The sequence below is a fragment of the Curtobacterium sp. VKM Ac-2889 genome, assembly GCF_015350855.1.
Lineage (GTDB): Bacteria > Actinomycetota > Actinomycetes > Actinomycetales > Microbacteriaceae > Curtobacterium > Curtobacterium poinsettiae.
In genome coordinates this window covers 741,320-796,794 of sequence record NZ_JADKSC010000001.1, presented here as the reverse complement: position 1 = coordinate 796,794, position 55,475 = coordinate 741,320, and the positions used below count along the sequence as shown (strand labels likewise).

Below are 55,475 nucleotides of genomic sequence, written 5' to 3'. Positions count from 1 at the left end.
TCCGTGCTCGACATCTCGCTGCCCCTCGACCCGCGACCGACCGAGGTGGACGCGGCCGACGACGGCGACCTGACCCCGCGGGAGCGCGACGTGCTGCGGCTCGTGGCGACCGGTGTCGGCAACCGGGAGATCGCCGAGGGGCTCGGCATCAGTGTCAACACCGTGAAGTACCACGTGGCGAACCTGCTCCGGAAGCACGGCGCCCGGACCCGGGCGGAGCTCGCGGCGTTCAGCTCCCGGGCGTGAACCGTCGGGACCGCGACGCGTACCGGGTTCCTACGCTCCGGGGGCGAAGCGGTACCCCATTCCGGACTCCGTCACCAGGAAGCGCGGGTGCGCGGGGTCGGGCTCGAGCTTCCGCCGCAGCTGGGCCATGTAGAGGCGCAGGTACCCGGAGTCGTTGCCGTGCGTCGGCCCCCAGACCTCGGTCAACAGCATCTCGCGGGTCATCAGCCGGTCGGGGTTCGTGACCAGGACCTCGAGCAGGCGCCACTCGGTGGGCGTCAGGCGGATCGCCGGACCCTCGGCCGGGGTGACCTGCTTCGCGACGAGGTCCACGAGCAGCGGTCCGATCGCGATCGTCGGGGTCTCCTCCGTCGCCACCACCCGGCGTCGTCCGAGTGCCCGCAGCCGGGCGAGGAGCTCGTCCATCTGGAACGGCTTCGTCACGTAGTCGTCGGCACCGGCGTCGAGCGCGTCGACCTTGTCCGACGAGTCGGTCCGGCCGGAGAGCACCAGGACGGGCACCTGCGACCAGGCCCGGACGCCCTCGAGCACCCCGATGCCGTCGAGTCGGGGCATGCCGAGGTCGAGGAGCACCAGATCGGGGCGCTCGGTGATGACGGCGTCGATCGCCTCGCGCCCGTCCCGAGCCGTGACGACGTCGTACCCTCGCGCCGAGAGCGTCACCGACAGCGCACGGACGAGCTGCGCGTCGTCGTCAGCGATCAGGACCTTCATCGGATCTCCACTCCCACGTGCCCGGCGATCGGCAGCCGCACCACGACGGTGAGGCCACCGCCCGGGGTGTCGTCGACCTCGATCGTGCCGCCCATGCCCTCGGTGAACCCGCGTGCCAGAGCCAGGCCGAGCCCGAGGCCGGTCTCGTTGTCGGTGTCGCCGAGCCGCTGGAACGGCTGGAACACCTCGTCGCGGCGGTCCGCGGGGATCCCGGGGCCGTGGTCGGCGACGCGGAGTTCGACCACGCCGGCGAAGGCGCTGGCGGCGACGCGGACGTGGGTGCCCTCCGGGGCGTACCGGGCGGCGTTGGCGAGCAGGTTCACGACGACGCGCTGCAGCAGGACGGGGTCGGCGAGCACCGGCGGCAGGTCGGCGGGCAGGTCGAGGTCGACGTCGTCGGGGCCGAGCTCGAGCTCGTCGAGTGCGGGGGCGACCACCGTCTCGAGTGCGATCGACGCCGGGGTGACCGCGAGGACACCGGCCTGCACGCGGCTGACGTCCAGCAGGTCTGCCAACAGCACCGCCAGCTGACCGAGGCTCTCGTCGGCGGTCGCGAGCAGCGCCTCCCGGTCGGGTCCGGACAGGTCGATGTCGGGCGCACGCAGCGTCTGCACGGCGGCGGAGGCCGCTGCGATCGGTCGGCGCACGTCGTGGCCCACGGCCGCGAGCAGGGCGCTCCGGACCCGGTCGGCGGCGGCGATGCGTTCGGCACCGACGGCCGTGCGGGTCAGCTCGCGGTGCTCGACGGCGGCGTCGAGCTGCTGCTCGACGACCCGCAGCAGTCGGCGCTGGGTCGGGTCGTCGGGTGCGCCGGCGAACTCGAGCACAGCACCGGAAGCGAGCGTCGTCGACGCGTCCGGCGTCGCACCGAACTCGCCGGAGGTCGCCGGCACCTCGTCGCCCTGGCGGATCCGGACGCCGGCGAAGCCGAAGGCCTCACGGGTGCGGTCGAGCAGCGCCTGCAGGGCGTCGTCACCACGGAGCACACTGCCGGCGATGCCCATCAGGAGCCCGGACTCGGCCGAGGCCCGACGGGCGGCACGTGACCGGCGGGCGGACCGGTCGACCACGAAGCTGACCAGCACCGCGCTGATGACGTACATGACCAGCGCGAACAGGTGCCACGGCTGCTGGACCGTCACCATGTAGAGGGGTTGCACGAAGAAGTAGTCGAGACTCAGCCCGGACAGCACGGCCGCGAACACCGCCGGCCACATCCCGCCCACGAGCGCCACGACGAGCACGAGCAGCTGGTACGCCAGCACGTCGACGGTGATGGCGTCCGGGTCGCTGCCGATCGACAGCACCCAGGTGAGCAGCGGGCCGACCAGGACCGACAGCACGAACCCGGCGATCACGCGTCCGCGGGACAGACTGCCCCCGAGCTTCGGCAGGGTGATCCCGCCGCCGGCCCGCTCGTGCGTGACGACGTGCACGTCGATGTCGCCGGACTCCCGGATGACGGTGTTGCCGATGCCCGGACCGGTCATGGCGGCCGCGAGCCGGCTGCGGCGGCTGACCCCGATCACGATCTGGGTGGCGTCGATCGACCGTGCGAACCGTACCAGGGTGCTCGGTACGTCGTCGCCGACGACCTGGTGGTACGTCCCACCGAGTTGCTCGAGCAGGGTCCGCTGCTTGCCGAGCGCGCCGGGGTGCCGCACGCGCAGGCCGTCGTTCGTGGTCACGTGGACGGCGGCGAGCTCGCCGCCGGCGCTGCGGGCGGCGATGCGGGCGCCGCGGCGCAGCAGGGTCTCGCCCTCGGGGCCGCCGGTCAGGGCGACGAGCACGCGCTCCCGGGTCTCCCAGCGGTGTTCGATGCCGTGCTCGGCGCGGTAGGCCTTGAGCGCGTCGTCGACCTCGTCCGCGAGCCAGAGCAGGGCGATCTCGCGCAGGGCGGTGAGGTTGCCGAGGCGGAAGTAGTTCGACAGCGCGGCGTCGATCCGGGCCGCCGGGTACACGAGCCCGTCGGAGAGCCGTTCGCGCAGCGCTGCCGGGGCCAGGTCGACGACCTCGATCTGGTCGGCCGCACGCACCACGGCGTCGGGGACGGTCTCGCGCTGCACGGTGCCGGTGATCTCGCGGACCACGTCGCCGAGGGACTGCATGTGCTGCACGTTGACCGTCGAGATGACGTCGATGCCGGCGTCCCGCAGCGCCTCGACGTCCTGCCAGCGCTTCTCGTTCGGGCTGCCGGGGGCGGTCGTGTGGGCGAGTTCGTCGACGAGCGCGACCTCGGGTGCCCGGGCGATGACGGCGTCGAGGTCGAGGTCGTCCAGGTCGACGCCGCGGTGCGAGACGGTGCGGCGGGGCACCACCTCGAGCCCGTTCACCAGGGCCGCGGTGGCGGCGCGCTCGTGCGTCTCGACGACGGCGACGACCACGTCGCGACCCTCGTCGAGCAGCCGACGCCCCTCTTCGAGCATCGTGTAGGTCTTGCCGACACCGGGCGCTGCACCGAGCAGGACCCGCAGCTTCCCGCGCTTCACGTGCTCATCCTCTCGCGTGCGGGGGTCGGTCTCCGCAAAACACCGGTGTTCACCTGTCGCACCGCGGTCTGCGAGTGTTCGACGCGCGAGCACCGGTGTCTTGCGGAGGGGTCGCCCACGCTCAGGACGCCTTCGCCAGCGCCAGGTTCAGCGCGAGCACGTTCACCACGGGCTCACCGAGGAACCCGAGCTGCCGCGACTCGGTGTGCGACTGCACGAGCTGCCGCACGGTGGCGACGGACAACCCCCGTGCCGATGCCACGCGCGCCACCTGCTGGCGTGCGTACTCCGGGCTGATGTCCGGGTCGAGCCCCGAGCCCGAGGCGGTCACGGCGTCGGCCGGCACCTGTGCGGCGGGGACCCCGTCGGCCTTCGCCAGGGCGGTACGACGCTCCTCGACGGCCTTGAGCAGGTCGGCGTTGTTCGGCCCGAGGTTCGAGCCGGAGGACGCCCCCGCGTCGTAGCCGTCCCCGGCGGCGGACGGCCGCGACTGGAACCAGCGGTCGGCCTGCTTGCCGGTGAACGACTGCCCGATCAACGAGGAACCGACGACCTTGCCGGACGAGTCCGTGACCATCGAGCCGTTGGCCTGGTCGTGGAACGCCGCCTGCCCGACGCCCCAGACGGCGAGCGGGTACCCGACGCCGAGGACGACGGTGGCGACGAGGGTGAGGCGGATCGCCACACCGGCGGAACGGAAGGTGGAACGTGCAGATGCCATGACTAGAACCCCGGGATGAGACCGACCACGAGGTCGATCAGTTTGATGCCGATGAAGGGGACGACCACGCCGCCCAGCCCGTAGACGAGCAGGTTGCGGCCGAGGATCGACGACGCTGCGGCTGCGCGGTACTTGACGCCACGCAGGGACAGCGGGATGAGCGCCACGATGACGAGCGCGTTGAAGACGACCGCCGACAGGATCGCGGACGACGGGCTGTGCAGCCCCATGATGTTGAGCGCCGCGAGGCCCGGGAACGCGGCCTGGAACATCGCCGGGATGATCGCGAAGTACTTCGCGACGTCGTTGGCGATGGAGAAGGTGGTCAGGGCACCGCGGGTGATGAGCAGCTGCTTGCCGATGCGGACGACGTCGATGAGCTTGGTCGGGTCGGAGTCGAGGTCGACCATGTTGCCCGCCTCCTTCGCCGCCGTCGTACCGGTGTTCATCGCGACGCCGACGTCCGCCTGGGCCAGGGCCGGGGCGTCGTTGGTGCCGTCACCGGTCATGGCGACGAGGTTGCCGCCCTCCTGCTCGCGCTTGATGTAGGCGAGCTTGTCCTCCGGGGTGGCCTCGGCCAGGAAGTCGTCGACGCCGGCCTCGTGGGCGATGGCCGCCGCGGTGCGGGGGTTGTCACCGGTGATCATCACCGTGCGGATGCCCATCGACCGGAGCTCGGCGAACCGTGATGCCATGCCGTCCTTGACGACGTCCTTCAGGTGCACGACGCCGAGCAGCGTGACCGCACCGGTCGACGACCGACGGCCGACGACGAGCGGCGTGCCGCCCTGGTCGGAGATCTCCGCGACGGTCGCGTCGATGGCCGAAACAACACCGGCTTCGGTGGTGTCCGCCCATGCGAGCACAGCCGCAGCGGCACCCTTCCGGATCTGCGATCCGTCGGGCAGGTCGAGACCGGACATGCGCGTCTGCGCCGTGAACGGCACCTCGACGGCCCCGTCCGGCAGGCCCACGGCGGCGCCGTCCTCGCGCGCCAGGTCGACGATCGAGCGTCCTTCCGGGGTGCTGTCCGCGGCACTCGACAGCGCTGCGGCTTCGAGCAGGTCGGCGGTCGTCACGCCCGGCACGGGCACCACGCGGGATGCCCGGCGGTTGCCGTAGGTGATCGTGCCGGTCTTGTCGAGCAGCAGCGTCGTGATGTCACCGGCGGCCTCGACCGCGCGGCCCGACATCGCGAGCACGTTGTGCTGCACGAGTCGGTCCATGCCGGCGATGCCGATCGCGGAGAGCAGGGCCCCGATGGTGGTCGGGATGAGGCAGACGAGCAGGGCGATGAGCACCGGCACGCTGACCGTCGCACCGACGAGCCCCGCGATGGGCTGCATCGTCAGGCAGACGATCACGAAGACGATCGACAGCGAGGCGAGCAGGATGTTCAGCGCGATCTCGTTCGGCGTCTTCTGCCGTGCCGCACCCTCGACCAGACGGATCATCCGGTCGATGAAGGTCTCGCCCGGGGTCGAGGTGATGCGCACCACGATCCGGTCGGACAGCACGCGGGTGCCGCCGGTGACGGCGCTGCGGTCGCCGCCGGACTCGCGGATGACCGGTGCCGACTCACCCGTGACGGCCGACTCGTCGACCGACGCGATGCCGTCGATGACGTCACCGTCGCCCGGGATGACCTCGCCCGCGACGACCAGGACCACGTCGCCCTTGGCCAGGTCGACGGAAGCGACCTCCTCGGTCGCGTTGCCGGTCGCGGCCGCGTCGGACGTCGCGTACCCGAGCACCCGGCGGGCACTCGTGGTCGAGCGGGTCTTCCGCAGGGTGTCGGCCTGGGCCTTGCCGCGGCCCTCGGCCACCGACTCCGCCAGGTTGGCGAAGACGACGGTGAGCCAGAGCCAGACGGCGATGGCGATCGTGAAGGCGGACGGCTCGACGACGGCGGCTGCCGTCGTCAGCGCCGCGCCGACCTCGACGATGAACATGACGGGGTTCCGCCACATGAGTCGCGGATCGAGTTTCCGCAGGGCGCCCGGGAGGCCCGCCACCAGCTGGCGGGGTCCGAATGCGGACGAGCGGATGGCCGGCCTGGAGGCGGTGGTCGCCTCGTGCTCGGAGGTCACGGTGGTCATGACAGTCCTTCTGCGAGCGGACCCAGTGCGAGCACCGGGAAGTAGGTGAGTGCGGTGACGATGACGGCGACGCCGCCGAGCAGCACGATGAAGAGCGGGCGATGGGTGGGCAGCGTGCCGGCGGTCTCCGGCACCCGGTCCTGCGCCGCGAGGGACCCGGCGAGCGCCAGGACGAACACCATCGGCACGAAGCGGCCGAGCAGCATCACGACGCCGAGCGAGGAGTTCATCCACGTGGTGTTCGCGGTGAGTCCGCCGAAGGCCGAGCCGTTGTTGTTCGCGCCCGAGGTGAAGGCGTAGAGCAGCTCGGTCAGCCCGTGGTTGCCGGGGTTGAAGATCGACGTCCCGAGCACCTGTTCGCGGACCCCGGGGATCACGAGCGAGAGCCCGGTGGCCAGGAGCACGAGCGTCGGCGTGACGAGGATGTACAGCGCCGCGAAGGTCATCTCCTTGGCGCGGATCTTCTTGCCGAGGTACTCCGGGGTTCGGCCGACGAGCAGGCCGCCGATGAACACCGTGATGACGGCGAGCACGAGCATGCCGTACAGGCCGGAGCCGACGCCGCCGGGGGTGACCTCGCCGAGCATCATGTTGACGAGCGCCATCATCCCGCCGATCGGGGTGTAGCTGTCGTGCATCGCGTTGACGGCGCCGGTGGACGTCGAGGTGGTCGCGGTCGAGAAGAGCGTCGAACCGAGGATGCCGAAGCGGCTCTCCTTGCCCTCCATCGCGGCCCCGGCGGCGTGTGTGGCGATCCCGCCGCCGCCGAGCTCGGCGATCGACATGACCGACAGCGAGACGAGGAAGATCGCGCTCATCACGGCGAGGATCGCGTAGCCCTGGCGGTCGTCCCCGACGAGCCGCCCGAACGTGCGCGGGAGCGAGAACGGGATGACGAGCATGAGGAAGATCTCGACGAGGTTCGTCCACGCCTGCGGGTTCTCGAACGGGTGCGCCGAGTTCGCGTTGAAGTAGCCGCCACCGTTCGTGCCGAGTTCCTTGATCGCCTCCTGCGAGGCGACGAGCCCGCCGGGGATGTGCTGCGTGCCACCGATGAGCGTGGTGACGTCGGTGCCGCTCCCCCACGACTGGACGACCCCGCCGGCGACGAGCACGATCGCGAAGACGAACGCCCCGGGCAGCAGCAGCCGGCCCAGCCCGCGGACGATGTCCACCCACACGTTGCCGAGGGTGCCGGACTTGCGACGGGCGAACCCGCGCACCAGCGCCACGGCGACCGCCAGGCCGACGGCTGCGGACAGGAAGTTCTGCACCGCGAGGCCGGCCATCTGCACGGTGTAGCCGAGGGTGACCTCGGGCGAGTACGACTGCCAGTTCGTGTTCGACACGAACGACGCCGCGGTGTTGAACGCAAGCGAGGGTCCGACACCGGGCAGTCCGAGGTCGCCGGGCAGGACGACCTGGATGCGCTGCAGCAGGTAGACGAGCAGGAGCCCGGCGACGCTGAAGAGCAGCACCCCGCGCAGGTACACGGGCCAGGACTGCTCGGCGTCCGGATCGACGCCGATCAGCCGGTAGACCCCGCGCTCGACCCGGTTGTGCCGGACGGGTGTGAAGACCTTCGCCATCCAGTCGCCGAGCGGGCGGTACGCGACGACGAGCAGCAGGACGAGGGTGGCGACCTGGGCGATGCCCGCCCAGAGGTCCGCGGCGCCCACTAGAAGCGCTCCGGACGCACGAGCGCCCAGACGAGGTACACGACAGCGGCGATGCCGAGGACGGCGGCCGCGATGGTGATGCCGATCACAGCCGTTCCACCCCCTTGGCGATCAGTGCCACCACGCCGAACACGGCGAGGACACCGGCGACGACGAACACGTCGAACACGAGGGACTCCAGAAGGTCTGCGGTGTCCGCGCCGGGTGACGCGGACCGGCACCACTTGTGGTGCCGAACCGATGCTGGATCCTGCGCCGGGCCTCCAGTCCGCTCCTAACGGATCCCTGACGCCGCCCTGGCGGACGCATGCACGCTCCTAACGCCTGTGGAGAGCGCTCGATCCCGTGACGCGGATCCTGGTAGGGTTTCAGCATCACGATCGGCCCGCTCGCCTCACGGCTCGGGCCGATTTTCTTGTCTCGGGGGGGGGCGCATGGAGTACGTGAAACCGTGGCTCTCGATCGGTGAGCAGATCGAGAAGCTGGCTTCCAAGGGAGTCCGCATCGGTGATCGGGGCGTCGCGGGATCGGTACTGCGCGAAGTCGGCTACTACCGCCTCACCGGATACCTCTATCCCTTCCGTGAATCGTCATCGGTCACCGATGAGGTCGGCCGCCGACACGGCGAGGTCCACGACCGGTACCGAGCAGGGACGGAGTTCGCAGCAGCCGGACACCGGAGCGTTCACTGCACCTCGGCCCGACCCACCGGATGGCTCCAGCGCACACACGGCGTGGCTGCAGCGAGTGCGAGACCGACAGGATTCCTCTGACGAACAGTTCGTCGCACACTTCCGAACCGAGTACGACGACCGGATGCCCATCTGGGCACTCACCGAAATCCTCGAACTGGGACACCTCGCTCGGCTGTACGGCGGTCTCCGGAACGACGTCGCCACCCGGATCGCCCGAGAGTTCGGCGTCCCGACCAAGAAGACGATGCTGAGCTGGCTCGCCTCGGTCAACTACGTCCGGAACGTCGCAGCACACCATGCGCGTCTGTTCAACCGGAAGTTGGTCGTGGTCCCGAAACGGCCGAGGTCCGGTGCGGTACCGCTCCTCGCACATCTCTCGGGAACCGATGCCCCGAAGCAGTTCGGTGCCTACAACACCTTGGCGGTGATGGCCTACCTGCTCAGGTCGGTCCCGTCCGACCACGACTGGGCCGAGCGCGTGGCCGCTCTCCTCGGGGCCTTCCCGAGCAACGAACACCTCGATCTCTCGTCGATGGGTGTCGGCGGCGGTTGGCTGGACCACGCGCTCTGGACAGGTCCCCACTGATCACGCTGGGCGACGCGTGCCGGCCGTGCGCAACCGGTCAGCGAGGTCTGCCACGGCCTCGACGAGCTCCTCCGGCCCCTCGACCCGGATCGGCACGGCCAGCCCGGCGACGACTCCGGCGAGCCCGTCCCACGACCACGACCCGAGGGTGACGCGGGCCCGGTCGCCCTCGAGCTGCTCGACCACGGCGTCCTCGGGCAGGTACGGCGCGATCCGCCGCGCATCGTCCGCCGTCGTGGTCACCGAACCGGTGCACGGCCACACGTCGTCGACCGCCGACCCCTTGAACCGCGCGGACACGAACGCGGCCGCATCGCCACCGGGGATCGGACGTGGCGTGAAGGGGACGCGGGTGCGCATCCGCGGCGTGATCCGGTCGATGCGGTGCGTGCGCCATTCGTCGCGGGCGGCATCCCAGTCGAGCAGGTACCAGCGACCGTTCCGGGCGACGACGGCGTGCGGTTCCACCCGGTGGGGGGTCTCGTCGTCGCCGTACCCGAAGCGGAAGACCTCCTGCAGGTGGACGGCCTCGCTCACCGCCACCAGGACCTCCGGGTCGGTGGTGGTCCGGCTCGTCGCGGTCACGGCCTGCACCGCGTCGACCCGGGACCGCAGTCGCGCGGGCATCACCTGCCGGACGGTCGCCAGGGCGCGGGCCGCCGACTCGGCGACGTCCGCCCCCGATGCCGGTGCCACGGCGAGCGCCAGGGCGATCGCCACCGCCTGGTCGTCGTCGAAGAGCAGCGGGGGCAGGTCGGAGCCGGCCTCGAGCCGGTAGCCGCCGGCCGGTCCGCGGAGCGCCTCGACCCGGTACCCGAGCCCACGGAGTCGATCGACGTCGCGGCGGACCGTACGGGGACTGACCTCGAGCCGCCCGGCCAGCTCGTCCCCCGGCCAGTCGCGGTGCACCTGGAGCAGGGAGAGCAGCGTGAGCATCCGTGCGGAGGGTCCGGCCATGGCGTCCATCTTCGTCCGAGAAGCGGACAGGATCTGACCGCATTGCCCGAGATCCTCGTCCCATGAGCATCGAAACGACAACCCACCTCAACTTCGACGGCGACGCCCGCGCGGCGCTCGACTTCTACGCATCGGTCTTCGGCGGCGAGGTCACCGCCGCCACCTACGGCCAGATGGGCGCCCTGGACGACCCGGACTGGGCGGACCGCATCGTCTTCGGGCAGGTCTCCACGGCCGCCGGCTTCCGCGTCATGGCCTTCGACGTCTGGCCCGGGCAGCCCTACGACCAGGGATCGAACGCCTTCTACGTGTTCGTGCACGGCGACGACACGGCCGAGATCGAGCGGTACTGGGCGGCACTGTCCGAGGGCGCCGAAGTACGGCAGCCCCTGGAACCCTCGGCCTGGGCACCGTTGGCCGGGCAGCTGCGCGACCGCTTCGGCGTGGTCTGGCAGCTCGACGTCGCGGCCCCGACCGAGTGACGCGGCGGTGCGGCCCGGATGGTCCCGCCCCGCACCGACGCTCGGACGTTTGTGAACCACTTCCCCACGGAATCCAGCCGCCGATAGCGTGCTGGCATGCCCGAGTTCCGCCCGATGCCCGGTTACGAGCTCGGCCACGGATGGGTGGCCGCCCGCCGACGCCGCTCCCGGTTCGGCAGCGTGTGGCGCTGGATCGGGCCGCCGGTCGCACTCGTCGCCGTCGTCGCTGCCGCGCTGCTGTTCCACTGGTACGCGGGCGTGGCCGACCAGGTCGAGTGGGAGTGCGCGGTGTCCACCTGCGGCACGAGCGACCCGCGGTCCTTCGCGCCGGAGGGGTGCTGGGCGCTCCTCGTGCTCGCCGGTCTCGGCACCGTCCGGGTCCCCGGGCGGTGGTGGTGGACGGGCGCGCTCCTGCTCGGGTTCGCGCTCGTCGCCGCGTGGTCGATCGACTGGTGGCGGATGCCCGGCATCGACCTCGGGCTGTTCGTGACGCCGATCGGAGCCGGGAGCCTGGGCGTCGTCCTCCTGCTCGCCCGGATCGGGATGGCCGTCGACCGTGTGCGCGGGCGAGCCCACACCGCCCGTCGGCGGGCCGAACAGGACAGTCCGCGGGACGTGGGCGAGCGCTGACCCGGTCGGAGGATCAGCCCGAGCGGCTCCAGGTGCTGACCGTCACGGTCGCGGTCACGCTCGTCGGCGCGAACACCTGCTCCGCCGAGACGTGGTGGTGGCTCGGCCCCATGTGCACGACGTCGTGGACGTCCTCCGCCGACAGCTCCATGGACCACATCAGGTCCTCGGAAGACCGCAGCGCGAACGACGGCGTCAGGGAGTCGTGCAGTCGGCGCTCCTTCTCCGGGTCCACGCTGATCGTCGCCTCGGCGAGCTCCGCCAGGTGGCCGGTCCGCGGGGTCACCACCACGAGCACGCCGTCGGCGTGCAGGACGCGGGCGTACTCGGTCTGGTTGCGGGGTGCGAAGACGTCGAGCAGGACGGCGGCAGCGCCGTCGACGACCGGGAGGCGCTCGGTCACGTCACCGACGACGGCCCCCGCGCGCTCGTGGGCGCGTGCCGCACGCCGGATCGCGACGGCCGACAGGTCGAGCGCGACCCCGAGCCTCCCGTCCGCCGCGCGCAGCGCATGCGCCAGGTAGGTCCCCGGGCCGGAACCGACGTCGAGCACGATGCCGGGCGCGGTGGCGTCCGCGACGATTACGGCGAGCGCCCGCTCGACGGGCGCGTAGTGGCCGCGCCCCAGGAACCGCAGCCGCGCGTCCACCATCTCCGGGGTGTCCGCGGTGAGCGCACGCCGCTTCGCGGGCAGGAGCGTCAGGTGGCCCTGCTTCGCCTCGTCGAACCGGTGCCCGTTCGGGCAGCCGACCTGGCCGCCGTCGACGCGGCCGAGGGGCTCGGTGCACACGGGGCAGGCGAGCATCGGCAGCAGGTCGTCACGCACCGGCCCAGCGTACGGGCCTCGGTAGCCTGACCGGATGTCGCTGCCTGCGCGGCAGTACGGTCAGGACATGGCAGTCATCGAACAGGCAACGCTGCGTCCGTCCAAGGCCGAGGCGCTCGCCGCCTGGCTCCCCGACCAGACGTGGAGCGGCGTCGTCGCGGGAGCGCCGATCCGGGTCATCGGGCAGTTCCGGTTCGACGACCCCGCCGGCGAGGTCGGCGTCGAGGTCCTCCTCGTCCGCACCGACGGCGGCCGGGTCCTGCAGGCGCCACTGACCTACCGGGACGCACCACTGCCCGGCGCCGATGCGTTCCTGGTCACCGAGATGGACCACTCCGTGCTCGGGCGACGGTGGGTGTACGACGCCGTGGGCGATCCCGTCCACGCCGACGTCCTGCGCCGGGCGATCATCACCGGCGGGCACGAAGCCTCGCTCGAGATGGCCAACGGCGCCGGGCAGCGGCCGAAGGACGCCTGGGCCAGCGGGAGCGGCTCCGAACCCGACTCCCCCAGCGTCACCTCGGTGCGAGCGACCACTGCGGACGCCCTGACGTCGATCGCGACCGACCACGGCACGATCGTCGTCGCTCGGGTCGTCGGTACGGCCCTGCCCGAGGGCGAGACGCTGACCGGGACGTGGACGGACGGCTCCGAGGTGCTCGCCGTCCTGCTGCCCGAACACGCCTGAGGTACTGGCAGGGCCTGCCTGCACCGGGGACCGGCTGGCAGGATCGACGTCGTGAAGACACTGGAGTTGCCACAGACGGACCTCACCGCCTCCGACGTCGTCGTCGGACTGATGCGGATCAACGACATGAGCGACGAGGACATCCGTTCGCTCTACAGCGCCTCGCGTGACGCGGGCGTGAACATGTTCGACCACGCCGCCGTCTACGGCGAGTGGCACGGCTGCGAGGAGCGGTTCGGCGCCGCTGTCACGCTGACGCCCGCGGAACGCGCCGAGATCGTGCTGCAGACCAAGGTCGGCATCCGTCCGACGCCGAAGGGCGCGTACTTCGACTTCTCGTACGAGCACATCCTCGAGTCCGTGCACGAGTCGCTCGAGGCACTGCGGACCGAGTACGTCGACGTCCTGCTCCTGCACCGCCCCGACGCCCTGGTCGAGCCGGAAGAGGTCGCGAAGGCCTTCGACGAGCTGCACGCCGCCGGCAAGGTGCACCACTTCGGCGTCTCGAACCACACCCCCGGCCAGGTCGACCTGCTGCGGAAGCACGTGCGCCAGCCGCTCGCGTTCAACCAGGTGCAGCTGAGCATCACGCACGCCAACGTGATCTCGCAGGGCCTGACCGCGAACATGGGTGGCCTCGACCAGTCGATCTCCCGCGACAACGACATCCTCAACCACTCGCGCATCAACGACATCACGCTGCAGGCATGGTCGCCGTTCCAGAAGGGCTTCTTCGACGGTGTCTTCCTGGGCGACCGTGAGCAGTACGCCGAGCTGAACGACGTGCTCCAGGAGATCGCCGCCCAACACGGGGTCACCCCGACCGGCATCGCGGTCGCGTGGATCACCCGCCACCCCGCGCACTTCCAGGTCGTCCTCGGCACCACGAACCCGCAGCGTGTGCGGGACTCGGCAGCAGGCTCGGACGTCGAGCTGTCGCGCGAGGAGTGGTACCGGATCTTCACCGCGGCCGGACACACCGTTCCCTGAACCGGGACCGCCCGGTCAGGTCGGGCAGGGTGGGATCGTGCTCAACGACCTCGCCCTGCCTGTCCGCCTGACCACACGCTCCGGCGAGGTGACGCTGCGGGACGCGGTGGACGAGGACCTCGATGCGCTCATGGCACTGTTGTCCGACGACCCGATCAGCGCCGCACGTGGTGACGTCGCCGCGCCGGAGGACCGCCCGCAGTACGCCGACGCACTCCGGTCGATCGTGGACGACCCGGCAAACGCGCTGCTCGTCGCCGAGGACGCCGACGGACGACTCGTCGGGACTCTGCAGCTCACCCGGATCCCCGGGATGGCTCGTCGTGGTGCCACCCGGCTGCTCGTCGAGGCGGTGCGGGTCAGCAGTGCGCTGCGCTCCGGCGGCATCGGGAGTGCCCTGATGCGCTGGGTGACCGACGTCGCAGCGCCGGAGCTCGGGACCCCGCTCGTGCAGCTCACGTCGGACGCTGCACGGACCGATGCGCACCGGTTCTACGAGCGTCTCGGCTTCACCGGCTCGCACGTCGGGTTCAAGTACCGGGTCTCCGACCCTTCGGCGCGCTGACGTTCTTTCCCAGAACGCGTGCGATGCAAGGTGCTTTCGGGCGTACCTGGTCGAAATTTCCGACCAGGTATGCGCGATTCGACCAGGTATGCGCGATTCGACCAGGTATGCGCGATTCGACCAGGTATGCCCGATTCGACCAGGTACGCCCGATTCGACCAGGCGCGCTAGTCGTCGGAGGCGGAACCAGCAGACCTCGGCGTCGGAACGTTCACGTCGACCGGGGACACCCCGGCGGGATCGGCGGAGGCACCACCCACGACGTCGAACGAGATCCCGAGCATCGCCGGGTCCTCGTCGAGTTCGAGCCCGTCCTGACGGACCTGGTCCTCCGGGATTGCACGGCCACCGGACGGGTCCCACGAGTTCGCGATCGACATGCGCACGAGCATGCCCGAGCCGCTTGGCAATCGCCCACGAATCCCCGGAAGACCCCCGGAACGGTCAGAGGTCGTCCGGGTGCAGCCGTTCGCCGGCGTGCGGACGCCGGAACACCCGGCCGCCACCGGCCTCGTCCTCGTCGTGGTGGCTGACGGGCGAGACGCTCGGGTCAGCGGAGTCGTCGCCGACGTCGGCGCCGCGGTCCTCCTCCATCTCGAGTTCGGACTCGTCACTGCCGTCCACGGGGATGGACCGGCCCTGCTGTTCGGGATCGAACGGTGCGCTCATCGACATGGTGGGAGCATGCTCCCGCTCGGTGCACGCGTGGTCAGCGTTGTCCGTCGGCCGCGATGAGCTCGAGCTGCGTGAGTGCCAGGTCGGTGCCGGCGGTGAACGTGAACGACGAACCACCGCCGATGATCCGGAACACCCGGGTCTGGCCGGCCCACGTGAACTCGGCGCCGTCGACCGCGGTGACGGTGTCGTCGAGGCCGACCTGCCACGAGTAGGACCCCGGCGATGCCACCGTCACGGTGTACAGCGAGGCGGCGGGGCACGACACGTCGAAGGACACGGATTCCCCCGCGGCGAGCGCCGTGACGGTGCGGCCGGTGTCGTCGGTGAGCGCCGAGGCTCCGACGGGCAGGACGTCCACCGGGGCGTCCCGGTAGCCGTGCACGTCGGAGGCCGAGACGGGGCGGGTGTCCGACGCCCAGCCCTGCGGTTCGTCGGACAGTGTGAACTCGATCCGCGACGCGGCCACGACCACGCTGTGCGGGATGGTGACCGAGGTCCAGGGCGAGCCGTCGACCGTCACCGACGCCACGTACCGGCCTGCGGAGCCGGCGGCGATCTCGATGACCGTCTCCGTTCCTCTCCCCACCGGCACGGCCTGCCCGCCGCTGGCGCGTCGGTCAGGATCCGGCGGCGTGGGCCCAGGCTGTCGCAGCACGGTCCTGCGGACCGACGGCGGCACGAGCACGTAGGTGCCGGTCGACGGCGCCAGCGGGTACAGGCCGATGGTGGCGAAGACGTACCAGGCGCTCATCTCGCCGTTGTCCTCGTCGCCGGGGTAGCCCTGGCCGAGGTCGGACCCGACGAACAGGCGCTCGAGCGATTCGCGGACGATGCGGTGCGCGTCGTCGTGCCGCCCGGTGAACATCGGGAAGAAGGGGATGTGGTGCGCGGGCTGGTTCGACAGCCCGAGCATGCCCATCCGGACGTCGCGGGCCTCGGTCATCTCGTGGATCGGGAAGCCGTACGAGCCGGAGCGTGCGAGGGCGCCGGTCTCGGGGGTCGCGAAGAAGGCGTCGAGGGCGGCGTCGAAGCGCTCCGGCCCGCCGTGCAGGTCGACGATGCCGGCGCCGTCGTGCGGCGCCGTGAACGCGGTGCCCCACGCGTTCGTCTCGGTGTAGTCGTCGCCCCAGTCGCGCGGGTCGAACTCGGTTCTCACGCGCCACGAGCCGTCCGGGTCGCGGCCGATGAAGAACCCGCGCTCGGAGTCGAAGACGTGCCGGTACTGCAGGGACCGGCGGGCGAACCACTCGGCCTCGGCCTCGTACCGGGACAGGTCGGCGGGCGTCCGCGCACGCGATGCGAGCAGGCCCGCCATGACGGCCAGACCCCAGTCGTTGATGGCCGCGTCCAGGGTCCACGACATCCCCTCGTGGGTCGCCGTGTCGACGTGGCCGCGGAAGGCACCCGGGAGGCTCCCCTTGCGTCCGACGCGCTCGTCCCGCGGCGGGACGGTCGCGTTCCGCACCGCGCTCCGGTACGCCTCGGCCAGGTCGAAGCCGCGCACGCCCTTCACCGCGAGGTCGGCGAAGACGGTGTCGCTCGTGGTGCCGGTCATGCAGTCCTCGGCGCCGGGCGCGCTCCAGCGCGGGGTCCACCCGCCGTCGTGGTGGTGCTCGACGAAGCCCTGGGCCAGCTCGCCCGCGGTGTCGGGGGTCAGGAGTCCGAGGAGCGGCCAGGCGGTGCGGTAGGTGTCCCAGAAGCCGTTCGTGGTGGTGAACGGGCCGTCGACGATCTCCGGCCCGGGCTCGTCGCGGATCGGGTCCGCCAGCACGTCGCCGTACGGGGAGCGGTGCCGCGGGGCGCCGGTCAAGGCGGTCTCCCCGGCACGGTTCGGGTAGAGGAACAGCCGGTACAGGCCGGAGTACAGGCTCGTCAGCTGGTCGGGGCTCGCGCCGTCGAAGGACAGCGTCGCGAGCTTCTCGGTCCACAGCGCCTCGGCACGGGAGCACATGGCGTCGAACGAGCCGGCGTCGTCGAGGTTCGCGCGGGCGTCCTCGATCGAGACGGTCGAGATGCCGAGCAGGACGTCGACCGGGCCGCCGGTGCCGCCGGGCTCCCCCACGGACAGCCAGCCGCGCAGCTCGTGCTCGCCGATCGTCGTGTGGTCGGCGGTGACCCCGGCGACCCGCAGGTGCACGTGGTGCGGCGGGGTGCCGGGGCGGTCGTCGAGCAGAGCCTCGACCACGGCGGTGCCGTCGGTGACCGTCACGGAGACGTCGGACACCCGGCCGTGGTGGTCGAGCACGACGCTGCGGGTACCGGTGAACCGGAACCCGAGGGCGAACTCCCCTGCGGTCAGCTCGGCCGTCACACCGTGGTCGAGCGCGACCCGGTAGCGGTGCGGGCCGTCCTGCTCGTCCTCGTGGTCGAACCCGAGCGCGCGGGCGGCCCGGTCGACGTCGGGGGTGTCGAGCGGCGAGGGCATCACCTGGAACACCCCGCGGTCGCCCATCCACGGCGACGGGATGTGGCTCGTCGCGAAGGCCTGGATCGCCGGACGGAGTCGTCCCTGGTCGTCGAGCCGGTCGTGCTCCTGGTAGGCGTACGGCCAGCGGTTGCTCGAGGCGTCCGTCATCGGCAGCCCGAACACGCCGCCGTGCGGGACGCCGACGAGCGGGGCGTTGTTGCCGCGGGAGAACCGGGACGACGCCTGGGTGCCGCGGGTCGTCCGGACGTGGCCGATCGGGGTCGTCGGGTTCGGGCGCGCGGGACCGATCCGGACGGCGTCGAGCCAGCCGCGCAGTGCCGGACGCTCGCCGTCGGTGGCCGCAGCCGACGTGTCGGAGCCGAGCCGGGCCTCCAGACGGTCGACGACCAGCCCCGCGAACGGCGTGAGGTCGACCGCTCGGCGGTTCCACTGGTCCACCCACTGCTTGCGTGCGGTGTCCTGCGCGCCCGGGGTGACCACGTCGCCGTACTGGTCGCGGGCCCCCGCGTGCTCACGCAGCCGCGAGCCGTCGGTGAAGAGGACGTCGACGGCGAAGGCCGTGGCGTCCCAGAAGTGCGGCAGGTCTGCTTCCGTCGGCTCCGTCGCCCCGTCGGGCAGGGTCCGCTCGGGGAACCAGACCCAGGACAGCTCGTCGCCGGGGGCGATGGTGCGTCCGGTGAGGCCGGGGACGATCGCCTCGGCCACCGACGCGCCCGCTGGTCGTTCGACGAGCCAGCCCGCGGCAGAACCGAAGCCGACACCGTTCCGAGCGGCCACGGCCGTCGTCGGACCACCGCTCCGTTGCAGTTCTCGCACCGTGCGAGCCTATTTGCTCCAGGAACTGGACGAAAACCCCGGCGTGTCAGTCCCTGTTCTGCCCGGGGGCGCTGCCGGACTTGCCGGGGCCGGCACCGGGGCCCTTGTCCGACGAGGTGTCGACCGCGCCGGTGCCGTCCTGGGGCGCCTGCACCGGGTTCGAGGCGGGGGTGCTCGGCTCCGGGCCGACGGGCGGGTCCTGCGTGGGCTGCTCCGGCTCGGTCGGTTCGCTCGGCTGCTCGCTGGGCTCCTCGGCCGGCTGCGACGGCTGCTGCTCCTGCGACGGCTGCTGCTCCGCCGGCTCGCTCGGCTGCTGTTCCTGCCCCGGGTCCTCGGTCGGTTGCTGCTCCGTCGGAGCCGTCGAGGTGGTGTCCGTCGGAGCCGGCGTGCCGTCACCGTCACCGTTCAGGGCGAACACGGCCACACCGATGCCGATGAGCACCAGGACGATCACGATGATCGCGGCGATGAGGGGCCCGCGCTTCTTCTTCGCCGGCTGGTCCTCCGGCTGGTCGCCCCGGACCGGGCGGGGCGCGACCGGCGGCGGGGTCGGCCCGCTCGGGCCCGATGCACCGCGGCCGTTCGCCTGGGCGCCGAGGACGGTCGTCGAGACGTCGTCAGCGGCGTTCGGACCGTGGGTGTCGAGGACGCGCGTGGCGTCGTCACCCGGCTGCACGCCGCCGTTCGGTAGTTCGCTCGCCGGCATCGCCCGCGTCCGGTCGTCGGCGTTCGCCGCTGCGGCGGCGCCGACTGCGGCACCAGCCGCGCCGGCGGCCGCGGCCGTCACCGCACCGGGCGCACCGGGCAGGAGCTGCGTGGCGTTGGTGGGCTCGTCGCGGCCCAGGGCACGCAGGCGCTCGGCTGCCTCGGCGGCGGTCGGGCGCTCCGCCGGGTCCTGCGCCGTCATCACGTGCAGGAGGGTCCGCCAGGCCGTCGGCAGCTGGCGGTCGATCTCGGGCGAGCGGGTGAGCCGGGCGGTGGCGGACTCGACGGCGCTGCCCGGGAACGGCTGGCGGCCGGTCAGGCACTCCAGCAGCACGAGTCCGAGCGAGTAGACGTCGGCCTTGCCGGTGATCTCCTGCGCCAGGACCTGCTCCGGTGCCAGGTACGCGGCCGTGCCCATCACGGTGCCCGTCCCCGTCACGCGCGAGGCGTCGCGGAGCAGGGCGATCCCGAAGTCGGCGAGCTTCACGTGCCGGCCGTCGCTCTCGAGCAGCACGTTCGCGGGCTTCACGTCACGGTGGACGATCCCCTGCGCGTGCACGGCGGCCAGGCCGTCGGCGACCTGCGCACCCAGGCGGGCGGCGGTCGCGGGGTCGAGCGGGCCCTCGCGCAAACGGGTCGCCAGGTCACTGCCCGGCACGAGTTCCATGACGAGGTACGAGTCGCCGTCGACGTCGTCGAGGGCGGCGTCGTAGAGCGTGACGAGCTCGGGGGCACGGAGCGTCGCGAGGGTCTGGATCTCCGCCTCGGCGCGGGCGCGCTCACCGCGGTCGACGGGGCCTATGCGGAACACCTTGACCGCGACCTCGCGACCGAGTTGCTCGTCGACCGCCCGGTACACGGACGCCATGCCACCGTGTCCGAGCGTACCCGTGACGCGGTACCTGCCGCCGAAGACCCGTTCTTCCATGCCCGGCAACCTACCGGTCGCGGCTGACGGCGCTCTGCCGGAGCGCGGCGGCGCGGGCGGCGCGGGCCCGGGCGGCCCGGGCGGCCCGGGCGGCCGTCGAGTGAGCAGAAGATGTCGGGTCGCTCTCGGCCACCCGACTTCTTCTGCTCAGTGGATGACGCGGTCGACGTCCGGCGCGGGCTCGGCACCGTGGTGGATCGCCGTCAGGTACAACCGGTGCGCCGTGATCACGAGCGCGAGCCACGCCAGCCCGAGCGCCCACGCCGCCAGCACGTCGGTGAGCCAGTGGTGCCCGAGGAACACGCGCGACGCACCGACCGACAGCACGAAGAAGGTGCCCACGACGATCGTCAGCACCCGGGTGACGACGCGCGACTGCCGCAGGAGCAGCAGGTACACGATGGTGCCCACGATCACCGTGGAGTTGAGCGTGTGCCCCGACGGGAACGACGGCGACGTCTCGTACGGCGGCACCGCGTCGGACAGCGGCGGACGCGCCCGACCGATCAGGTCCTTGCCCGCGATCGTCATGAGCAGCGAACCACCGCTCGCGGCGACGAGGAGCACCAGTGGCGTCCACGCACGCCGCTGGATCGTGAAGCCGACCAGGAACCCGAGCGCGACGATCGGCATCCCGATCGTGCCCGCGATGTCGGTCCACCAGGTGACGACCGTGTCGGCCGTTGGTGATCGGAGCGTGAGGGCCCAGTCGAGGACGGGCCGGTCGAGCACCGCGACGTCGTCGGCTTCACGGACGGCGTCGTAGACCTCGGACGCGATCCACGTGGCGAGGACGGCGACACCGAGACCCACGGCGAGGGTCAGCAGCAGCACGGGCATGGCACCGAAGCGCTTGCCGAGTGCGGTCCACGCACCGGCGACACCGCGGCCGACCCGGGAGCGCCAGCGGGTCAGGTCGACTTCGCCGACGGTGCGGTCGGCGGCGTCCCCGCGTTCGGTGTGCATCCGTCCACCCTGCCCGAAGCCGCCGGGAGCCGTCCCGGCAGCGTCAGTCCTTCGCCTCCGAGTACGCCCCCACCACCGCGACCGACAGCGGGAACGTCACCGGGAAGTCCTGGAACAGCAGCCGTCCGGCGTCGACGGCGGCCTCCCGGATCTGCTGTGCCACCCAGTCCGCATGCTCCGCCGGGGCGTGCACCACGATCTCGTCGTGCACGAAGAACACCAGGTGCGGCCCGTCCGTCACGGCACCGGGGAACCGCGCGAGGAGCCGCGACCGCAGGGACCCCATCCACGCGAGCGCCCACTCCGCCGCGGTCCCCTGCACCACGAAGTTCCGGGTGAACCGCCCCCAGCTCCGGGCGCGGGACTCGACCGCACGCTGCATGGCCGGGGTCCCCTCGACCGTGTAGGCCTGGTTCCGGGCCTCGAACCACGAGTCCTCGGGCACCGGTGACGTCCGCCCGAGCAGCGTCGTCACCGGTTCGCCGCGCTCCCCCGCACGGGCCGCGCGCTCCACCATGTCGAGCGCCTGCGGGAACGCCCGGACCAGGCGCGGCACGAGCCGACCGCCCTCGCCCTGGGTCGCCCCGTACATCGCGCCGAGCATCGCCACCTTGGCCTGCTGCCGGGTCTCGACCGCGCCCGAGGCCACCACGCCGTCGTACAGGTCGCGCCCGTCGCCGGCCGCGGCCATCGCCCGGTCGCCGGACATCGCGGCGAGCACCCGGGGCTCCAGCTGTGCGGCATCGGCCACGACGAGCTTCCACCCGGGGTCGGCGATGACGGCCCCGCGGATGCCCTTCGGCAGCTGCATCGCTCCCCCGCCGTCGGCCGCCCAACGACCGGTGACGACACCGCCGACGACGTACTTCGGGTGGAACCGGCCGTCGCGGATCCAGTCGTCGAGCCACGTCCAGCCGTTGGCGGTGAGCAGTCGCGCCAGGCGCTTGTACTCGAGCAGCGGCTCGATGACGGGGTGCTCGATCTCCTGCAGCTCCCACTTCCGGGTACTGGTGACCATCAGGCCGACGCGGCGGAGCGACTTCAGGACGTCGGCGGGCGAGTCCGGGTTGAGACCGGGGTCGTCGAGGCGTTCTCGCACGACGGCGGCGATCTCCTCGAGCCGTCGCGGCCGCACGCCGTAGGGCACGCGCGGCCCGAGGGCGTCCTCGAGCAGGCGCTCGTGCACGTCGGCGCGCCACGGCAGCCCGGCGTGCAGCATCTCGGCCGCCACGAGCGCACCGGCTGACTCCGCGGTGAGCAGCAGGCGCAGGGCGCCGGGCGCGCTCGACCCCGCAACGGCGGCGAGCTGCGCGCGGAACTCTGCCACCGGGTCGACCTCGTCGTCGGGCACGGCGGCGGTGAACAACGCGTCGTCGAAGAGCTGGGCCTGCGTCGGGCGGACCACGCGGGCTTCGGCGACCGGGGCGTCCAGGCCGTCGGCCGGTCGAGCGGCGAGCACGGATCCCCGAGCAGCGAGCGCCGCGCGCAGCACCCGACGACCGAGGCGCAGGTCGACGCAGCGACCGACCCGACCGCCAGCGGCGAGCACGGCCGGGTACCAGCGCGCGGTGTCGTCCCACACCCAGCGCACGCCCGGTGCGTCGTGGGCCGCGACGAAGGCCGGGAGGCCCGGCTCGTCCAGGCGGACCGGCGCACCCCCGGCGGTCCCCGCGTCGGTCAGGGGCGTCGCGAGGACGCCGCCGTCGACGCGGCGGAGGACGAGGTGCACGACACGATCATGCCGTGCCCCACCGACCCCGGCGGACCAGGGCCGGAACGGGCGTCACTCGCCGGGTCGGACCGCCGCGGTGTCGGCGACGTCGATGCGGACGTCGCCGTCCTCGGCACGGGAGACCTCGACCCGCGGATCGGCGTCGTGCTCGTCGGATCCGGACATGCGACGGAACGTGTCCTGTCGGCGTTCCTCGAACGTCATGTCGACGCCGTCGTCGAGGTGGTCGTGGTCGGGCTTCGTCATGCCGTGCACGGTACGCGGCCGCGGCTGCGGACGGTCACGCGACCGGCGCCGTTCCGGTCCGCTCGGTCCAGTGCCCACCGCGCGCCCACCGGTCGAGCACGGCCGCACGCAACCGACCGGACGGCGCCGCGGACCGAGCGGTCGCCAGCGGCACCCCGAAGACGAACTTCGCGACGCTGGCGTCGCCCTCGGTCGCATCGTGCTCCCCCGGCGGGACGAGTCTGAAGCGCCGGGCGAACCGCACGAGGTTGGCATCGGGACCGAGCACGGCGGGCAGCCCCGGGTCGAGCATCCAGGAGCGGCACTGCCACCGGTCCGCAGCGAGGTGCCCCGCGAAGCCGCGCAGGACCTCGGGTGCGCCGGCGAACGCGCGGTCGCAGGCCGCCGGGTCGAGCGGCCCCGTCTCCGGCACGTGCACACCCCAGGCCGGCGTGCCGTCCGCCAGGTGGTCGCCGAGTTCGAACTGGAGGCGCCCCACGGCCACCACGCGCCCGGTCACCACGGCGACGAGCCACTCCACCCCGGTGCCGTGCAGCCCGTAGCGCGCGAGCTTGCGGTCGACGTCGGCGACGGATGCCTCGGCGAGCGCGCGCGGGAGCCCACGCCCCGCGAGGGCATCGGCGGTGTCCGGCACCGCGGCGCGGAGCGCTGCCACCAGCAGTGCGTCCCGCTCCGCGGGTCCGGCGTCGGCGACGGTGGCGGCCACTGCGGCCGCCACCGTCGCGGAGTCGTTCGGTGACCCCACGGCGGCGGCGAGGACCGCGACGGACGCGGGACGGGCCTCCAGGCCGGGGGTCGCGGTGGTCACTTCAGACCGGACGAGGCGAGCCCGTCCATCACCCGACGCTGCAGCACGACGAACATGATGAGCACCGGCGCCATCGCCATCAGGCTCGCGGCCATCAGCACCGGGTAGTCGATCGTGCGGTCGCTCGACAGCGTCGCGAGGCCGGCGGCGAGCGGCATGTCCTCGGCGCGGGTGGAGACCACGAGCGGCCAGAGCAGCTCGTTCCACGACCACAGCACGGTCGTGATCGCGAGCACGCTGATCGACGGACGGGCCAGGGGCAGCATGATCCGCCAGAACGTCTGGAACGGGTTCGCGCCGTCCATCCGCGCGGCCTCTTCGAGCTCGGGCGGCATGTTCAGGAACGCGGTCCGCATCAGGAACGTGCCGAAGGCGCTGAACAGCCCGGGCGCGACGATCCCCATCAGGGTGTCGAGCCAGCCGAGGCCCTGCACGATCTGGTACTGCGAGATCAGGTAGACCTGCGAGGGCACGAGCAGGATCGAGAGCACGATCGCGAGCAGCGCCGCCCGGCCGCGGAACCGCATCCGGGCGAAGGCGTACCCGGCGAGCGTGCACAGGACGATCTGCGCGATCGTGCGGATGATCGTGACGGACACCGACGTGCCGAGCTGGCTGAGGAACGGCAGGCGTTCGAAGACCTGCGCGTAGTTCTGCCACTGCAGCTCCCCCGGCCAGAAGACCGGCGTGACGGACTGCACCTGCGCGTTCGTGGACAGCGACATGATGATCTGCCACAGGAACGGGAACGCCATCGCGAAGCCGCCGATGCCCAGCACGACGTGGATCCACCAGTGGCTGCCGCCTCGACGGCCGGGCCGGCGTGCTGCCCGGGGTGGTGTGACGGTGGCGGTCATCCCTGCACCCACTTCCGTTGGACGCGGAACTGCACGAGCGTGACGATGCCGATGAGCAGGAAGATCACCATCGCGATCGCGGCCGCGAAGCCCTTGTCGTTGTCGATGAACCCGGCGTTGTAGAAGTAGAAGACGAGCGACATCGTCTTCGGGATCACCGGGTTGGTGCTGCCGAGGATCGCGTACAGCAGGTCGAACAGCTGGAAGCTCGAGATCGTCGTCACGATCACCACAAAGAAGATGCTCGGACTGAGCAACGGCACGGTCACCGAGCGGAACTGCCGCCACCGGCTCGCGCCGTCGAGTTCGGCGGCCTCGTAGAGCTCCGGCGGGATGTCCTTGAGCCCGGCGCCGAGGATGATCATCGAGAAGCCGAGGGACGACCAGAGGCCGACCAGACTCACGGCGACGAGCGCGAAGCCGGGCGTCGAGATCCAGTACGGGCCGTCGATGCCGACGTTCCCGAGGAACCAGTTCACGATGCCGTAGTCGCCGTTGTACATGATGCGCCAGACCAGCGCGATCGCCGCGGGCATGGCGACGTACGGCAGGAAGAAGAGCACCCGGTAGAACTGCGCGAACCGCAGCCCCGGGGTGTTCAGCAGACTGGCCAGCCACACCGCGATCGGGATCCCGGCCAGGACGACGGCCGTGTAGATCACCGTGTTGAGCAGCGACTGGTACAGCTGCGGGTCACCGACGAGCCGGACGTAGTTCGCGACGCCGGTGAAGGTCGCACCGCCGAAGACGCCCCAGCTGGTGAACGAGTACCAGAACGTCTGGATGATCGGCCAGATGTAGAAGGTGCCGACGCCGACGAGCATCGGGAGCACGAAAAGCCACGGCCACCAGCCGTCGGTCCGTCGTGCTGCTCGGCCGCCGCCGCCTCGCGGAGCCGGGGCACCCCGCCCGGGCGAACGTGTCGTCCGGGCGGGGGCGGCTGCGGCCGGGGGCCGCTCGGTGTTGATCGTCACGCGCGGGTCCTACTCTTCCTTGGCGAGGGCGGCGTCCATCTTCTGTGCGAGGTCCTCGGCCACCTGGTCGACGGGCTTCGACCCGTCGAACGCGCTCGGCAGCAGGGTGGTCTCGAGGGTGTTCCAGGCCGCGGTGTTCTTCGACACCGGCAGCGGCTTCGCGTAGTCCACCGCGTCGAGGAACACCTGCAGGTCGGCGTCGGGCATCGTCTTCGTGAAGGCGCCCTGCGTGCCCTCGTACGCCGGGATGACCGCGCCCATGTCGCCCTGCTGCTGCTGGGCCGTCTTGCCCGCGAGGTAGACCTGCAGCGTCTGGGCGGCGGCCTTGTCCTTGCTGGCCTCGGACACGACGTTCGAGACGCCGTGGATGACGGTCGCCTGCTCCTTGCCCTTCGGCAGCGGGTAGGCGACGACGTCCTTCTCGAGCTCGGTGCCGGTCAGCGCGGAGCGGAACCAGCTGCCGCCCTGGTACATCGCGAGCTTGCCCGAGGTGAACCACTGGTCGGCCGTGGTGTCGGTGAGCTGCTTGATCGAGGGCGATGCCCCCGAGTCGATCAGGTCGGTCCAGAACCGCAGGCCGTCCTCGGACGCCTTCGTGGCGTACTCGGACTCGGTGCCGTCAGCGTTCAGGACCGATCCCCCGGCCTGCAGGATCGTGTTGTAGTAGGTCGTCTGGCCGTCCATGCCGCCGGCCGCTCCGTAGGCGCCCTTCGACTCGAGCTTCTCGGACAGCTCGGCGCCGGTCTGCTGGAAGTCGTCCCAGGTCCAGTCCTTGGACGGCAGGTCCATGCCGGCCTGCTCGAACAGCGACTTGTTGAGCCAGACGCCGATGGTGTCGAAGTCCTTCGGCACGCCGTACTGGGTGTCGTCGTACGTGTACAGGTCGTTGAGGGCGCTCGAGTACTTCGACGCGTCGATGTCCCCGGACTCGACCTCGCCGGTGATCGGCGCGAGCTTGCCGTTGGCCGCGTACAGCTGGAAGTTCGGGCCGTTCATCCAGAACAGGTCGGGCAGCGTGTTGCTCGACCCCTGGGTCTGCAGCTTCGTCCAGTAGTTGGCGAACGGTGTGACGTCGACGCTCACCTTGATGTCCGGGTACTCCTCGTTGAAGCCCTTCAGGTTGGCCTTGATCGCCTTCACCTGGTTCTCGTCCCAGACGGCGTAGGTCAGGGACGCCTTGGTGTCCTTCGGCGCGGCTTCGTAGTCGCCGCCGGAGCCGGACGCTCCGGACGACGAGGAGCAGCCGGCCAGGAGTGCGGCCGCGCCGAGGGCGGCGACGGCGCCGAGGAGGACGCGGCGCACGCCGGTTCCTCGGGTGGGGATGTGTGCGGTCATCGGGGTGTCCTTTCGCACGGCCGTCAGGAGCCGACGGTCTGGGCGGGATGCGGGGTGGAGGGGGTGGAGTGCAGGGCGTTCGACGTGAAGTGCGCGATGGTCTCGGCCGGCAGGGGCGGGACGTCGATGGGGACGGACCCGTTGCGGAGCGAGCGCGTGGCCAGCGCGCCCGCGGCGACGGCGGCACGGGCCGCGATCGGGGACAGCTCCGACGGTTCGCCGAGGGCGACGGACCGCAGGAACTCGGTCATGGTGAGCAGGTCGGCATCGGCGTGGCCGTCCTCGACGCCGTCGATCGGGTACTCGCGGTCCCCCGCGGTGTCCCAGCCCCGGCGGTGCGTCCAGACCTTCACGACGCCACCACCGGTGTCACCGATGTTCTCGAGGCGCCCCTCGGTGCCGATGACGGTGTAGTTCCGCCAGTAGTCCGGCGTGAAGTGGCACTGCTCGTAGCTGGCCTGCACGCCGTTGTCGAGCGTCATCATCACCATCGAGACGTCCTCGACGTCGACGACGGGGTTCAGCCCGGTCTGGGCGAGCGGTGGCCAGTTGTCGTGGGAGAACCAGTCCCCCATCAGTTCACCGCTGCGGTCGCGGCGGTCGGTGACGTCGCCGTAGACCGACAGCGAGCCCATCCCGACGACCCGGGCGGTGTCGCCCCCGCCGAGCGCGTGGATGACGTCGAGGTCGTGGCTCGCCTTCTGCAGCAGGAGCGAGTTCACCTTGCTGCGGTCGGCGTGCCAGTCCTTGAAGTAGTAGTCACCGCCGTTGCCGACGAAGTGCCGGCACCAGACGGCCTTGACCTGGCCGATCTCGCCACGGCCGATGATCTCGCGCATCAGGCGGACGACGGCGGCGTGCCGGAAGTTGTGTCCGACGTACAGCGGGGTGCCGGTCCGGGCCGCGGTGTTCAGCACCGCGTCGGCGTCCTCGACCGTGATGGCGAGCGGCTTCTCGAGGTAGACGGCGATGCCCGCGCGGAGCAGGTCGATCGCGATCTCGGCGTGGGTCCAGTCCGGCGTGGTGACGATGGCGGCGTCGACGTGACCGGTGAGGTCCAGGTGGTGTTCGACCACCAGGGCATCCGGGTACTCGTCGAGTCCGCGCCGGCGGCCCGCCGCCGTGACGTCCGCGACGGCCACGACCCGGGCCTGCAGCGACGCGTCGGCGGCGGTGGCCTCGGCCACGTGGCGCGCGATGGCGGACCGCTGGCCCATCCCGATCACCGCGACGCGGAGTCCTGCGTTGTCGACGCCCATGCTCATCGCTCCCTTGCGTGAATGTGACGTCCATGATGCCGAATCGCTCATGAATGCACAATAGACGCTCACGGATCGCTCACGCATCCGCGCAGGGAAGGGTTTTACACGATCGAAACGTCCGGCCCACCCGGGGCCGGACGCACGGAGGGCTCAGTCGGCGACGACGAGCTCCACGCCGGCGCTGGCCAGGTCGGCGGCGAACGAGGCCGGCACGGGCTGGTCGGTGACCAGGACGTCGATGCGGTCGAGTGGGCAGATCCGGGCGAAGGTGGAGCGTTCGATCTTGGTGGAGTCGGCGACCACGACGACCCGTCGACCGACCGAGGCGAAGTGCCTGCTGACCTCGGCCTCGCCCTCGTGCATGGTCGTCGCGCCGTACTGCCCGGTGAGTCCGTCGACGCCGAGCACCACCAGGTCGAGGGCGAACTCGTCGAGGGTGTCCCGGACGAGCGGCCCGACCAGCTCGTAGGACTGGCGTCGGGCCACGCCGCCGGTGACCACGATCTTCACGTTGGCACGGACGGACAGCTCGTACCCGACGTTCAGGGCGTTCGTCACGATCGTGATGCCGAACTCGCCGTCGGCGCGGATGAACCGTTCGCTCTTGCCGAGTTCGCGCGCGACCTCGGTCGTGGTCGTCCCGCCGTTGAGCCCGACGGTCTCGCCGGGCTGCACGAGCCGGGCGGCGGCACGGGCGATCGCGGTCTTGGCCTCGGCCTGCCGGGCGATCTTGTACTGCAGCGGCAGCTCGTAGCCGGCACCGAGTGCGGCTGCTCCCCCGTGCGTGCGGGTGACGAGTCGCTGGTCGGCCAGCATCGCGAGGTCGCGGCGGGCAGTCGCGGCGGAGATCCCCAGCAGCTCCCCGATCTCGGCGATCGACACGTTGCCGCGTTCGCTCACCAGTTCGAGCAGGGCGTTCAGCCGCTGTTGGGGGGTCATGACGGTCATCCTACGGCGTCGCCGCCGTCCCTCGGTGATCGGAAATGACGTTTTGCCCTTCCCTTGCGCACGATCGCTCGCTACGCTTCCTGATCATCGATCACCCGGATCGATCCGGACCCGGAAGGCTCCCATGACCGACACCTTCGTGAGCGCTGAACTGGCCTCGCAGCCGGAGACCTGGCGTGCAGCCGCCGCGCTCCTGCCGACCTTCGCCGACGCGCTCCCCCAGCCGGGCGAACGCGTGGCCGTGATCGGCTGCGGGACGAGCTGGTTCATCGCCATGAGCTACGCCGTCGCCCGTGAGCAGGCGGGCCTCGGCGTGACCGACGCCTTCGCCGGGTCCGAGTACCCCGCGTCACGCGAGTACGACCGCGTGCTCATGATCAGCCGCTCGGGCACGACGACCGAGATCGTCGACCTGCTGCAGGCCTTGCCGTCCCAGCGGACCGTGCTGGTCACCGCCGTCGCCGACAGCCCGGCCGCGGCCGTCGCCGACCAGGTGGTCGCACTGCCCTTCGCCGACGAGCGCTCGGTCGTCCAGACCCGCTTCGCCACCACGACGCTCGCACTGCTGCGAGCGTCCATCGGCGACGACGTCGACGCGCTCGCAGCCCAGGCCGAGACCGCACTGACGGTGCCGATCGACGACCTGCTCGACGCCGAGCAGGTCTCGTTCGTCGGTCGTGGGCCCGCCGTGGGTCTGACGTTCGAAGCCGCGCTCAAGACGCGCGAGGCCGCGCAGTTCTGGGCCGAGTCCTATCCGGCGATGGACTACCGGCACGGCCCGATCGCGATCGCGCAGCCCGGCCGACTCGTCTGGTCGCTCGGCGCGGCACCCGAGGGCCTGGCCGCCGAGGTCGCCGCCACCGGTGCCCGGTTCGTCCAGCACGACCTCGACCCGCTCGCCGGACTCGTCGTCGTGCACCGGTTCGCCGTCGCCCTGGCCGAGGGACGCGGGCTCGACCCGGACAACCCCCGGTCGCTCACCCGGTCGGTCATCCTCACCTGATGGGTGGCGCAGGCGCGGTGCTCGGGGTCGACGTCGGCGGCACGGGCATCAAGACCCGTCTGACGACCGCCGACGGACTCGTCCTCGACGAGACCCGGGTACCGACGCCGCGTGACGACCCGGACGCCGAGCGCCTCGCCCTGGCCGTCGCCGGACTGGCTGCCCAGGCCATGCGACGGGCGCCGCTCGGAGCGATCGGGCTGGTGACCCCCGGCGTCGTCGACGAGACCCGCGGCACCGTCGACCTGTCCGTCAACCTGGGATGGCGTGACGTCCCGGTGCGTGACCTCGTCCGCGCCGAGCTCCTGCGACAGGCGATCGACGTCCCGCTCGCCTTCGGCCACGACGTCCGCGCCGGTGCCCTGGCCGAGGTCCGGGCCGGCGACCCGGCACTGTCTCGGGGGTCGGTCTCGTTCGTGCCGGTCGGCACCGGGCTCGCGAGCGCCCTGGTGGTCGACGGTGTCGTCGTGTCCGGTGGTGGCTGGGCGGGGGAGATCGGGCAGGTCCGGATCCAGACCGGCCCGCACGCGGGTCACCGCGTCGAGGAGATCGCGTCCGCCGGGGGAGTCGCACGTCGTGCCGCTGCTCCGTCCGCACACGCCGCCATGCTCCTGGTCCGCCAGGGCGACGCAGCCGCCCGTGCGGTCTGGGACGACTGCGTCGCGGTCCTGGCCGATACGCTCGCCTGGACCACCGCGGTCGCCGGGAACCACACGATCATCGTCGGCGGGGGACTCGCCGAGTCCGGACCGCTGCTGCTCGACCCGCTGCGCGCTGCCGTCGCGGAGCGTCTGCGGGGCGTCCGTGTCCCCGTCATCGTCCCCGCCCGGCACGGCGACGCAGCCGGCGCCATCGGTGCGGGGATCCTCGCACGCGAGCTGCTCGAGACCGAGACCGGGGTCCTGCTGTGACCACCCTCGTCCGGGCCCGTCGCATCGTCACGGCCCAGTCGGACCTGCACGACGGCTGGCTCGTCATCGGCGATGACGACACCGTGCTGGCGACCGGCACCGGGTCCCCGATGCGCGCGGACACCGCCGTCACCGTCGACGGTGCGATCGTGCCCGGGTTCGTCGACCTGCACGCCCACGGCGCACTCGGGCACGACTTCGCCGGGTGCTCCGCCGAGGACGCCCGTGCCGCCGCTGGGCACCACCGGTCACGGGGCACGACCACCCTGGTCGGGTCCATCGCGACGGGTGAGCGCGCGGACACCGTGGCAGCCCTCACCCGGCTCCGACCGCTCGTCGCGGACGGCACGCTCGCCGGACTCCACCTGGAGGGGCCGTGGCTCGCGCCCGCCCGTCGCGGGGCGCACCGCGTCGACCTGCTGCACGCCCCGGACCCCGCCGAGGTCGACGCCTACTGCGACGCCGCGGGTGGCGCACTGCGGATCGTCACGCTCGCGCCGGAGCTGCCCGGTGCCCTCGACGCCGTTGCCCGCTTCGTCGGAGCCGGGGTCGTCGTCGCCCTCGGCCACACCGACGCCACCGCCGAGCAGACCCGCCGCGCGGTCGACGCCGGCGCCTCGCTCGTCACCCACCTGTTCAACGGGATGGCACCGCTGCACCACCGCGCACCCGGGCCGGTCGGGGTCGCGCTCACCGACGACCGGGTGCTGCTCGAGTGCATCGTCGACGGCCACCACCTCGACCCGGTCACCGTCGACGTCGTCCAGCGCAGCGCACCGGGCCGGATGGTCCTGGTCTCCGACGCCATGGCCGCGACCGGTTGCCCCGACGGGGCGTACACGGTGGCCGGATCGGCCGTGACCGTCCGCGACGGGCTCGCCGTGCTCGCTGACGGTTCGTCGCTGGCGGGCAGCACGATCACGGTCGCCGACGCCGTCCGTCGCCTGCTCGACGCGGGGACCGACCTGCCCGAGGTCGTCGCTGCTTCTGCGGCGCGTGCGGCATGCCTGCTCGGGGCACCGGCACCCCTGAGCGTGGGCGCCCCCGCCGATCTGCTCGTGCTCGACCCGGAGCACGGCAGCGTCCGAGCCCTGCCGACGGCGGTGGTCGCGTGATCCTCGTCGTCACCCCGAACCCCGCCGTCGACGTGACCTACCGGGTCGCCGAACAGCGCATCGGCGAGACCCAGCGCGTGCTCGGGGTCGAGCGACGCCCCGGCGGCAAGGGCCTGAACGTCGGCCGGGTCCTCGCCGCCACCGGTGTCCCGACCCATGCCGTGCTGCCCCTCGGCGGCGACGGCGGGCACTGGATCGCCGACGCCCTCGACGGCCTCGGGCTCGTCCACACCGACGTCGCTGTCCGTGGCGAGACCCGCACGACCGTGACGGTCGTGGACGAAATCGCGCACCCGACGATGTTCGGGGAGCCCGGGCCCGTGCTCAGCCCCGGCGAGTGGGACACCGTCACCACCGCGGTCGAGACACTGCTCGTCGGCGGTGCCGCCGGTGTCGGCGGTGTCGGCGGCGCCGCCGATGCCCCGACCGCAGCGGCCCTGGTGGTGTCGGGCTCCCTGCCCCGCGACACCGACCCCGCGGTCGTCGCCCGCTGGGTCACCGCCGCCCGCCGCCGCGGTGTGCTCTCCGTGGTCGACTGCTCGGGCACCGCGCTGCTGGCTGCCGCTTCGGCCGGGGCGACGGTCTGCAAGCCCAACCGCGAGGAACTGCTCGAGGCCACCGGCGCCGACGACGAACGGTCGGGGGCGCTCCGGCTCCTCGGGCTCGGCGCCGCGGTCGTCGTGGTCTCCCGGGGTTCCGAGGGCATCGCCGCCCACACCGCCGACCACGTGCTCGAGGTGCCTGCGGTCCCCGGGGTCTCGGGCAACCCCACCGGCGCGGGCGACGCAGCCACCGCCGGACTCGTCGGTGCGCTCGTCGCTGCCGGCCTCCCCACGCCCGAGGGCAGTGTCAGCGCCCCCGACGACGCCACCCTGCTCCGCGCGCTGCGGTCCGCCGCCGCACACGGGGCTGCCGCCGTCCTGCAGCCGGTGGCCGGCACGGTCGACCCGGCTGACGTCGACCGCTTCCTGTCCACCCCGCCCGCTCCTGCTCCCGCACACGACCGAACGAGGACCTCCGCATGATCACCGACCTCGCCCTCACCGGCCTGCTCGACACCGCCCGCACGGCACGCCGCGGGGTCGGCGCGTTCAACGTGGTGCTGCTCGAGCACGCCGAGGCGATCGTCTCCGGTGCCGAGCTGGCGGGGCTGCCGGTGATCCTGCAGATCAGCGAGAACTGCGTCCGGTACCACGGCGGCCTCGCACCGATCACGACCGCGACCCAGGCCGTCGCACGTGCGGCCGACGTCGAGGTCCTCGTGCACCTCGACCACATCGAGGACCCCGAGCTGGTGGCGGCCGGCGTCGACCTGGGCGTCGACTCGGTCATGTACGACGGCTCGCACCTGGACTTCGCCGCGAACGTGGCTGCAACGCGGGAACTCGCTGCTCGGTGTCACGCCGCGGGGGTCGCGATCGAGGCCGAGCTCGGCGAGGTCGGTGGCAAGGACGGCGTGCACGCACCCGGCGTCCGCACCGATCCGAACGACGCCGCCGCGTTCGTGGCCGACACCGGCGTCGATGCCCTGGCGGTCGCGGTGGGGACGTCGCACGCGATGCAGACCCGCGAGGCCTCGGTGGACCGCGACCTGGTCGAGCGCCTGCGTGCCGCGGTGCCGGTGCCGCTCGTGCTGCACGGCTCCTCGGGCCTGTCCGACGACGAACTCCGCGGCGCCGTACACGCGGGGATGACGAAGATCAACATCTCGACGCACCTGAACGGCCTGTTCACCCGTGCGCTCCGCACCGTGCTCGACGAGCGGCCGGACGTCGTCGACCCGCGCAAGTACGTCGCAGCGGGCCGGGACGCCATCGCCACCGAGACGGCGCGGCTGCTGACGCTCCTGCACGCCTGACGAGCGAGCGGAGCAGACGAGCACGTGCGACCGCGACGCTCAGCAGAGCGGGACGTTCACCGCGAGCCCACCCATCGCGGTCTCCTTGTACTTCGAAGACATGTCCGCCCCGGTCTGCCGCATCGTCTCGACGACCTGGTCGAGCGACACGTGGTGCACCCCGTCGCCACGCAGGGCCATCCGGGCGGCGTTGATCGCCTTGTTCGCCGCGATCGCGTTCCGCTCGATGCACGGGATCTGCACCAGCCCGCCGATCGGGTCACAGGTCAGCCCGAGGTTGTGCTCCATCGCGATCTCGGCGGCGTTCTCGACCTGCTCCGGCGTGCCCCCGAGGACCTCGGCGAGCCCCGCAGCCGCCATCGACGCTGCCGAACCGACCTCGCCCTGGCAGCCGACCTCGGCGCCGGAGATCGACGCCCGTTCCTTGTAGATCGACCCGATCGCCCCGGCGGTCAGCAGGAATCGCACGACGGCGTCGTCCCGTTCGTCCGCGGAGGCGTCGGCGACCGTGGGGACGTAGGTGCGCGCGTAGTACAGCACCGCGGGGATGATGCCGGCGGCACCGTTCGTCGGGGCGGTGACGACGCGGCCACCGGTGGCGTTCTCCTCGTTGACCGCCATGGCGACGAGGTTCACCCACTCCATCGCGAAGAGCGGGTCGTGGTCGGGGTCCTCGCGGGTGAGCTGCTCGTGCCAGGTGGCCGCGCGACGACGGACGTCGAGCCCGCCGGGCAGGCACCCGCCCCGGCGGACGGATCGGTCGACGCACGACTCCATCACGCCGTGGATCCCGAGCAGCCCCGAGCGGACCTCGGTGTCCGTCCGGGTGACGGCTTCGTTCGCCAGGGCGACGCCGCTGATCGGCAGGCCCGAATCCGCGCAGGCGGCGAGCAGCTCGGCACCGCTCGAGAACGGGTACGGCACGGCGTCGTCGACCGGGATCGCGGCACCGGCGACGGCAGCCGGTGCGTCCACGGCGGGTTCGGCCTCGTCGTCCCGCGCGATGAACCCGCCGCCGATCGAGTAGTAGGTCTCGTCGGCCAGGTCGACACCCGCGGCGTCACGGGCTCGCAGCCGCATGGCGTTCGGGTGGCGGGGCAGCATCGTCAGGGGGTGCAGGACGATGTCGGCGATGCGGAACGGCACGCTCGCTCCGCCGTCGAGCCGCAGGACGCCGTCGCGTTCCAGCGCCTCGAGTGCGCGGGCCATGGCATCCGGGTCGACGGTCTCGGGGTGCGAGCCCATGAGCCCCGCGACGACGGCGCCGAGCGTCCCGTGGCCCTGCCCGGTCGATGCGAGGGACCCGTACAGGTCGACCACCACGGAGGCGACGGGCAGGCCACGCACCAGGCTCGCGAACTCGGCACCGGCCCGCATCGGGCCGACGGTGTGCGAGCTCGAGGGGCCGACACCGACGCTGAACAGATCGAAGACGGAGACCGGCACGCCGCCACACTAACCCGTCCGGACGGACCGGTGCTCAGCGCCGCCGACCACCCTCGGGCGGCATCACGAACCACAGCACGACGTAGGCGATCCACAGCGGCCCGGGGAACAGGCTCAGGATGACCCAGATCACCCGGACCAGGGTGCGGGACAGGGTGAAGCGGTCGGCGAGACCGGCGCAGACACCGGCCAGCAGACGACCGTTGCGGGGACGGGAGAGTGTGCTCATACCGACGACGCTACGCAACGCCGCCGGTCCGGCGCATCCGGGACGCACCCCGAGCGTGGTGGGGGAAACCCCCGGACCCGCGTGGTCGTGGGGTCAGGGGATGAGGACGATCTTGCCGCGCGTGTGGCCGTGCTCGAGCTCCTCGAAGGCGTCCTGCACGCGGTCGAGCGGGTAGGTCGCGGCGACGGGCACCTCGATCGCGCCGTTCGCGACCTCGAGTGCGAGCGCGCCGAGGATCTCCGGATCGGCCGTGTCCGCACTGCCCGAGGTCTTCGCCCCGACCTCGGCGGCCTCGTCGAACGCGATGATCGTCTCGATGCGGTCGACCGGCACCCCGAGCGCGATGCCGAGCCGGACGTACTCGGCGCCGTGGGTGTCGATCACGGCGTCGACACCGTTCGTCGCGAGTTCCGTGATGCGCTCCTGCAGGCCGTCGCCGTACGCGACGGGTCGTGCGCGCTTGGAGCGGAGCCACTCGTGGTTCACCTCGGACGCGACGGCGATGACGTCGATGCCCTCGTTCGCGAGCAGCTGGGTGACGAAGCCGCCGACCCCGCCCGCGGCACCGGACACCACGACGGTCTCACCGGCACGCGGGTCGACCGCGCGGACGGCCGCCGCCGCGGTGGTCGCGATGACGTCGAGGCCACCCGCCACCGTCCAGTCGAGCAGGCGTGGCTTCTGGACGACCTGCACGGCCGGCACCGAGACGTACTCGGCCTGGCTCGCGCGGTCCCACGACCAGCCGATGACCTCTTCGCCCTCGTCGACGCCGTCGACCTCGGCTCCGACGGCGACGACGATGCCGGCGAAGTCGGTGCCCTGCCCGGACGGCAGGTCGCCGCCGAACGCGCCCTGGCGGATCGCCGACTCACCGGGGTTGATCCCGGCGGCGCGCACGCGGACGAGCACCCGCCCGGCGGTCACGTCGGGCACGGGCACCTCGGCGACGTGCAGGACCGATCGGTCACCCCACTCGTCGAAGCGGACAGCGCGCATGGTCTCCGGGATCTCAGTCATCGGGACCGACGCTACCCCGGAGCGCCGCACCCGGCCTGCTTGGACCGCTCCATCCTTGCAAGAGCAGGAGAGTGTGAGCGTGCGACAGTGCGAGACTGAGAGCATGCCCATCCTGAACAAGGACATGCAGGTCTGCATGTCGCTGGCCGCGCGACCGAGCAACATCGGCACCCGTTTCCACAACTTCCTGTACGACGAGCTCGGTCTCGAGTTCCTGTACAAGGCCTTCACCACGACGGATCTGCCCGGCGCCGTCGCCGGCATCCGCGCGCTCGGCATCCGCGGCTGCTCGGTGTCGATGCCCTTCAAGGAGGCGATCATCCCGCTCGTCGACCACATCGAGGACTCCGCCGCCGCGATCCAGTCGGTCAACACGGTCGTGAACGACGACGGCGTGCTCACCGCGTCGAACACCGACTACGAAGCGATCGCCGCACTGCTCGGGTCGCACCGCGTCGACCCGGCTTCGCGCGTGCTGCTCCGCGGCTCCGGCGGCATGGCCAAGGCCGTCACGGCGGCGTTCCGAGGCGCCGGCTTCGACCGGTTGACGGTCGTCGCCCGCAACGAGCAGACCGGCCCGGCCCTGGCGACGCAGTACGGCTACGAGTGGGTCGCCGACGAGCGTGAGGCGGGGGAGACCGACCTGGTCGTCAACGTCACCCCGCTCGGCATGCGCGGCGACCAGCAGGATGCACTCGCCTTCGCGCCGGAGCGGATCGAGGCTGCCCACACCGTCTTCGACGTGGTCGCGTTCCCGTCGGAGACCCCGCTCGTGCGGGCGGGCCGCGACGCCGGCAAGCACGTCATCACCGGCGCCGAGGTCATCGCCCTGCAGGCAGCCCGTCAGTTCGAGCGGTACACGGGCGTCGCCCTGACCGACGACCAGGTGGCGCGGGCCAGCGAGTTCTCGCGCGCCGAGTAGTCGACGCACCCACAGGGCGGACGGGAGGTGGGCCCCACCCGCCGGTTCCGGCGTGACGCGCCAGCGGCACGACGGCCGTGACGGGAGGCCCGTGGCGGCGCCGCCACGGGCCTCCCGTCCGTTCGTGGGGACGTCTCAGGCGGTCGCCGAGCGCCCGACGGCCACCCACTCGAGGCGGCGGAGCGTCTCGCGGTTGCGGATCCAGATGAGCGGCTGCATGAGGAAGTCCGGCACGTGCGAACCCGGCCCGGCCACCGCGTTCTCGGTGATCGTGACCTTGCTGCCGTGCCGGTGCGGTTCGACCGTCAGCTCGACGCGGGCCTCGCCGATGGGCCAGCCCTTGGGCTGGATGACCATGCGGTGTGGCGGCTCCCAGACCAGCGACGTCGTGACGTCGTCGATGACGATCGGCCAGGCGCCGAACGAGTGGTGCAGCCGCGTGCCGACCTGCGGCCACCCGGATTCCTCCTTGCGCATACGCGACGCCCCGACCACCCAGGTCGTGTAGAGCCACCCGTCGCCGAGCACGTCGAAGACGGCTTCGGGACGGCAGTGCAGGATGCGGACGTTCTTCGCCATGGTGTTCAGCCTTCCGGGGTGAGGTCGACGTCCTCCGGCAGTCCGAAGGTGTGCCGGAGCGCGCTCTTCGCCGCGTGCCAGCCGGCCATGCCGTGCACGCCGGGGCCGGGTGCCGCGGACTCGGAGCACAGGTACATGCCGCCGCCCATCCGCCACGGGTCGCTGGACAGGACGGGGCGCTTGACGAGCTGCCAGAAGCTCGCGGCACCGGCGGCGATGTCGCCACCGACGTAGTTCGGGTTGTACTCGCCCATCTGCACGGCGGTGCGGGAGCTCGACGACAGGATCGTGTCGCGGAACCCCGGCGCGAAGCGCTCGATCTGACGGGTGACGGCCTCGGTCGGGTCGACGTCCGAGCCCGCAGGGACGTGCGCGTAGGCCCAGAAGACGTGCTTGCCCTTCGGGGCGCGGGTCGGGTCCACCACCGTGGGCTCCGCGCCGAGCACGTACGGACGCTCGGCGTGCTGCCCGTTCGCGACGGCACGTTCGGCGGCCGCGATCTCCTGCCGGGTCCCGCCGATGTGCACGGTCCCGGCCTTCCGCAGCGACTCGTTGGTCCACGGCACCGGGTCGGACAGCGCGAAGTCGACCTTCGCCGCCGCGTTGCCGAACCGGAAGCGTCGCAGTGCACCGCGCTTCGGGGTCGGGATCTGCTTGCCCGCGATCCGGAGCATGCCGGGCACGCTCGTGTCGAACAGCACCGCCTTCGCCGGGGTGAGGTCACCGAGCGACCGGACCTCGTGTCCGGTGACGATGCGGCCGCCGTGCGCGACGAGGTCGGCGGCGAGCGCGTCGACGATCGCCTGGCTGCCGCCGATCGGCACCGGCCAGCCGCGGGCGTGCGCGTACGAGCCGAGCGACAGTGCCGCCGCCGCGGTGGACAGGGACGGCAGGTGCTGGATCGAGTGCGCCGCGACGCCGGACACCATCGCCGGGGCGGCCTCGCCGCGGAAGCGCAGGTTCCACGCGGCGGTGCCCTGCTCGAGCGCCCGCAGCCCGAACCGCAGGACGGTCAGGGGGTGCCGCGGCACGTGCAGCAGTGCGTCGGTCGCGAAGTCCGCGACCTGGTCGGCGTTCTCCGCCAGCGGCGCCATCAGCTGCCGGAAGGCCGGTCCGTCCACCCCGAGCTCGGCGGCGGTGCGGTCGAGGTCCTGGTACGCGATGCCGGCGCGACCGTGGTCGAGCGGGTGGCCGTACTGCACCTCGGGCAGGCGGAGCTCGATGCGCTCCTCCATGCGGAAGCGCCGGAAGAACTCGGACTGCAGGGCCATCGGGTGCACGGCGGAGCAGACGTCGTGCAGGAAGCCGGGCAGGGTGAGCTCGGCCGTGCGGGCGCCGCCGCCGATCGTGTCGTTCCGTTCGACGACCTCGACCGACAGTCCGGCCCGTGCGAGCGTCACCGCTGCCGCGAGCCCGTTCGGTCCCGCTCCGACGACCACCGCATCCACCATGCCCCGAGCCTAGGGACTCGTGACTGCGTGTGGTGTCGGTCAGGTGCGCGAGGTGTCGGGGTCGGCCGGGTCGGACTCGTCCTGGTCACCGTCGGCGTCGTCCGGTTCGTCGGCGTCGACCGGGGTCGACCCGACGGGGTGCTCGGCGAGCAACTCGGCGAAGTCCTCGTCGAGCATCTGCTGCAACCGGTCGTCGCGGCCGATCTCGTAGTCGTCCGCCGGGCGCTGTGCCCAGCCGAGGCGTCCGACGACGGTGGTGCCGATGTCGTCCCAGGCGCGGGCCCGCGCGGCGAGGACGATCCCGTCGACGAAGTGCTGGTCGTCGCGTCGCTTGTCGAGCATGGCGGCGAGCTGCTCGTACGTGGCCTCGCGCATCCGGAGCTTCAGGTCGTCGCCGCGCCGGTAGTCGTGCTGGTGGCGGGAACGGCCCTTCTGCTTGCTCGAGGTGGAACGGATGTCGCGCATCCGTGCGGCGTCACCCCGTTGTTCCTCGGCCATGCGGTGGAGTTCCTCGCGCGTGGCCTCGGCGATGAGTGCGTGGTCGAAGTACCCCTGGTCACGCAAGGCGTTCGTGATGATGCGGTTGGCCACCGCGATGGTGACGGCGGCCTTCGCGATGAGGAAGCCCTCGTCGACCGCACGCTTCAGTTCGACCTGGCTGATGGGTCGATCGCGCACGTCGTGGTTGCGTCGTCCGAACAAGGCCATGCTCCGACGATACCGGCGACCGGTGTCGGTCCGTCTGCACGAGGGCGGCGGACGTCAGAGGAGCAGGCCGTAGACGGCGACGTCGACCCGCTCGGGGCCGAGCGGCAAGGCGCCACGCAGGGTGCCCTCGTGGGTGAAGCCGAGCCGCTCGGCGAGCCGCCGGCTCCGCACGTTGTCGACCGCCGTCCGGATCTCCACCCGGGCCACGCCGCGGGCCCGGGCGACCCCGATCAGCACGGTGGCGGCCCGCCGGGCGACACCACGGCCCTCCTGTCCGGCGTCCACCCAGTAACCGAGCGACGCCTGCCCCAGGTACGGGTCGAACGTCAGCGAGGCCACCCCGACCACGCGGTCGTCGTGGCGGATGACGCAGGGCAGCGAGCGGTCCATCGCGTACTGCCCGAGCAGCCGCTCCGTGTGCAGGGCGATGGCCTCGCGTGTCTGCGGGTCCCACGCCCAGGGCTCGGCGGCCCGCAGACGATCGGTGTTGGCGTGCACGAGTGCGAGCACCTGGTCGACCGTCGTCAGGTCGCGCAGCGTCAGCGTGGAGCCGTCACCGAGGTCGCGTCCGAACGTCGTCACCGCTCCGACACTAGGCAGCCCTGCCTGTCACTCGTACCGGAGCGCCTCGATCGGGTTCTGCCGTGCGGCTCGTCGTGCCGGCAGGGTGCCCGCCAGGAACGCGATGAACATCACGACGAGGATGATCGTGGCGACGGACCCTGGAGCGAACTGCATGATCTGCAGCCCCGGCAGGTCCTTGAGGAGCGTGCCGGCCAGGACGTTCGAGATCCCGGTGCCGAGCGCGATCGCGACCCCGGCCCCGATGGCGCTGCCGAGGAACCCGATGAAGACCGCCTCGAGCGAGAACAGCGTGTAGACCTTGCCGCCGCCCATGCCCATCGCCTTCATCAGGCCGATCTCGCGGGTGCGCTCCTGCACGCTCATGAGCAGGGTGTTGATGATGCCGAAGCCGGCGGCGATGAGCGCGATCACGGCGAAGGCGTTCAGGACCCCGACGATGCCGCTGATGACGGTCTGGAACTGACCGAGCTGGTCCTGGATGGTCTGGCCGAGGAACCCGTCGTCCGCCAGGGACTTCTTGACCGTGGTGACGGAGGCGCCCGGATCGAGCGTCGCGGTGGCGCTGGCGTAGGAGGTCGCGATCGAGTCGGGCTTGCCGATCTCCTGCGCGGCCTGCATGGCGTCGGTCAGCGCGGCGTTCGCCCCGGCCCCACTGCCGAACAGCGACTCGTTCTGCACGCCCACGACCGTGGCGGTGAGCGTGTGCGCCTTGCCCTGGTAGTCGTCGACGGCGATCGTGAGTTCCTTGCCGACGGCGGCGGAGGCGCTGCCGAGGCCCATGTTCTTCAGGTAGTCGGTCGGCAGCATCACCTGGTTGGCGTCGGTCTGGTCGTCGAGCTGCTTGCCGCTCGCCAGGTCGGCGTCGAGCTCGCCGGCGTTGGCCGTGAGCGAGACGACGTACTTGCCGTGGTCGCCGTACTCGGCGTACTTCGGCGCGAGAGCGACCGCGGGGCGGAGGCTCTTGATGCCGTCGGTCTTCTCGATCGCGTCGACGTCGGACTGCGACAGGTAGGAGAACGACGCCGGGCCACGGTCGACGCTCTGACCAGAGGCCTCGGGGTCGTACTTCGCCGGGCCGCTGTCGGTCGAGCTGGTGTCGACTGCCTTCGTGATGGTCAGGGAACCGGTGTCGCCGATCGACGAGACCTGGGTGTCGATGTAGTTGCTGACGCCCGTGCCGATGGCCGAGGTGAGCGTGATCGTGAAGGCGCCGATGAAGATCGCGATGACGGTCAGGGTCGTGCGCAGCTTCGAGCGGAAGGTGTTCGAGACCGCGGTGCGCAGGAGGTCGAGGAAGTTCATGCGGAGTGCCTTCCGTGCGTGGCGGACGCGTCGACCGCGTCGTCGGGTCCGCCGACGATCAGGCCGTCGCGGACGTTGACGCTGCGGTCGCAGCGCGCGGCGAGCTCTTCGTCGTGCGTGACCACGACGAGCGTGATCCCCCGCTCGCGCTGCAGCCCGAACAGCATGTCCTCGACCACCTGTCCGGTGTTCGTGTCGAGGTTGCCGGTGGGCTCGTCGGCGAAGATCACGCTCGGCTCACCGACCAGCGCGCGGGCGATGACCACGCGTTGCTTCTGGCCGCCGGACAGGTCGTTGGCGTCGTTCTTCGCCTTGTCGGCCAGCCCGAGGGCGTCCAGCGCCGCCATGCCCCGTCGCTTCCGCTCGGCCCCGGAGACGCCGGCGATCTTGAGCGGGAGCACGACGTTGTCGAGCACCGAGGTCTTCGGCGTCAGGAAGAACTGCTGGAACACGAACCCGAACGTGCTGTTCCGGGTGCGGTTGACCTGGCGGGCACCGAGCGTCGCGGCGTCGGTGCCGTCGAGCAGCACCTGTCCGGCCGACGGCTTGTCGAGCAGTGCGAGCAGGTGCATCAGCGTCGACTTGCCGGAGCCGGACTTGCCGACGATCGCCAGGCTCTCGCCCTGGTGCACCGCCAGCGACACCCCCTTGAGCGCGTCGAACCGCGTCGCGCCGCGGCCGTAGGTCCTGGCGAGGTCACGGGCCTCGAGCACGGGAGTGGTCATGGGTTCACCGTAGTGTCCGGTGCACGACTGCAAGTTTGCGTTTGCTGTAGATCATGTGACGTTCCGGTTACAGTCGGGCCATGCCCGACTCCGCGACGCCGTCAGAACTCGGTCTCCGTGACCGCAAGCGCATCGAGACCCGCAACCGCATCGCCGAGGCCGCTCGGTCCCTGGCGCTCGAGCAGGGCGTCGACGGCACCACGATCGAGCAGGTCGCCGCCCGCGCCGACGTGTCCCCGCGGACGTTCTTCAACTACTTCGAGAGCAAGGAGGACGCGGTCCTCGGGCACACCGAACTCGACCTCGAACCCGCCACCCTCCAGGCACACCTGGCAGCCGTCTCGGGGGAGCCGGCAGCGCAGGCGGTCGTGGACCTGGCGTTCCTGGTGTTCGGGTCGTCGTTCGGCGACGAGCACGAGCGGCTCGAGCGCAAGGCCGTCATCGTGCGGTTCCCGCAGTTGATGCGTCGGCAGGTCGCGCGGATGACCACGGTCGCCGAGGCGATGACCGGCGCGGTGCGCACGATCCTCGAACGCGACCCGGCCTGGGGGCCGGACGCCGCGACCCCGCAGGTGGCCGAGATGCTCCTCGGCATGTGCATGACGGGCTTGCGCAGTGCCGCTCGGCACGAGGGCTCCGACCCGGAACAGGTGCGGGCGGCAGTGGTCGCGTCGATCCGCGACACGGCGGCGCGCATCGCCGCGGCCTGAGACGCGACCACGAACGCACGGGAGGCACGGTGCCAGCTGGCACCGTGCCTCCCGTCCGTGACGTGGATGCGTCGAGAACGGTCAGGGCTTCGTGATGAAGCCCTCCTTCACCATCCAGTCGAAGGCGACGTCGGCCGGCTCACGCCCCTCGACGTCGACCTGACGGTTGAGCTCCTGCAGCACCGCGTCGGTGAGCTTCGGCGAGATCTGGTCGTAGATCCCCTCGAGCTGCGGGTACTCCTTGAGCGTCTTCGAGTCGATGACGGGCGCGACGTTGTACGCCGGGAAGAAGCCCTTGTCGTCCTCGAGCACCGTCAGACCGAGCGACTTGATGCGGCCGTCGGTGGTGAACACCTCACCGAAGTTGCACTTGCCGCGGTCGGTGGCCGTGTAGACCGTGCCGGTGTCGAGGATGCTGACGTTGCTGCTCGGCACGCCGTTCGCCCCCGAACCACCGAGCTCCAAGCCGTACTTCTTGAGCATCGGCTTGAAGCCGTCGGCACGCGAGTTGAACTCCGACTCGACGCAGAACGTGCGCTGGTCGACCGGCAGCTTCGTGATGTCGGAGAGCGTCTTGACGTTCCCGAGCTCCTTGACCGCTTCGTCACGGACGGCGAAGGCGTAGGTGTTGTTCATCGGCGCCGGGTTGAGCCAGGTCAGCCCGTTGCCGGCGTCCTCCTTCTTCACCGCCGTCCACTGCTCGGTCTTGTCCGGGATCCCCTTCGCGTGGCCCATGAAGGTCAGCCAAGCGGTGCCCGTGTACTCGTACGTGAAGTCGGCCGCGTGCGAGGTCATCAGCTCACGGACCGCGACACTGCCGGGCACGTTCGTCTCGTCGGTGACGTCGAACCCGGCGGCCTTGGCGGCGAGCACGGCGATCTTGCCGAGCACGAGCTGCTCGGTGAAGTTCTTCGACGTCACGGTGATGTGGGCGCCGGCCGGCAGGTCGTCGATGCGCTGGATGGAACCGGCACCGGCCTCGGGCACGAACGAGGTGGCGGGCTGCAGGCCGCAGCCGGTCAGGACGAGGGCGGTGGCACCGGCGACGAACGCGGCGGCTCCGACCCGGGTGCGGGTGCGGCGGGTGCTGCGGATGCTGCGGGTCATCGGAGTCCCTTCGGTCGTGCGACCGTCTCGACCACGCGGCCGAGCCAGTCGATGGAGAGGGCGAGCAGGGCGACCAGCAGGGCACCCGAGACGAGCACCTTCGGCAGGAACAGGGTCACGCCCGTGGTGATGAGCAGACCGAGTCCGCCCGCACCGACGAAGGTGGCCAGGCTCGCCGTGCCGACGAGCAGCACGAGCGCGGTCCGGATGCCGGAGAGCATGACCGGCACCGCGAGCGGCAGTTCGACGCGCATCAGCACGCTGAAGGCGCTCATGCCCATGCCGCGACCGGCCTCGACCAGTCGGGCGTCGACGCTCTGCACGCCGATCATGGTGTTCCGGAGCACCGGCAGGATCGCGTAGAGGACGAGCGCGATGACGGCCGACCGCGTGTTCAGGCCGAGCCAGGCGGCGAGCAGCACGATGAGGCCGACGGCCGGTGCAGCCTGCCCGAAGTTCGCGACGGCGAGCACGTACGGGCTCGCCCGGCGCAGCGGGCCGCGGGTGAGCAGGACGCCCAGCGGGATGCCGATCACGAGCACGAGCACCGTCGACTGCAGGGTCAGGACGAGGTGCTGGCCGGTCAGGGAGAGGATGTCCGCCGGGTTGAGCGTCGTGCGCTCGGTCGGGGTCAGGTCCGCCGTCGCGAGCCACACCGCGAAGCCGGCCAGGACGACCAGGATCGCGATCGGCTGGAACAGCAGGCCCTTCCACGAGGTGCTCGCACCGGTGGCGGGACCGGCGACGGCGACTGCGCTCACAGGTCTTCTCCGGTGGGCATCGCCGACACCGGCGACGACGGCATGGTCTCGATCGGGTTCGTGTTGGTGCCGACGGGCGTGTAGGCCTGGTCGCCGGCGGCGGTCGCGCGGGAGCGGGTGATCGCCTCCATCACGGTCTCGACGGTGATGACCCCGCGGAACGCGTCGCGACGACCGGTGACCAGTGCGGCACCCGCGCTCGAGACGAGCATGGTGTCGAGCGCGTCGTTGAGGGTCGCGGCCTCGCCCACGACGGGCAGGCCGGGCTCGACGCCGTCGGGGATGCGGTCGAGGCGCTCGAGCTGGCGGCGCGACGGCCACCCGATCGGCCGCTGGCGGTGGTCGACGACGACGGCGTGCTGGTGCCCACCGGCCTCGTTCATCCGCTGCAGCACGGCCTTGACCTCTTCGCCGGGCGAGCACGTCACGGCCGACTCGACCTCGACGTCGCGCACGCGGTTCAGCGTGAGCTGCTTGAGACCGGCGCCGGAGCCGATGAAGTTCTCGACGAACTCGTTCGCCGGCTCCGCCAGGATCCGCTCCGGGGTGTCGTACTGCACGATGTGCGCACCCTCGGTGAAGATGACGATCCAGTCGCCGAGCTTCACGGCCTCGTCGAAGTCGTGCGTGACGATGACGATCGTCTTGTGCAGTTCCTCCTGGATGCGCAGGAGCTCGTCCTGCAGGCGCTGGCGGGTGATCGGGTCGACGGCACCGAACGGCTCGTCCATGAGCAGGACGGGCGGGTCCGCGGCGAGCGCCCGGGCCACGCCGACGCGCTGCTGCTGGCCGCCGGAGAGTTCGCGGGGGAACCGGTCCCGGTAGGTGTCGGGGTCGAGCGACACGAGGTCGAGCAGCTCGTCGACGCGCGCCGCGATCTTCTCCTTCGACCAGCCGAGCATCTTCGGCACGATCGCGATGTTCGCCGCGACGGTCATGTGCGGGAAGAGGCCGCCGGCCTGGATCACGTAGCCCATGCGGCGGCGGAGCTCGTCGCCGTCGATGCCCGTGACGTCGTCGTCGCCGACGACGATCCGGCCCTGGGTGGGCTCGATCAGGCGGTTGATCATCTTCAGCGTCGTCGTCTTGCCGCAGCCGGACGGGCCGACGAGCATGACGATCTTGCCAGCCGGGATCTCGAGCGTGATGCCGTCGACGGCGGGCTTCGACTGCCCGGGGTACCGCTTGGTGACCTCGTCGAGCAGGATGCTGCGCCCGGTGACGTCCCCGTCGGGCGCGGTGGTGGTGGCGGAGTCAGTGCTGGACACGGATACCTCTCGAGATGGTCAGGCGGCCGAGGCCGATGAGGAGCAGGTCGAGGACGAGGGCGAGCAGGACGACGCCGACCACCCCGACCACGACGGAGGACAGGGCGTTGGCGCCGCCGAGGCGGGACAGCCCGGAGAAGATGAAGCCGCCGAGTCCGGGGCCGAGCGCGTAGGCGGCGATGGCGGCGATGCCCATCACCATCTGTGCGGAGACGCGGACGCCGCTCAGGATGATCGGCCACGCCATCGGCAGTTCGATCTGCAGCAGGGTGCGGAACCGGCTCATGCCGACGCCGCGCGCCGACTCGACGACGGTGGGCGGGATCTCGGCGAGACCGACGACCGCGTTGCGCAGGATCGGCAGTGCGGCGAAGAAGACGACCGTGACGACCGACGGCAGGACGCCGAAGCCGAGCGGGACGATGAGCAGGCCGATGACGGCGAACGACGGCAGGGTGAGGCCGATGGCCGACACCCCGTTCGCGAACGCGGTCAAGCGCGGGCTGCGGTAGACGAGTGTGGCGAGCACCACGGCGATGACCGTGGCGAGGACGACGCACTGGACGACCAGTGAGAAGTGCTGCCACGATGCGAACCAGATCTGGTTCCATCGCTCCACGACGTACTGGAACACGGGTGGGCGCTCCCCTTCCGGTCGGCTGAACTGCCCACAGATCGGGGCACGAGCTCGGCCAAAGCTACGCAGCACCTGGACCGGTTGTACAACGCAACCCTGCCGAGGCGGCAGTTTCCCTCGCAATTGCGATGAGGACAACCCCTGGTCAGAGGGGGAACACCAGGGCAAGCCTGGGAGAACGGTAACGATCGGGCTGGGTGCCCGGCTATGCGTTCAGGTCACGCAACCCGGCGCGCTCCGCGATGTCGACGAGCTGCTCGCGCCACCGGACCCATTCGTCCGGCGTCTTGTCGGCCAGGTTGCCGTCGCCGTCGCCGGCCAGGCCGTCGAGCATCTCGCGCACGATGTCGGCGTGCCCGGCGTGCCGCGCGGTCTCGTAGGCCATGTGCACCAGGATCCGGTGCAGCGTGACGTGCCGGTGCTCCTCAGGCCACCACGACACGGTGCCCGTCGCGGTGAGGTCGAGCGCCTCGATGGTCGCGTCGGCGTGGGCGGCACTCCGGTGGTGGAAGGCCACGACGTCCGCCATCGTCTCGTCCAGCGGGGCGAACATGTCGTCGCCGTCCTCCGACTCGAGCCACGCCGGCGGGTCCGGCAGCGGGCGCCCGAACACCTCGCCGAAGTAGCCGGCCTGCACGCCCGCGACGTGCTTCACCAGCCCGAGGACGTTCGTGCCCGTCGGTGTCACCGGCCAGCGTGCCTGTCGCTCCGCCAGCCCGTCGAGCTTGGCCAGCAGTGCTGCTCGGTGCTTCTGCAGGTACCGGTGCAGCGTCTGCTTCACCGCGGCGTCGGCAGCCGCCTGGTCGGGGGTCGGCGCAGACCCCTCGTCCGACAGCAGCGCGTTGCCGCTGGCCGCCAGCGTGCTGGTGCTCGCGGGGTGCACCTCGGGGACCGCTTCGACGTCGCTCATGCCCCCGATCGTGCCACCCGGAGCTCCTGCAGGCGTGTCGATTCCTGCACCGCGACCCGTTCGGCCGTCAGCAGCAGCCCCGCGACCTCGGCACCGGAGCGTGCCGGGGCGTCGTTCCAGCTCGTCAGGTCGCGCACGCGCCCCATCCGGATGTCCGGCGCGGGGCACCACAGCACGGGCTCGCCCTCGTCGCGGGCCAGGGCGTGCCAGACGACGTCGAGCGCGTGCTGGACCCGCGGTGCGTGCACCGCGAGCGGCCCACCGGCTGCGGACACGACCGCACCGACCAGGCACGCGCCGACGAGCGGTCGGCCCTGCACGTCCATCGCGGCGGCACTGGAGGCCTTCCGCTCGTGGCCGTGCTCGTCGAGGTAGGCGAACCAGGCGTGCTGCACCCAGCCGCGCTCGACGACGGCGCGGGCGTCGGAGAGCAGGTGGACGAGTTCGCCGAGTTCGCGCACCCGGTCGTCGACCCGTCGCGCGCGTGCGGTGGCGCGGCGGTCCGCGAGTCGGTCGACCAAGCCGCGGAGACCGCGTCGGACGGGGGCGGGGGAGGCGTCGGTGGCGACGTCGTGCTGGACGCGGAGCTCGAGGGTCATGGCGGCCCCTCCGATCGACTGTGCACGGATGGTGCGGTCACGATAGCCCCGGGGAGACTCAGTCGTCCAGCACCGCGTCGATGCTCCGTCGGGCGACGCTCCGGAAGGCGCGTTCGTCGGCGGTCGCCAGGGCGGACGCGAGCGCCACCACCCACCCGCGGGCGCGCTGCCAGGTGGCGTCCGAGGCTGCGACGCGGGCACGGAACGCGCGTCGCCCAGGCTGGTCGAACGTCAGCCAGGCGGTCGCGAGGTCGACGGCGGGATCGCCCGCGGTGACGTCCCCGAAGTCGATCACGGCTGACAGGTGGTCGACGCCAGCGGATGACGAGTCGACGAGCAGGTTGAAGGGGTGCAGGTCGCCGTGCACCCAGACAGGAGGCCCGGCGTGCGTCGGCGCCGCGGCTGCGGCCCGCCAGAGCGCGGCCAGCTCGCCGGCCCGGTGCACGTCGTGGCCATCGAGTCGCGCCAGCACCGCGTCGCTCCGCGACGCGAGCGGCACCGCACGGAACGGGTTCGCCGGGGCACCGGCCGGGGCCGCCACGTGCAGGAGCCCGACGAACGCGGCGAGCGCCTCGGCCACGGGGACCCCGGCCGCGCGTGCGCCGATCGGGGTGCCGGGGAGCCACGGCACGATGCTCCACGACCACGGGTACCCGAGGGCGGGTCGGCCGGTCCGCACCGGAGCCGGCACCGGGACGACCGACCCGACCCGGGCGGCGATGTCCGGCAGCCAGCACTGTTCGTGCTCGACGAGGCGTGCGGCCAGCTGCCGGCGGGGGACCCGCACGGCCAGGTCGTCACCGAGACGCAGGACGACGTTGTCCCACCCGTTCGCGACGACCTCGAGCGACAGCCCGGCCAGGTCGGGGTGCTGGTCACGCAGCAGGGAGCGGACGAGCGGGACGTCGACGTCGACCTCGGCAGCGGGTGTGGGCACCGCGTCAGGCTAGTGGGCCGCCGGACACATGCCCGCGAACTGGGGCCGGTGGCGCGACCGGCTTCTCGGTAGTCTCAGAGGCGAGGTGACGTGGGTGTTTCCCTGGGGGGACCCGCGTCACTCCGGAGCGATGAGCGCGACGAGTCGCGGGACCTCCGGACGCAGCCGTTCGGTGACGAACGCGTCCAGCAGGACCGTCCAGAGTTCCCGCAGGCCCGCGAACAGGTCGGCCCGCCGCGTCATCACGTCCGAGACGGTCTGCACGCCCGTGTAGGCACGGACGACGACCCGGCCGACGAGCTCCGGGTCCCACCGCGGATCGATCTCTCCCGCGTCGACGGCCTGCCGCGCGAACCCGGCGACCACCGCGGCCCAGTCGGTGTACGGGTCCCGCCGGTCCACGTCGCTCGCCGCCACGTCGGTCGACAGGCGCACCCCGGCGCTCACGACGACCTCGGTGGTCATCTGCACGGCGAGCCCCTGGCACAGCCACATGATCGACTCGAGCGGAGTGGTGCCCCGCGCCACCGCGGCCTCGCCGTACCGGCGCGAGATCGCGTGCTGCTCGGCGACGACGGCCCCCGCCATGTCGGCCTTCGACGTGAAGTGGAAGTACAGCGCACCCTTGGTCATCCCGATGCGTTCGGCGATGCCGTCCATCGAGGCTCCGACGTACCCGCGTTCGTCGAACTCCGCGGCTGCGCCCTCGATGATCGCGGTGCGGGTCGCGAGCGACCGCTGCTGCCGGGTCGGTCGGTCCTGCGCCATGGGGTCCGATCGTAGTCAGCGCACGCGATCGCCGGGGAGCCCTGGCCGCATTCGGCAGGCGTTCGGCCGCGTGCCCTACGGTCGGTCGCCATGGACGGATGGCGGAACCCTGCGCGCTGGGCACGGACGGGCCGGTGGCTGCTGCTGCCGATCGCGGTGCTCGACTGGGTCGCGCTCGCGCCGCAGACCATCGTGGTGCTCGCGTTCCTGATCGCCGTCGTCGGGCTCGCCGGCATGGCAGCGGCCCTGGTGGTGCACATGCTCGGTCGGTCCCGTGGGGCCATGGCCGCCCTCGGGGTCGTGCTGCTGCTCGGCGGCCTGGTGGTGTTCGGCCTCGACCCGTTCCCGGGCTCGTTCCCGCTCATCGCGTCGTGGTGGCCGGAGTCGATCACGCAGCCGCAGACCGTCGGCAGTGCTTACTGGCAGCTCGCCGGCCTGGGCATCGAGCTCGCCGGGTTCGGCCTGCTCGCCACCCTGCTCGTGGTCTCGCTGACCGGCACGCCACGCCCCCGGCAGGACCGCTTCCGCTCCTGACCGCCCCCGTGGCAACGCTCGGCGCCCGGACGTGCTCCGCGCTCAGAGTCGGGTGAGCACCACCAGCGTGACGTCGACCTCGGCGTCCACGGCGACCGCCGTGCGCACCCGCTCGATCACGCCCGCCCCGTCCGGAGCGGACCGCACCAGCGCGGCGAGGTCGTCCAGGCGGCGGGTCCCGTCCAGCGTCAGGACACCCTGCGTGCAGATCGCCAACCGGTCGCCGGGTGCCAGGTCGAGCGAGCCGGACGACCGGGGGATCGACACCGGCTGCAACCCGAGCGGCAGGTCGACCGGGCGCAGCACCCGAGCGGGCCCGTCCGCGGGGACGAGCACCGCGAGCCCGTGGCCGGCGTCGCCGAAGTCGACGTGCCCCGACGTCGGGTCGAGCCGCAGGTGGAAGAGCGAGCCGACGGCGTCCGCGGCCGACAGGTCGGCGGTGACCTGGGCCTCCAGGCCGACGATCGTGTCCTGCACCTCGGCACCGGTCCGCGCCACCACGGCGCCGCGGACCACCGCGGCGAGCAGGCCGGACGCCGGTCCGGCGGCGCTCACCCGGCCGACGGTGACGTGCAGGGCGTCGTCCGGGGCGAGGCGCCAGTCGGCGACGTCACCCCCGCCACCGTCGTGCTGGGCAACCAGGACGTCGAGGGCGTACCCCGGCACCGCGACCGGGTCCGGCACCAGCCCGTCGAGCACCCGACGGACCCGTCCCAGGTCGATGGCGACGCCGAGTTCCCGCTCGGTCCACCGGGCGAGGTCACGCAGCAGGGCGACGTCCTCGGGGGAGAACGTGCGCGGCACCGCGTCCATCAGGCACAGCGTGCCCACCCGGGTGCCGTCGATCATGGTCAGTGGTGCGCCGGCGTAGAACCGGATGCCGTGCTCCGCCACCGCGGCCGTGTCGGCGAAGCGGGCGTCGAGCGACGCGTCCGGGATCACCATCGGTTCGCGGGAGAGGACGGTCGTCGCGCAGAACTGCTCGCTCGCGGGGACGCTCGACCCCTGGTGCCAGCCGAAGGTCGACTGGGTGGTGACGAGGTCGTGGTGGACGAGGTTGAGGAAGGTCAACGGGACGTCGAACGCCTCGTGGGCCATGCGGGTGATGCGGTCGAAGCGCTCCTCGAGTCCTGATCCCAAGATGGCGAGCGCCTCGATCACCGCGGTGCGGCGGTCCGCATCGGCGAGATGGTTGGTCACCCGGCCTGTCTACCCGCATCGTCCGCCAGGAACCAGTCCCTCGGGTGGGGGTCGGCGGTCAGCGCGCGGCGCTCGGAAACCGGTGCAGCCCAGGCGGCGGCGTTCGACAGCACGCGCTGGATGTCCGGGTGGTGGTACACGGGGTACTCCTGGTCGCCCGGCGAGAAGTAGAAGACCCGGCCGAGACCACGGCGGTACGCGACGCCGGAGCGGAAGACCTCGCCGCCCGCGAAGGTCGACAGGAAGACCTCTTCGTCGGGGCGCGGGATGTCGAAGTACTCGCCGTACATCTCCTGCCGGTCGATGACGATCGGGTGCGGGACCCCGGCGGCGATCGGGTGCTCGGGCGCGACGGTCCAGACGAGTTCACGCTCGCCGTCGTTCCGCCACTTCAGCGAGCAGGTCGTGCCCATCAGGCGCTTGAACGGCTTGGAGTAGTGGCCGGAGTGCAGCACCACCAGCCCCATGCCGGCGTGCACGGCGTCGACGACCAGGTCGACGACGGCGTCGCGCACCTCGTCGTGGGCGACGTGCCCCCACCAGAACAGCACGTCCGTGGTGGCCAGTCGTTCGGCGGTGATGCCGTGGTCGGGTTCCTGCAGGGTGGCGGTGGAGACGTCGGCCCCGGGCTGCGACTGCCGGAGCGCCTCGGCGATCACGGTGTGCATGCCGTCGGGGTAGTGCCCGGTGACCGTCGCGTCACCGCGGGTCTCGTGCACGTTCTCGTTCCAGACGACGATGTTCAGGGGACGGTTCTCGGTCGACGGCGACATGGGACCAACGCTACCCGTGATCGGATTGCGCAGACACTGGCGTTTTCTGATCGTTTCGCCTAGCTTCAGATCACAAACGCGCAGACGGCGGTACCAGGGGGTACCGATCCCCGTCCGCGCCGAGGACAGGGGCTCGTCCGATGCAGCACCGAACCATCACCACCGTCGCGCTCGCGGCGGTGCTCGCACTCGCCGTACCGACCACCGCGTGGGCATCGCCCACCGGTCACCACCAGCAGCGGACCGCGACCACCTCGACCGTGACCTACACGGCGAGCGACGCGGTCATCCCGAACCCCTCGCGCGGGTTCGACCACACCACCGAGACGCACTACCGCGCCGACGGCACCGGGTACACGCCGCTCGACGCCGCGACGCTCCGCGGCTACCGGGCCGAGGGCGTCACGCAGGTCGTCCGGGTGTTCTACATGGAGGCGTTCGTCCAGCAGCGGCAGCTCAGCCCGGCCTGGCTCGCGCTCGTGCAGCACGACTACGACACCGCACGTGCAGCCGGCGTGGGTGTGATCACCCGGTTCGCGTACGTCCAGGGCGGCTCGTACCCGTACTCGGCGCCCTACGGGGACGCCGACCTGCCGACCGTGCTCGCGCACATCGAGCAGCTCACCCCGACGCTCCGCCGGAACGCCGACGTCATCCCGACCCTGCAGGGGGGCTTCATCGGGCTCTGGGGCGAGGGCTACTACACCGACCACTTCGCCAGCGACCCGGCGAACCCGGGGGTGCTGACCGAGGCCGACAAGGACGCCAGACGCCAGGTCCTGCAGGCCGAGCTCGCCGCCCTGCCGTCCAGCCGATCGGTCCAGGTCCGCACCATGCAGATGAAGCAGGACGCGCTCCGCACCCCGTCCGGCACGGCCGGGGCGCTCACCCCGGAGCAGGCGCACGACGGTTCCCCGGCGTCGCGGATCGGGCACCACAACGACTGCTTCCTCGCCTCGGCGGACGACTTCGGCACGTTCCTGAGCAACCCGCTGTCCCTCGACCAGGACTACCTGGCGGCGGAGTCGCGGTACGTCCCCGTCGGCGGTGAGACCTGCGCCGTGAACACGCCGCGGACCGACTACCCGTCCGCCTCGGCCGAGATGGCGAAGTACCACTACAGCTACCTCAACCTGGACTACAACAAGGACGTCCTGGCGACCTGGGGCACGGACGGCATGACCGACGCCGCGAAGAAGCTCGGCTACCGCTTCACCATGACCTCGAGCACCGCCACCTCGGGCGCGAAGGCGTCGGTGGCGGTGTCGATCCGGAACGACGGCTGGGCGGCGCCGTACAACAGCCGCCCGGTGCACCTCGTCCTGACCGACGGCGACCGCCGGGTGACCGTGCCCGTGGCCGCCGACGCGTCGTCCTGGCAGCCGGGACGGACCGTGACCGTCCGGGCGTCCCTCGCCGACGTGCCGAACGGGCGCTGGAGCGTCGCACTGGCCCTGCCCGCACCGGAGGCCTCGGTGGCGACGGACCCCGCGTTCGCGATCCAGACGGCGAACACCGGCACGTGGGACGCGAGCACGGGCGTGAACCGCCTCGGTCAGACGGTGGTCGTACAGCACTGAGCAGACCTGCAGCGCGCCCCGGGTCGGACGATCCGGGGCGTTCTGCTGTCTGTCAACCGGGTCCGCCACGATTGACGGCATGACTCCGCGCTCCCTGTTCCGCGCCGCCGCGGTGGCCGAACTCGTGACCTGGACCCTGCTCATCGCCGGGATGGTGCTCAAGTACGGGCTGGACGCCGGCGACTGGGGCGTCCGCATCGGCGGCGGCGTGCACGGCTTCGTGTTCCTGGCGTACCTGGTGGTCACGACGGTCGTCGCCGTGAACCAGCGGTGGTCGTTCGGGGCGCTCGTGCTCGGCTGGGTCAGTGCCGTCGTGCCGTACGCCACCGTGCCGTTCGAGGTCGCGGTCGCCCGCCGCGGCATGCTCGAGGGGTCGTGGCGCCGCTCGCCGGACGCCCACTCGGGCTTCTGGGACCGCCTGCTGTTCTTCGTCGTGCGTCGTCCCGCGGTGGCCGCCGGCATCGGGGTCGTGGCCGTCGCCCTGGTCTTCACCGGGCTGCTGGCCGTCGGCCCGCCCGTGCCGTCGCGCGGCTGAGGCGACGAGCGCCCCCCAGCTGATCAACGAGTGAGCAGAAGACGTCCGGTTCGCAAGCGGGACCCGACGTCTTCTGCTCACTCGACGCGGCCGTGGTCGCGACCACGGGCGGACGGGAGGTGGGCCCCACCAGCCGGTACCGGCGCACCGCGCCAGCGGGGTGACGGCCGAGCCTGGAGGTGGGCCCCACCAGCCGGTACCGGCGCACCGCGCCAGCGGGGTGACGGCCGAGCCTGGAGGTGGGCCCCACCA

Annotated in this window: 58 protein-coding genes (1 of these 58 cut by a window edge); 18 read left to right on the top strand and 40 right to left on the bottom strand. The window is 71.8% G+C overall.

Going from position 1 to position 55,475, the window contains the following annotated elements:
* Positions 1-246, top strand: the 3' portion of a protein-coding gene (locus tag ITJ50_RS04015) for a helix-turn-helix transcriptional regulator (RefSeq protein WP_042537559.1). 600 nt of this gene lie to the left of the window's left edge; the window shows 246 of its 846 coding nt (coding positions 601-846); its start codon lies off the left edge, out of view; the stop codon is at positions 244-246.
* Positions 247-276: 30 nt separating this feature from the next.
* On the opposite strand, the gene ITJ50_RS04010 is transcribed toward ITJ50_RS04015, so the two are convergent.
* The 6 genes from ITJ50_RS04010 to ITJ50_RS17760 form a co-directional block, all read right to left on the bottom strand.
* Complete coding sequence (locus ITJ50_RS04010) at positions 277-960, bottom strand: response regulator (RefSeq protein WP_017887945.1); 684 nt, start codon at positions 958-960, stop codon at positions 277-279.
* Positions 957-3,449: an ATP-binding protein gene (locus ITJ50_RS04005; RefSeq protein WP_194589967.1), complete on the bottom strand. Its 2,493-nt coding sequence runs from the start codon at positions 3,447-3,449 to the stop codon at positions 957-959. Before ITJ50_RS04005 ends, ITJ50_RS04010 begins: the two co-directional genes overlap by 4 nt.
* 121 nt (positions 3,450-3,570) lie before the next feature.
* Complete coding sequence (kdpC, locus tag ITJ50_RS04000) at positions 3,571-4,170, bottom strand: K(+)-transporting ATPase subunit C (protein ID WP_017887943.1); 600 nt, start codon at positions 4,168-4,170, stop codon at positions 3,571-3,573.
* Between the two features lie 2 nt (positions 4,171-4,172).
* On the bottom strand, positions 4,173-6,269 hold the full coding sequence (gene kdpB, locus ITJ50_RS03995; protein WP_071250081.1) for a potassium-transporting ATPase subunit KdpB: 2,097 nt from the start codon (positions 6,267-6,269) through the stop codon (positions 4,173-4,175).
* The gene (gene kdpA, locus ITJ50_RS03990; RefSeq protein WP_194589966.1) at positions 6,266-7,948 is read right to left on the bottom strand and encodes a potassium-transporting ATPase subunit KdpA; all 1,683 of its coding nucleotides are present in this window, start codon (positions 7,946-7,948) and stop codon (positions 6,266-6,268) included. Before kdpA ends, kdpB begins: the two co-directional genes overlap by 4 nt.
* The gene (locus ITJ50_RS17760; protein ID WP_017887940.1) at positions 7,948-8,037 is read right to left on the bottom strand and encodes a potassium-transporting ATPase subunit F; all 90 of its coding nucleotides are present in this window, start codon (positions 8,035-8,037) and stop codon (positions 7,948-7,950) included. The genes kdpA and ITJ50_RS17760 overlap by 1 nt, the downstream gene beginning before the upstream one ends.
* Positions 8,038-8,382: 345 nt before the next feature.
* Between ITJ50_RS17760 and ITJ50_RS17275 the strand changes: the two genes are divergently transcribed.
* Together ITJ50_RS17275 and ITJ50_RS17270 are read left to right on the top strand one after the other, a co-directional pair.
* The gene (locus ITJ50_RS17275) at positions 8,383-8,721 is read left to right on the top strand and encodes a hypothetical protein (protein WP_228500774.1); all 339 of its coding nucleotides are present in this window, start codon (positions 8,383-8,385) and stop codon (positions 8,719-8,721) included.
* Entirely contained in the window at positions 8,696-9,229 is a 534-nt protein-coding gene (locus ITJ50_RS17270; RefSeq protein ID WP_259494608.1) for an Abi family protein, read from the top strand. Before ITJ50_RS17275 ends, ITJ50_RS17270 begins: the two co-directional genes overlap by 26 nt.
* Here ITJ50_RS17270 and ITJ50_RS03975 read toward each other — a convergent pair whose 3' ends face one another.
* The gene (locus tag ITJ50_RS03975; RefSeq protein ID WP_194589965.1) at positions 9,230-10,186 is read right to left on the bottom strand and encodes a helix-turn-helix transcriptional regulator; all 957 of its coding nucleotides are present in this window, start codon (positions 10,184-10,186) and stop codon (positions 9,230-9,232) included.
* 62 nt (positions 10,187-10,248) lie between these two features.
* On the opposite strand from ITJ50_RS03975, the gene ITJ50_RS03970 reads away from it, so the two are divergent.
* Positions 10,249-10,668, top strand: coding sequence for a VOC family protein (locus ITJ50_RS03970; protein WP_017887937.1), 420 nt, complete (start codon positions 10,249-10,251; stop codon positions 10,666-10,668).
* Positions 10,669-10,764: 96 nt separating this feature from the next.
* Entirely contained in the window at positions 10,765-11,298 is a 534-nt protein-coding gene (locus ITJ50_RS03965) for a hypothetical protein (protein ID WP_017887936.1), read from the top strand.
* Positions 11,299-11,311: 13 nt separating this feature from the next.
* Here the strand turns inward: ITJ50_RS03965 and ITJ50_RS03960 are convergent, their stop codons facing one another.
* Positions 11,312-12,124 carry a putative RNA methyltransferase gene (locus ITJ50_RS03960; protein WP_194589964.1) on the bottom strand — a complete coding sequence of 271 codons (813 nt, stop codon included), beginning with the start codon at positions 12,122-12,124 and terminating at the stop codon, positions 11,312-11,314.
* 67 nt (positions 12,125-12,191) lie between these two features.
* Here ITJ50_RS03960 and ITJ50_RS03955 point away from each other — a divergent pair, with 67 nt between their 5' ends.
* From ITJ50_RS03955 to ITJ50_RS03945, 3 genes are read left to right on the top strand one after another with little or no spacing between them, the layout of a single operon-like run.
* The gene (locus ITJ50_RS03955) at positions 12,192-12,812 is read left to right on the top strand and encodes a CG0192-related protein (protein ID WP_194589963.1); all 621 of its coding nucleotides are present in this window, start codon (positions 12,192-12,194) and stop codon (positions 12,810-12,812) included.
* A gap of 51 nt (positions 12,813-12,863) precedes the next feature.
* Complete coding sequence (locus tag ITJ50_RS03950) at positions 12,864-13,802, top strand: aldo/keto reductase (RefSeq protein WP_156155279.1); 939 nt, start codon at positions 12,864-12,866, stop codon at positions 13,800-13,802.
* 37 nt (positions 13,803-13,839) lie between these two features.
* Complete coding sequence (locus ITJ50_RS03945) at positions 13,840-14,367, top strand: GNAT family N-acetyltransferase (RefSeq protein WP_194589962.1); 528 nt, start codon at positions 13,840-13,842, stop codon at positions 14,365-14,367.
* A gap of 167 nt (positions 14,368-14,534) precedes the next feature.
* On the opposite strand, the gene ITJ50_RS03940 is transcribed toward ITJ50_RS03945, so the two are convergent.
* The 13 genes from ITJ50_RS03940 to ITJ50_RS03880 form a co-directional block, all read right to left on the bottom strand.
* Positions 14,535-14,747 carry a hypothetical protein gene (locus ITJ50_RS03940; protein ID WP_139179591.1) on the bottom strand — a complete coding sequence of 71 codons (213 nt, stop codon included), beginning with the start codon at positions 14,745-14,747 and terminating at the stop codon, positions 14,535-14,537.
* A gap of 64 nt (positions 14,748-14,811) precedes the next feature.
* Positions 14,812-15,042 carry a hypothetical protein gene (locus ITJ50_RS03935; RefSeq protein ID WP_194589961.1) on the bottom strand — a complete coding sequence of 77 codons (231 nt, stop codon included), beginning with the start codon at positions 15,040-15,042 and terminating at the stop codon, positions 14,812-14,814.
* A 34-nt stretch (positions 15,043-15,076) separates the two neighbouring features.
* Positions 15,077-18,289: a GH92 family glycosyl hydrolase gene (locus ITJ50_RS03930; protein WP_323749881.1), complete on the bottom strand. Its 3,213-nt coding sequence runs from the start codon at positions 18,287-18,289 to the stop codon at positions 15,077-15,079.
* A gap of 46 nt (positions 18,290-18,335) precedes the next feature.
* Positions 18,336-19,922 carry a serine/threonine-protein kinase gene (locus tag ITJ50_RS03925; RefSeq protein ID WP_194589960.1) on the bottom strand — a complete coding sequence of 529 codons (1,587 nt, stop codon included), beginning with the start codon at positions 19,920-19,922 and terminating at the stop codon, positions 18,336-18,338.
* 147 nt (positions 19,923-20,069) lie between these two features.
* The gene (locus tag ITJ50_RS03920; RefSeq protein WP_042537567.1) at positions 20,070-20,888 is read right to left on the bottom strand and encodes a phosphatase PAP2 family protein; all 819 of its coding nucleotides are present in this window, start codon (positions 20,886-20,888) and stop codon (positions 20,070-20,072) included.
* A gap of 43 nt (positions 20,889-20,931) precedes the next feature.
* Positions 20,932-22,617 carry a bifunctional 3'-5' exonuclease/DNA polymerase gene (locus tag ITJ50_RS03915; RefSeq protein ID WP_140448579.1) on the bottom strand — a complete coding sequence of 562 codons (1,686 nt, stop codon included), beginning with the start codon at positions 22,615-22,617 and terminating at the stop codon, positions 20,932-20,934.
* A 54-nt stretch (positions 22,618-22,671) separates the two neighbouring features.
* Entirely contained in the window at positions 22,672-22,866 is a 195-nt protein-coding gene (locus ITJ50_RS03910; protein WP_017887924.1) for a hypothetical protein, read from the bottom strand.
* Positions 22,867-22,900: 34 nt separating this feature from the next.
* Positions 22,901-23,674 (bottom strand): hypothetical protein, encoded by a 774-nt coding sequence (locus ITJ50_RS17755; RefSeq protein WP_194589959.1) that lies wholly within the window; start codon positions 23,672-23,674, stop codon positions 22,901-22,903.
* On the bottom strand, positions 23,671-24,531 hold the full coding sequence (locus ITJ50_RS03900) for a carbohydrate ABC transporter permease (RefSeq protein ID WP_031260151.1): 861 nt from the start codon (positions 24,529-24,531) through the stop codon (positions 23,671-23,673). The genes ITJ50_RS17755 and ITJ50_RS03900 overlap by 4 nt, the downstream gene beginning before the upstream one ends.
* Positions 24,528-25,505 (bottom strand): carbohydrate ABC transporter permease, encoded by a 978-nt coding sequence (locus ITJ50_RS03895; protein WP_042537573.1) that lies wholly within the window; start codon positions 25,503-25,505, stop codon positions 24,528-24,530. The genes ITJ50_RS03900 and ITJ50_RS03895 overlap by 4 nt, the downstream gene beginning before the upstream one ends.
* Positions 25,506-25,514: 9 nt before the next feature.
* Entirely contained in the window at positions 25,515-26,840 is a 1,326-nt protein-coding gene (locus ITJ50_RS03890; RefSeq protein WP_194589958.1) for an ABC transporter substrate-binding protein, read from the bottom strand.
* 23 nt (positions 26,841-26,863) lie between these two features.
* Positions 26,864-28,105 carry a Gfo/Idh/MocA family protein gene (locus tag ITJ50_RS03885; protein WP_017887919.1) on the bottom strand — a complete coding sequence of 414 codons (1,242 nt, stop codon included), beginning with the start codon at positions 28,103-28,105 and terminating at the stop codon, positions 26,864-26,866.
* 147 nt (positions 28,106-28,252) lie between these two features.
* Positions 28,253-29,041 (bottom strand): DeoR/GlpR family DNA-binding transcription regulator, encoded by a 789-nt coding sequence (locus tag ITJ50_RS03880; protein WP_031260150.1) that lies wholly within the window; start codon positions 29,039-29,041, stop codon positions 28,253-28,255.
* 133 nt (positions 29,042-29,174) lie between these two features.
* Here ITJ50_RS03880 and ITJ50_RS03875 point away from each other — a divergent pair, with 133 nt between their 5' ends.
* Genes ITJ50_RS03875 through ITJ50_RS03855 form a run of 5 tightly spaced genes read left to right on the top strand, consistent with a single transcriptional unit; the run spans position 29,175 to position 33,937 of the window.
* Positions 29,175-30,053, top strand: coding sequence for an SIS domain-containing protein (locus ITJ50_RS03875; protein ID WP_017887917.1), 879 nt, complete (start codon positions 29,175-29,177; stop codon positions 30,051-30,053).
* Positions 30,053-30,964: an ROK family protein gene (locus ITJ50_RS03870; protein WP_194589957.1), complete on the top strand. Its 912-nt coding sequence runs from the start codon at positions 30,053-30,055 to the stop codon at positions 30,962-30,964. Before ITJ50_RS03875 ends, ITJ50_RS03870 begins: the two co-directional genes overlap by 1 nt.
* Positions 30,961-32,079, top strand: coding sequence for an N-acetylglucosamine-6-phosphate deacetylase (nagA, locus tag ITJ50_RS03865; protein ID WP_194589956.1), 1,119 nt, complete (start codon positions 30,961-30,963; stop codon positions 32,077-32,079). The genes ITJ50_RS03870 and nagA overlap by 4 nt, the downstream gene beginning before the upstream one ends.
* Positions 32,076-33,104 carry a 1-phosphofructokinase family hexose kinase gene (locus ITJ50_RS03860; protein WP_194589955.1) on the top strand — a complete coding sequence of 343 codons (1,029 nt, stop codon included), beginning with the start codon at positions 32,076-32,078 and terminating at the stop codon, positions 33,102-33,104. Before nagA ends, ITJ50_RS03860 begins: the two co-directional genes overlap by 4 nt.
* On the top strand, positions 33,101-33,937 hold the full coding sequence (locus tag ITJ50_RS03855) for a class II fructose-bisphosphate aldolase (RefSeq protein ID WP_194589954.1): 837 nt from the start codon (positions 33,101-33,103) through the stop codon (positions 33,935-33,937). Before ITJ50_RS03860 ends, ITJ50_RS03855 begins: the two co-directional genes overlap by 4 nt.
* 39 nt (positions 33,938-33,976) lie before the next feature.
* Here the strand turns inward: ITJ50_RS03855 and ITJ50_RS03850 are convergent, their stop codons facing one another.
* From ITJ50_RS03850 to ITJ50_RS03840, 3 genes are all read right to left on the bottom strand, one after another.
* Positions 33,977-35,383 (bottom strand): L-serine ammonia-lyase, encoded by a 1,407-nt coding sequence (locus ITJ50_RS03850; RefSeq protein WP_017887912.1) that lies wholly within the window; start codon positions 35,381-35,383, stop codon positions 33,977-33,979.
* Positions 35,384-35,417: 34 nt separating this feature from the next.
* Complete coding sequence (locus ITJ50_RS03845) at positions 35,418-35,612, bottom strand: PspC domain-containing protein (protein ID WP_017887911.1); 195 nt, start codon at positions 35,610-35,612, stop codon at positions 35,418-35,420.
* Between the two features lie 93 nt (positions 35,613-35,705).
* Positions 35,706-36,632 carry an NADP-dependent oxidoreductase gene (locus ITJ50_RS03840; protein ID WP_031260148.1) on the bottom strand — a complete coding sequence of 309 codons (927 nt, stop codon included), beginning with the start codon at positions 36,630-36,632 and terminating at the stop codon, positions 35,706-35,708.
* A gap of 103 nt (positions 36,633-36,735) precedes the next feature.
* Here ITJ50_RS03840 and ITJ50_RS03835 point away from each other — a divergent pair, with 103 nt between their 5' ends.
* Positions 36,736-37,554: a shikimate 5-dehydrogenase gene (locus ITJ50_RS03835; protein ID WP_042537588.1), complete on the top strand. Its 819-nt coding sequence runs from the start codon at positions 36,736-36,738 to the stop codon at positions 37,552-37,554.
* Between the two features lie 135 nt (positions 37,555-37,689).
* Here the strand turns inward: ITJ50_RS03835 and ITJ50_RS03830 are convergent, their stop codons facing one another.
* Genes ITJ50_RS03830 through ITJ50_RS03805 form a run of 6 tightly spaced genes read right to left on the bottom strand, consistent with a single transcriptional unit; the run spans position 37,690 to position 42,904 of the window.
* Entirely contained in the window at positions 37,690-38,133 is a 444-nt protein-coding gene (locus ITJ50_RS03830) for an SRPBCC family protein (protein WP_042537590.1), read from the bottom strand.
* A gap of 5 nt (positions 38,134-38,138) precedes the next feature.
* The gene (locus tag ITJ50_RS03825) at positions 38,139-39,584 is read right to left on the bottom strand and encodes a phytoene desaturase family protein (RefSeq protein ID WP_194589953.1); all 1,446 of its coding nucleotides are present in this window, start codon (positions 39,582-39,584) and stop codon (positions 38,139-38,141) included.
* 39 nt (positions 39,585-39,623) lie between these two features.
* Positions 39,624-40,292, bottom strand: a complete 669-nt coding sequence (locus ITJ50_RS03820; protein ID WP_017887906.1) for a hypothetical protein — start codon at positions 40,290-40,292, stop codon at positions 39,624-39,626.
* A 54-nt stretch (positions 40,293-40,346) separates the two neighbouring features.
* Positions 40,347-40,874, bottom strand: coding sequence for a GNAT family N-acetyltransferase (locus tag ITJ50_RS03815; protein ID WP_017887905.1), 528 nt, complete (start codon positions 40,872-40,874; stop codon positions 40,347-40,349).
* A 27-nt stretch (positions 40,875-40,901) separates the two neighbouring features.
* Positions 40,902-42,179: an ABC transporter permease gene (locus ITJ50_RS03810; protein WP_017887904.1), complete on the bottom strand. Its 1,278-nt coding sequence runs from the start codon at positions 42,177-42,179 to the stop codon at positions 40,902-40,904.
* Positions 42,176-42,904, bottom strand: a complete 729-nt coding sequence (locus tag ITJ50_RS03805; RefSeq protein ID WP_031260145.1) for an ABC transporter ATP-binding protein — start codon at positions 42,902-42,904, stop codon at positions 42,176-42,178. The genes ITJ50_RS03810 and ITJ50_RS03805 overlap by 4 nt, the downstream gene beginning before the upstream one ends.
* Before the next feature lie 80 nt (positions 42,905-42,984).
* Here ITJ50_RS03805 and ITJ50_RS03800 point away from each other — a divergent pair, with 80 nt between their 5' ends.
* Entirely contained in the window at positions 42,985-43,614 is a 630-nt protein-coding gene (locus tag ITJ50_RS03800) for a TetR/AcrR family transcriptional regulator (RefSeq protein ID WP_194589952.1), read from the top strand.
* 81 nt (positions 43,615-43,695) lie between these two features.
* Here ITJ50_RS03800 and ITJ50_RS03795 read toward each other — a convergent pair whose 3' ends face one another.
* From ITJ50_RS03795 to ITJ50_RS03760, 8 genes are all read right to left on the bottom strand, one after another.
* Positions 43,696-44,721, bottom strand: coding sequence for a glycine betaine ABC transporter substrate-binding protein (locus ITJ50_RS03795; RefSeq protein ID WP_194589951.1), 1,026 nt, complete (start codon positions 44,719-44,721; stop codon positions 43,696-43,698).
* The gene (locus ITJ50_RS03790) at positions 44,718-45,482 is read right to left on the bottom strand and encodes an ABC transporter permease (protein ID WP_017887900.1); all 765 of its coding nucleotides are present in this window, start codon (positions 45,480-45,482) and stop codon (positions 44,718-44,720) included. Before ITJ50_RS03790 ends, ITJ50_RS03795 begins: the two co-directional genes overlap by 4 nt.
* Positions 45,479-46,750, bottom strand: coding sequence for an ABC transporter ATP-binding protein (locus ITJ50_RS03785; protein WP_017887899.1), 1,272 nt, complete (start codon positions 46,748-46,750; stop codon positions 45,479-45,481). The genes ITJ50_RS03790 and ITJ50_RS03785 overlap by 4 nt, the downstream gene beginning before the upstream one ends.
* On the bottom strand, positions 46,737-47,384 hold the full coding sequence (locus tag ITJ50_RS03780) for an ABC transporter permease (RefSeq protein WP_017887898.1): 648 nt from the start codon (positions 47,382-47,384) through the stop codon (positions 46,737-46,739). The genes ITJ50_RS03785 and ITJ50_RS03780 overlap by 14 nt, the downstream gene beginning before the upstream one ends.
* Before the next feature lie 208 nt (positions 47,385-47,592).
* Positions 47,593-48,297 (bottom strand): DinB family protein, encoded by a 705-nt coding sequence (locus tag ITJ50_RS03775; protein ID WP_140448588.1) that lies wholly within the window; start codon positions 48,295-48,297, stop codon positions 47,593-47,595.
* Positions 48,294-48,896: a hypothetical protein gene (locus ITJ50_RS03770; RefSeq protein WP_017887896.1), complete on the bottom strand. Its 603-nt coding sequence runs from the start codon at positions 48,894-48,896 to the stop codon at positions 48,294-48,296. Before ITJ50_RS03770 ends, ITJ50_RS03775 begins: the two co-directional genes overlap by 4 nt.
* A 58-nt stretch (positions 48,897-48,954) precedes the next feature.
* Positions 48,955-49,833 (bottom strand): aminoglycoside phosphotransferase family protein, encoded by an 879-nt coding sequence (locus ITJ50_RS03765; RefSeq protein ID WP_194589950.1) that lies wholly within the window; start codon positions 49,831-49,833, stop codon positions 48,955-48,957.
* A gap of 117 nt (positions 49,834-49,950) precedes the next feature.
* Positions 49,951-50,601: a ScbR family autoregulator-binding transcription factor gene (locus ITJ50_RS03760; RefSeq protein WP_194589949.1), complete on the bottom strand. Its 651-nt coding sequence runs from the start codon at positions 50,599-50,601 to the stop codon at positions 49,951-49,953.
* Positions 50,602-50,691: 90 nt separating this feature from the next.
* On the opposite strand from ITJ50_RS03760, the gene ITJ50_RS03755 reads away from it, so the two are divergent.
* On the top strand, positions 50,692-51,135 hold the full coding sequence (locus ITJ50_RS03755; RefSeq protein WP_017887893.1) for a hypothetical protein: 444 nt from the start codon (positions 50,692-50,694) through the stop codon (positions 51,133-51,135).
* Positions 51,136-51,177: 42 nt separating this feature from the next.
* Here the strand turns inward: ITJ50_RS03755 and ITJ50_RS03750 are convergent, their stop codons facing one another.
* Complete coding sequence (locus tag ITJ50_RS03750) at positions 51,178-52,335, bottom strand: PP2C family protein-serine/threonine phosphatase (RefSeq protein ID WP_194589948.1); 1,158 nt, start codon at positions 52,333-52,335, stop codon at positions 51,178-51,180.
* Positions 52,332-53,108 (bottom strand): ThuA domain-containing protein, encoded by a 777-nt coding sequence (locus tag ITJ50_RS03745; protein ID WP_017887891.1) that lies wholly within the window; start codon positions 53,106-53,108, stop codon positions 52,332-52,334. The genes ITJ50_RS03750 and ITJ50_RS03745 overlap by 4 nt, the downstream gene beginning before the upstream one ends.
* A 140-nt stretch (positions 53,109-53,248) precedes the next feature.
* Here ITJ50_RS03745 and ITJ50_RS03740 point away from each other — a divergent pair, with 140 nt between their 5' ends.
* Entirely contained in the window at positions 53,249-54,688 is a 1,440-nt protein-coding gene (locus tag ITJ50_RS03740) for a DUF4832 domain-containing protein (RefSeq protein WP_194589947.1), read from the top strand.
* Positions 54,689-54,767: 79 nt separating this feature from the next.
* Positions 54,768-55,223 carry a DUF3817 domain-containing protein gene (locus tag ITJ50_RS03735; protein WP_017887889.1) on the top strand — a complete coding sequence of 152 codons (456 nt, stop codon included), beginning with the start codon at positions 54,768-54,770 and terminating at the stop codon, positions 55,221-55,223.
* Positions 55,224-55,475: the final 252 nt, after the last annotated feature.

Coding starts and splice junctions, on each gene's coding strand:
- ITJ50_RS17275 (WP_228500774.1), top strand. CDS start 8,383: ATGGAGTACGTGAAACCGTGGCTCTCGATCGGTGAGCAGATCGAGAAG.
- ITJ50_RS03835 (WP_042537588.1), top strand. CDS start 36,736: ATGCCCATCCTGAACAAGGACATGCAGGTCTGCATGTCGCTGGCCGCG.
- ITJ50_RS03925 (WP_194589960.1), bottom strand. CDS start 19,922: ATGGAAGAACGGGTCTTCGGCGGCAGGTACCGCGTCACGGGTACGCTC.
- ITJ50_RS03920 (WP_042537567.1), bottom strand. CDS start 20,888: ATGCACACCGAACGCGGGGACGCCGCCGACCGCACCGTCGGCGAAGTC.
- ITJ50_RS03775 (WP_140448588.1), bottom strand. CDS start 48,297: ATGAGCGACGTCGAAGCGGTCCCCGAGGTGCACCCCGCGAGCACCAGC.
- ITJ50_RS03875 (WP_017887917.1), top strand. CDS start 29,175: ATGACCGACACCTTCGTGAGCGCTGAACTGGCCTCGCAGCCGGAGACC.
- ITJ50_RS03820 (WP_017887906.1), bottom strand. CDS start 40,292: ATGGCCTTGTTCGGACGACGCAACCACGACGTGCGCGATCGACCCATC.
- ITJ50_RS03890 (WP_194589958.1), bottom strand. CDS start 26,840: ATGACCGCACACATCCCCACCCGAGGAACCGGCGTGCGCCGCGTCCTC.
- ITJ50_RS03940 (WP_139179591.1), bottom strand. CDS start 14,747: ATGTCGATCGCGAACTCGTGGGACCCGTCCGGTGGCCGTGCAATCCCG.
- ITJ50_RS03885 (WP_017887919.1), bottom strand. CDS start 28,105: ATGAGCATGGGCGTCGACAACGCAGGACTCCGCGTCGCGGTGATCGGG.
- ITJ50_RS03805 (WP_031260145.1), bottom strand. CDS start 42,904: ATGACCACTCCCGTGCTCGAGGCCCGTGACCTCGCCAGGACCTACGGC.
- ITJ50_RS03825 (WP_194589953.1), bottom strand. CDS start 39,584: ATGGTGGATGCGGTGGTCGTCGGAGCGGGACCGAACGGGCTCGCGGCA.
- ITJ50_RS03935 (WP_194589961.1), bottom strand. CDS start 15,042: ATGTCGATGAGCGCACCGTTCGATCCCGAACAGCAGGGCCGGTCCATC.
- ITJ50_RS03975 (WP_194589965.1), bottom strand. CDS start 10,186: ATGGCCGGACCCTCCGCACGGATGCTCACGCTGCTCTCCCTGCTCCAG.
- ITJ50_RS03810 (WP_017887904.1), bottom strand. CDS start 42,179: ATGAACTTCCTCGACCTCCTGCGCACCGCGGTCTCGAACACCTTCCGC.
- kdpB (WP_071250081.1), bottom strand. CDS start 6,269: ATGACCACCGTGACCTCCGAGCACGAGGCGACCACCGCCTCCAGGCCG.
- ITJ50_RS03795 (WP_194589951.1), bottom strand. CDS start 44,721: ATGACCCGCAGCATCCGCAGCACCCGCCGCACCCGCACCCGGGTCGGA.
- ITJ50_RS03755 (WP_017887893.1), top strand. CDS start 50,692: ATGGACGGATGGCGGAACCCTGCGCGCTGGGCACGGACGGGCCGGTGG.
- ITJ50_RS03800 (WP_194589952.1), top strand. CDS start 42,985: ATGCCCGACTCCGCGACGCCGTCAGAACTCGGTCTCCGTGACCGCAAG.
- ITJ50_RS03745 (WP_017887891.1), bottom strand. CDS start 53,108: ATGTCGCCGTCGACCGAGAACCGTCCCCTGAACATCGTCGTCTGGAAC.
- ITJ50_RS03740 (WP_194589947.1), top strand. CDS start 53,249: ATGCAGCACCGAACCATCACCACCGTCGCGCTCGCGGCGGTGCTCGCA.
- kdpC (WP_017887943.1), bottom strand. CDS start 4,170: ATGGCATCTGCACGTTCCACCTTCCGTTCCGCCGGTGTGGCGATCCGC.
- ITJ50_RS03910 (WP_017887924.1), bottom strand. CDS start 22,866: ATGACGAAGCCCGACCACGACCACCTCGACGACGGCGTCGACATGACG.
- ITJ50_RS03855 (WP_194589954.1), top strand. CDS start 33,101: ATGATCACCGACCTCGCCCTCACCGGCCTGCTCGACACCGCCCGCACG.
- ITJ50_RS03965 (WP_017887936.1), top strand. CDS start 10,765: ATGCCCGAGTTCCGCCCGATGCCCGGTTACGAGCTCGGCCACGGATGG.
- ITJ50_RS03870 (WP_194589957.1), top strand. CDS start 30,053: ATGGGTGGCGCAGGCGCGGTGCTCGGGGTCGACGTCGGCGGCACGGGC.
- ITJ50_RS03840 (WP_031260148.1), bottom strand. CDS start 36,632: ATGACTGAGATCCCGGAGACCATGCGCGCTGTCCGCTTCGACGAGTGG.
- ITJ50_RS03955 (WP_194589963.1), top strand. CDS start 12,192: ATGGCAGTCATCGAACAGGCAACGCTGCGTCCGTCCAAGGCCGAGGCG.
- ITJ50_RS03735 (WP_017887889.1), top strand. CDS start 54,768: ATGACTCCGCGCTCCCTGTTCCGCGCCGCCGCGGTGGCCGAACTCGTG.
- ITJ50_RS03830 (WP_042537590.1), bottom strand. CDS start 38,133: ATGGCGAAGAACGTCCGCATCCTGCACTGCCGTCCCGAAGCCGTCTTC.
- ITJ50_RS03770 (WP_017887896.1), bottom strand. CDS start 48,896: ATGACCCTCGAGCTCCGCGTCCAGCACGACGTCGCCACCGACGCCTCC.
- ITJ50_RS03760 (WP_194589949.1), bottom strand. CDS start 50,601: ATGGCGCAGGACCGACCGACCCGGCAGCAGCGGTCGCTCGCGACCCGC.
- ITJ50_RS03880 (WP_031260150.1), bottom strand. CDS start 29,041: ATGACCCCCCAACAGCGGCTGAACGCCCTGCTCGAACTGGTGAGCGAA.
- ITJ50_RS03900 (WP_031260151.1), bottom strand. CDS start 24,531: ATGACCGCCACCGTCACACCACCCCGGGCAGCACGCCGGCCCGGCCGT.
- ITJ50_RS03845 (WP_017887911.1), bottom strand. CDS start 35,612: ATGAGCACACTCTCCCGTCCCCGCAACGGTCGTCTGCTGGCCGGTGTC.
- ITJ50_RS03970 (WP_017887937.1), top strand. CDS start 10,249: ATGAGCATCGAAACGACAACCCACCTCAACTTCGACGGCGACGCCCGC.
- ITJ50_RS04010 (WP_017887945.1), bottom strand. CDS start 960: ATGAAGGTCCTGATCGCTGACGACGACGCGCAGCTCGTCCGTGCGCTG.